The sequence below is a fragment of the Trinickia sp. genome (assembly GCF_051954495.1).
Taxonomy (GTDB): domain Bacteria; phylum Pseudomonadota; class Gammaproteobacteria; order Burkholderiales; family Burkholderiaceae; genus Trinickia.
Map to the genome: position 1 here is coordinate 1 of NZ_JBQCHR010000177.1, position 56893 is coordinate 56893.

A 56893-nucleotide genomic window follows, 5' to 3' on the forward strand; every position below is an offset into this window, starting at 1 on the left:
GTACCCGTTTGCGCGGCGGCATTCCAAAGCGTGTTGGCTCCGCTCATCTGCGCTGACGGCACGTCCGCATAAGCGAGCGTCGCCATCGTCGAAAACTGCATCGAACGCGTGATGCCGTACACGAGCACGACGAACAGCGTCCAAGCTAGCGGCGTATCGGGCGTAAGCAGGCCGCAGGCAACCGTAAACGCCGCGCAAATCAAGCAATCGACGATCGCCACGCGCTTGAACCCGTATCGCTGCAGAATGGGCGTGGTGAGCGCCTTCATGCCGAGGTTGCCCACGGCGCTCGCGAGCAGCAGCAGGCCCGACTTGAATGCGGACAGACCGAACCCGATCTGAAACAGCAGCGGCATCAAATAGGGCACAGCACCGATGCCGATGCGCGTGAGCGAGCCCGTCACCACGGTGACGGAAAACGTAGGAATCCTGAGCGTCGTGATATCGATGAGCGGGTGGGCGTGCCGGCGCGCGTGCCAATACGCGATGACGCCGCACGCCACGCCGGCCGCGACGAGGGCGAGCCCGACGAGCGGATTCGTATCGGGCTGGCTCGCCAGATCGGCGCCGTAAAGAATCGCCGTGAGCGTCAGGCCGCTGAGCCCCAACCCCACCAGATCGAGCGGCTTGCGCTGCTCGCCGCGCAGGTTCGGCACCCATGTCGCGACTGCGCACAGCACGGCCACGCAAACGGGCAAATTCAGCAGGAAAATCCACCGCCACGAGGCGTACGTCGTAATGAAGCCGCCCAACGGCGGACCCACGACCGGGGCGACGATGCCGGGCCACGTGATCGTGGAGATGGCCTGCATCAGCCGGCTTTTATCGGTGCTCCTCACCACGATCAGCCGCCCCACGGGCACCATCAACGCACCGCCGACGCCTTGAAGCACGCGCGCGGCCGTAAACTCGACGACGTTTTGCGACAGTCCGCACAGCAGCGACGCGACGGTGAAGGTCACGATCGCGGAAAAAAACACGCTGCGCGAGCCGAATCGGTCGGCGACCCAGCCGCTCGCCGGAATGAAGATCGCCAGCGCGATCATGTAGGCGCTCATGCCGAGACTGAGCGCGTTCGGGCTCGTGGCGAACGCATGCGCCATTTGCGGCAAGGCGGTCGCGATCACCGTCGTGTCGAGATACTCCATGAAGAACGTCGCGGCCACAACGTACGGCAAAGGGCCCAGCGAATCGCCGGCTTGTCGCCCATTGCGTGGCGAGCCCGTGTCATGGGTCTGCTGCAACGCAGCCGCCTGTTTGGATGTATCGGGGGGAGTATCCGTTCGCACGTCGGTGTCCGATGGGTTCTGCATGTTGGTCTTCTATTCCTCGGCGGCGAGGGTTGCCCGGGCGCGCTCCCCGTCGCGCTCTTTCGCCAGCGCGCGCGCGGCGACCAGCGCCGCCGCGAAGCCCGATGCGGCGCCCACGACGATGGCCCATCTCGGCCCCGCATGATCGGCCACCCAGCCGACGATCGGCGCGCCGAGCGGCGTGCCGCCGAGTGCGACGGCAAGGCGAATGGCCATGACGCGGCCTCGCATCTCGGGCTCCGTCGACAATTGCATGAGACTGTTGGTCGTCGTCAGAAACAGCAAGGATGCGATGCCGATGACGACGAGCGCCGCGCCGAACGTCCAATAGCTCGGCGCGAGCGCGGCGATGGTACAGCCGATGCCGAACACGGCCGACGATATCACCATCGACGAAAAGCGAGGCCGGCCCATGCGTGCGCTGGCAAGCGCGCCGGTGACGGTGCCCACGGCCATCATCGACGAGAGCGCGCCGTAGCGGCTCGCATCCGCATGAAACACGCTGACGGCCATCGTGGAAATAAAAATCGGGAAGTTCAAGCCGAACGTGCCGATGAGGAACAGCATGACCACGGTGGCTCTCAGGTCGGGACGGCCCCAGACATAGCGAAAGCCCGCGGCGAACCCGCCGACGGTGCGCACGGCGCGCGGGCCGCGGCGCAATTCGTACGTGCGCATGTAGCCCAGCGACACGAGCACGGCGGCGAACGACACGCCGTTCAACACGAACGCCCAGCCCGTGTCGACCGAGGCAATGACGATGCCCGCCACGGCGGGACCGACCATGCGCGCCAGATTGAACGACGTGGAATTGAGCGCGACGGCATTGGGCAATTCGGCGTCGCCGACGAGCTCGGATACGAAGGTCTGCCGCACCGGTGCGTCCAAGGCTGTCGCGCATCCGAACAAGAACGCGAACAGGTAGACGTGCCATAGCTGCACGAAGCCCGCGATCGTGAGCACGCCCAGCCCCAGCGCGAGCGCGCCTTGCGCGGCTTGCGTGAACATCAGCAATTTGCGCCGGTCGAGATGATCGGCCGCATACCCGCTAACGGGCAATAGCAGTAGCTGCGGCCCGAACTGCAACGACATCACGATGCTCACGGCGGAGGCGCTATGGTGCGTGAGGCCGGTCAGCACGAGCCAGTCCTGCGCCGTGCGCTGCATCCAGGTGCCGATGTTCGAGACGATTGCGCCGGCGGCCCACACCCGGTAGTTGAAAAAGCGCAGCGATCGGAATACGCCGTCGGCCGTATCGCTCACGATTGCCCCTCGCATAGGCCCGCACGGGCTTCGACAGCGTTCGGCGAGAGCCGCAAAAGAGGGCTGGGATCGGTTCCGGCGGCGGGCATGAAATGGGTTCGCGCAATAAGTTCGGGCATCGAATCGGGAAAGGGCTCAGTCGGCGGCGAGCCGCTCCAGCAGTTTGACCGCGGCCGCGAGTTCGACCTGTTCGCCGGGCGTCAGCCGAATTTGAATCGTGCGATGAAGCCAATCTTGTCGGGCGGCGCGACTTTCGCGCAGATAGGTGCGACACGATTCGGTCAGCGCGAGCAACGTTTGCCGCCCGTCGTTCGGATCGGGCGACCCGACGACGAGACCGGCCGCTTCGAGCGGCGCGATGGTCGTGCCCATCGATTGGGGCCGCATGCCTTCGGCGCGTGCGAGACTCGAGACGGTGGCGGGCCCGTCGCGCTCCAGGCGCAGCAGTACCGCGATCTGCGACGGCGTGAAGTCGCCCACCGCTCCTTGCTCGCGCAGCCGGCGCTTGAGCCGCGCGACGACCGCTCGAATATCGCCGGCCAATGCGGCGGCGAGCGGGTTTTCTTCATCCTTGCGTCGCTTGTCCATGGCGGACATTGTAGTCGATGCGAAGGTAAACTGCACAGATTGGCTTTGTACTGGTGCGGTCGTGGGACTGCCGAACGCACCGCGGCCGCGGACTCCGTTACAGGAGTACGCGGCCGCGGTGAGGTGAACCGGTTTACTGGGATCTACCGAGGCCTGGTGCGAATTAGACCGGCCTAGCGAGATCTCGCGCGTTTCATTGCGGCTCGTACCACGAATACGTTGCGAGGCTGCTGACCGCCGGCGTGCCGATTTGCAGCGTGACGTCTCGGTGGGAGATGAGCACGATGTTGCGCAGGTCGCCCATATAGCGACGCGATTCGCCGTTGTCGTTGATATATGCGACGACGTCGCCCGTGATGCCCGCCACGTTCGTGCTCGTCAGCGGCTCGCCCCAGATATCGAAGAAGTCGCCGAGCGTGTAGCTCTTGACGTTGGGCGCTTCGATATGAATGATGCCGGTCTGGTCGTGCGTATGCATCTCGTAGTCGCAGCTGGACAAAATGCCGATGTTCTTCGGCAACGCGAGCTGCTGTCCGTTGTTGAAGATCGCTAGGTGGGCGTGCACGTGATAGTTGACCGCCATGCCCGGCGCGCAAGTCAAACCGTCGACGTTCGCGCCGGTGCCGCCCGACGGCGTATTGCCGTCAGGCCAGAACGCGGTGCCGATGACGCCGTTATAGGCGAGGGTGACCGGGGTGGGATTGAACGGCGGCGGATCCGACCACGTGTAGGTCGGAATTTGCGTCAGCGCGTTGCCGATCACGAGCGTCACTTCCCGATGGGCGGCGAGGGGAAGGCTGGCGAGATCGCCGGTGTATTTCGTCAGCGAGCCGCCGTCGTTGACATAGGCCGTGACCGGCGTGCCTTGCAGCCCCGCGACGTTGGTCGCGCTCAGCGGTTCGCCCCAAATCGCGAAGAACTGCCCCAGCGTGTACGAGGCTCCGCTCGTCGTATCCATGCGAATCTTGCCGGTCTGGTCGACCGTATTCAGCGGATACGCGCAGCCCGTGGGCGCCGCCAACGTCGGCACGACCGTGCCGATGCCGGCCGGCACGGCCAATTGCTTGCCGTTCATGTAGATCGACAGATGCGCGTAGCTATAGCTGTTGCCGACCGCCGCGCAGTTCAGGCCGCTGACGGCTTGCCCTTGGCCGCCGGTCGAAGTCGAGCCCGATTGCCAATTCACGGCGCCGAGCGCCGCGCCGTCGACGACAGCGGTAGCGGCCGCGAGCGTGGGTGTGGACGAGCCGCCCGAGCCCGACGCGCTGCCCGCGCTGCTGCCCGCCCCGGCGGAGGTGCCGCCGCCCCCGCCGCCTCCGCAGCCCGCGAGCGCAAGAACCACGCCGATCGCAATGAAACGTGAACTGATGTTATGCAACATGTCGCCTCTGCCTTTGATGGTTGATAGTCGATAGCCGATCGTTGAAATGAATGCGTGCGAGATACGCCGAGAGCGACAGGCCTCGCAGGCACGCGGACGCAAGGGTCCGAAGCGCCGAAGCGGAGGATCTGTCTGCCTGGGGTAGGGCGATGCGTCCGACGCGTGAGGCCATGTCGAACATGGCGGAACGCGCCTCTCGCGTGCCGGCTTGCGTGCGTGCCGCGTGCGCGCAAACCGTACTGCTTGCGGCTCCGGCGAACTGCGCCGGAACGATTGGTCTCGCCGCTCGAATGCGGTGGATGGAGAGGTAGAGCTTGGTTGTCTATCTGTCTGCGCTTAGCGTAGCGTCGAGGTTTTTATGCGGCAAGGAAAAAAAGTCGCGTGATCGGGCAACGCGTGAGAAGCGACGATGCTTCGTCAGCGAAAAAAAATTGAAAAAAATCTCGGAGGTGCGCGGCGCGTGCCGGGACAGAGGGGATTTCAGTACATCGTACGATCAGAAGATAAGGACGTCGATCGTATGAAGCACTAGGCCGACGAGTCCCCCGATGACCGTGCCGTTGATACGGACGAACTGCAGGTCGCGGCCCACTTCCCATTCGATTTTTTGCGTGACCGTGTCGGCGTCCCAATGGCGAACGGTGTCGGAAATCAAGCGTGCGATGCCATGCCGCTGATTGTCGATTACGGTCAGCATCGTCTCGCGCAGCCAGGCGTTCAGCCGTTCGCGCATGGCTGCATCCTCGATCAGTCCCTTGGCGATGCCGGCAATCGCTTCTTCGATGCGGGCCTCGATGTACGAATCGGGGGCGCGTGCGTCGCGTTCGACGCTCGTTTTGATTTCGCGCCAGACCGTTGCTAAGTAGTCCTTAACGGCTGGATGGTCGAGAAATCGTTCCTTGAGCGCCTCCCACTTGGCCAAGTACTCGGGCGACGTTCTCAGCTCCACGACGAAGCGGCGGATGGCGTCGTCGAAGCCGCGTCGCCACGCATGTTCGGGATTTTCGCTGAGATCTTTGAGTGTCTCGTCGACCACGGCGATCAGGTTGTCGGACACTTTCTCGTCGATCGAGAGCTTTTTCCAGATCCAGGCGGTGCTTTCGCGCACACGTTGCCGGATCGTGGGTTTGTGCTCTTCGAAGAGGAGGGTCAACTGCCCGAGCAGTTCCGTGACGACGGCGTGATGGCGATTGTCCTCGAGCAGCGTATCGGCGATGGCGCCGACGATCGACGGCGTGTCGAGATCCCGAACGCGCCGCGCCAGATTGTCGTGGAGGAAGCGGCGAACGTCTTCGTCGTCGATTGCGGCGAGCAGGTTCGGTAGAAAGTCGAGCGTCCACCGGGCGATTTGCCGGCCGCGCACGGGATCGGAAAGCCAGCGCGCGAACTGGATCGTGAGATCCATCCGTTCCAGTTTTCCGGCGATGATTTCGGGGGCGAGGAAGTTCGTCTCGACGAACTTCGCCAAGTTTTCGCCGATGCGGTCCTTGTTGCGCGGAATGATCGCGGTGTGGGGCAGCGGCAGGTGCAGCGGGTGACGAAACAGCGCGGTGACCGCGAACCAGTCGGCGATGCCGCCCACCATGGCCGCTTCAGCTAGGGCGCGCACGAAGCCGAGCGCGGGCCATTGCGACTCATAGAAGCGTGCGACGCCATACAGCGCGGCCATGGCCGCCAGCAAAGCGGTGGCGAGACCCTTCATTCGCACGTAGGCGCGGATTTTCCGCTCCATGGGCGCGCGGATGTCGTGAGGCGCAAGCCTGTCGTTTGCCATCGTTCGAGTCTATTGCAGTGCGTCGTATCACCCGCCGCAAGTTTCGCGCGTCCTGCTGTGTTACCTGTCCAGCGCCGTACGCCGCGTTTCCGAGCGGGAACGAACCGTCGAATTCGAATCTAAATTGATCAGTTCGTTCCCTATCGGAAACGAATTGATCCGGAAATCGCCTTCTTACTCGTTCCGTTCCCGTTCGGATACGTTCCCGTACGGAAACGAACGAGTTGCTATGGCACACGCTATCCACGATCCGGCATCGCTCGGCCGCTATCTGCGCGCCGTCCGCCTCGAGCAGGGAATGACGCGCGACGAACTCGCGGGCGCCACCGGATTGCAGAGCCGTCGATGCACCTCTTGAAGCCGGAAACGAGGTTGCTCGATCTCATCGAAAGGCTTCCGATTGCGGAAATGAGCCGCACGCTGCGTTAAGCCATCACCGCGTCGCGGCGCGCGCGGCCTTCCTTTCCCGGCGTGCTCTCGCGCGTCCGCGGTTCGTTTTCGAGCGCGGGCATCGAATCGAACAATTCGGCGATCCACTCGGCGAACGCTCGCACTTTCGCCGAAAGGTGCCGATTGTGCGGATAGACGATCGAAATGGGCTTCGGCTTCGGGTTGAACCCGGGCAGCACTTCCTTGAGCGAGCCGTCCAGCAGGTGAGGCAGCACCATGAACAGCGTGGGCTGGATCATGCCGAACCCTTCGAGCCCGCAGCTCACGTAGGCATCCGAATCGTTGACCGAGACGAGGCTCTCCATCTTGACTTCGACGGGTTTGCCGTCGATGACGAATACCCACGGAATAGGCCGCCCGCCATGCGCCGCACGAAAATTCACGGCATGGTGCGTCGACAGCGCTTCGATGCTCTTGGGCTCTCCATGGCGCGCGAGGTAGCTGGGCGAGGCGCATGTCACGCGCTTGAGCATGCCGATCCGGCGCGCCACCATCGACGAATCCTCGAGCGGCCCGATGCGGAGCATGCAATCGACGCCTTCCTCGATCGGATCGACGGGACGATCGGAGAGGCCCAGATCGAGGGTGATGTCGGGATAGCGCTGATGGAACGTGGACAGCGACGGAATGACGATGCGCCGCCCGAGCGCGCTCGGCATGTGCACGCGCAGCGCGCCGCTGGGCTTGCGATTGCCGGCTTGGAAGCTCGCATCGGTTTCATCGATTTCGGTGATGATTTTGACGCAATGCTCGTAATAGGCGGCGCCGTCGGGCGTGAGCGATAGCCGGCGCGTGGTTCGGTGCATCAGGCGTACACCGAGAAACGCTTCCAGGTTCTGGATGATCGTCGTCACCGACGCGCGCGGCATGCCGAGCGTTTCCGCCGCCCGCGTGAAGCTGTTTGCGTCGACGACACGCGTAAAAACTTGCATTGCTTGTATGCGGTCCATGCCTTTCCCTCCGGTGACCAACGGGAAAGCATAGTCCGCCCGGTAGGGAAGATTCAAGCCCCACGCGAAACGGGGCGCGAAAGCCGCGCGTTCAGGATGCCGGATTGATCAGCGACGTCAGCACGTGATCGGCCCACGCGCCGTTGATCTTCAGGTAGTCGCGCGCGTAGCCTTCGCGCTCGAACCCGAGCGCGCGCAGCAGCCGTTCGCTGCGCAGGTTCTCGGGGCGATAGCTCGCCATGATCCGATGCAGTCCGACGCGCTCGAACATGTAGTCGATGGCCGCGGTCAGCCCTTCGCGCATCAAACCTTTACCCTCGCGCCGATGATCGATCGAGTAGCCGAGATGACAGGCGAGAAACGGACCCCTGACGATGTTCGTGAAGTTGCATTCGCCGATTACGACGTCGAAATCCCCTTCGAACATGACCCAATGCAGCGCTTCGCCCGTCGCGATGCAGTCCGCCATCGTGCGCAGCCGCGCGGTCATGGCGTCGAGCGTGAAGAATTCGGCCCGCCGAAGCGGCTCCCACGGCTGTAAATGCGCACGATTGTCGCGGTGATAGTCGAGCACCCGATAAGCGAAGTCGACGTTGATAGGCTCGAGCGTGAGGCGGTCGGTGACGAGACGGTGATTGAGCCGCGGCGAAAGGATCGACGTCATGGTGATCGGCGCTCGATGGGCGGAAGGGGGCGGCGCTGAGCGTAGCTCGCCGCAAAGCCCGCGTCAACGGCGTCCCCTCTGAAAGCAGGGGCTATCGCGCGCGTAAGCGCGCCATCGTATCGAGCAGCGCGTCGAGCGTAACGGGCTTCGTGAGGTGCGCGTCGAACCCCGCGCGCAGCGCGGATTGAACGTCGCTGTCCCGGCCGAAGCCGCTCAGCGCAATGGCCTTGACGTTGGCCAGCCGGTCGCGTTTGCGCACGGCCACGATCAATTCGACGCCGCTCATGCCGGGCATCCCGAGGTCCGACAGGATGAAAGAAGGGGAACGATCGTCGAGGATTCGTAGGGCTTCGTCGCCGGCGGTCGCGACGATGACGTTCGCCCCCTCCGTTTCGAGCAGCATCTTGAACGCTTCGACGGTCTCCCGATCGTCGTCAACGAGCACCACTTCGGTGTTGCGCAGGAACGCCGCGGGGTGTCCGCCGCCGCGGACGATGTCCGCTTCGCCCAGCAGCCGCGGAAGCTCGACCGTAAACGTCGCGCCGCGCCCCAGGCCCTCGGAGCGCACGGAGACGCGGCCGCCGTGCACGGCGACGAGTTCCTTGACGAGCGACAGTCCGATCCCGAGACCGCCCGATTGCGTCACGCCCGTGCTTTGCCCGCGCTGGAACATCTCGAAGATATAGGGCAACACCGTAGGATCGATGCCGATCCCGTTGTCGCTGACGGTCAGCCTGGCGAGCGTCTCGTCCGTCTGCAAGGCGACTGCGATTCTGCCGTTGCGCTGGGTGTATTTCAGCGCATTGCCTAGCAGGTTCCAGATTACCTGCTCGATGCGCGTCAAGTCCGCTTCGATCGCAACCGGACGCTCGGGGAGCGACAACGCCAGTTCGATGTCGTTGTGGCGAGCTTCTTGCCGCACCGTCTCGCAGATTCGCCGAACCGCATCCGCAAAATCGACGGCCGTGCAGACGATCGAAAGCTTGCCGGTGCGCACGCGCGAGATGTCGAGCAGATCGTCGATGATTTGCGCTTGGCCCGAAACCGTGCGGGAGATCGTGCCGGCCGCGTGCGCGAGGCTAGGCTCCTTGCGGGCCCATGCCGAGCGCGCGATCAACTCCGCGTTCGCGCTGATGAGGTTCAGGGGATGCTTGAGCTCGTGCGAGACGACGGCGAGAAATTCGTCTTGGCGGCGCTTGACCTCTTCGAGCGCCGATTGACTTGCGCTGTGCAGCCGCTCGTCGGCGAGCCGGCTGGACGTGATATCCGTGAACGACAACACCGCGCCGTCGATCACATCGCCGCTCGCTCGATAAGGCAGAAAGCGCGCCAGATACCAGCGCCCGTCCGCGCTGCGAATTTCGCGCTCGACCTGCCGCGTCGATTCGAACGCCTGGGCGGCATCGGCCTCGAGCTTGTCGTATTGAAGCCGATGCGTGAGGTCGAGCAAAGGCCGGCCGATATCGGCCTCGCCGATGTTGAAGATCTCCTTGGCGAGCGGCGTGAAGCGCATGATGCGCAGCGCGCGATCGATGAAGATCGTGCGAGGATCGTTGGCGGTGATGAGGTTGTGCAGATCGTCGTTGACCTTGGCCGTCTCGCGTACCTGGGTGGTCAGATTGCTGTTGACTCCGGTCAGCGTCGCATTCACGGCTTCGAGATCCTCCTTGCTCGACTCGAGCGTTTCGGTCGTCGCGCGTAGTTCCTCGTTCGTCGCCATCAATTCTTCGTTCGATGCGCGCAGTTCCTCGTTCGCGACTTCGTACTCTTCGACCGTTTGCTGCAACCGTTCTCTCATGCTTTGAAGTTCGCGCTCGAGTTGCGCGATGACGGAAACATGCGGGTCGGGCGTGGGCGAGTGCGGCAGATCGGACGTCGCGGCCTGCATCTCGTCGAAGACGATCAGCACGAAGTCGTCCTTGGTTTCGTCGTCGTGCAGCGGGCGCGCGATCATGCGGACGATGAATGCGTGCCCGCCGTGGTCGACTCGCACCGGACGGGCATCGACGCGATGCTGTGTTTGCAGCGCCTGATAGATCGTGGTGCGCAATTCGACCCGCAGTTCGGGACGAATGGCCGCTAGGACGTGATGAGACGGTTCCCCGCCCGCGAACTGCAGGAACCGTCCCGCCCGATCCGACACATGGACGATCTCCGAACGGCGATTGACGAGGACGCTGGGAAATGCGTGCTCTTCCAGCAACCGGCTGTGCAAATCGCCGAAGGAGAACGCCCTTTTGACGGACGGTGGCGCAACGGGCGGCGCCGTCGCCGCCAAGGGCGCGTCGCGCTTGACGCTGGCTTCCGTGAGGGTCGGAATGCGCGCCGGATGGTTTCGATCGCTGCTGAAGATGCGCGCCTGCTTGTCGACGATAAAGAACGGCGAATCCGCGGCTTCGACCGTTTCCGATGCGCCGAGAAAGAGATAGCCGTTGCTCCTCAATGCAAAATGGAATGCGCGCAAGACGTCGCGCTGAGCGGTGCGATCGAAATGGACGAGCAGGTTGCGACAGCAAATCAGATCCAGACGAGAGAACGGCGGATCGCGTAGCACGTTGTGCACGGCGAACAGGACTTTCTCGCGCAGATCCTTCCTGATGCGATAGCCGCCCGCGGCCTTCGTGAAGTACTTTTTGACGCGTTCGGGTTCTACATCGACGAACACCGCGTCCGGATAGACGCCTTGGCGTGCGATCTCGATGGCACGCTCGTCGACGTCGGTGGCGAAGACCTGGAATGTCGCGCCGTCTGCCGCGTTTTGCGCTGCCTCGTGCAGCAGCATCGCGAGCGAATACGCTTCCGCGCCCGTCGCGCATCCGGCCGACCAGACACGCACAGGCTCTTCGCTTCCGCGGCGCGCGAACAGCAGCGGCAGGATATCGGTGCGCAACGCTTCGAAGGCGTCGGCGTCGCGAAAGAAGTGGGTCGTGCTCGCGAGCAAGTCTTGCAGCAACGCGTGCGTTTCTTCCGGGTGGGTATGCAGGTAATCGCGATAATGCTCGAGATCGGCCAAGCCGTTGACCTGCAATCGGCGCTCGATCCGCCGCAGGACGCTCGCCTTCTTATAGCGTTTGAAGTCATGACCGGTGCGTGTGCGCAGCACGATCAGAATTTCTCGCAACGCCCGTTGCCGGCGGTCGGAGTACGGGTCGTCGTCATCCGCGTCCGCGCCTTCCGCGGCGGCATGACCCGCCCATGCGCGAGTCAACTGGACGCTGCCGGCATGCGTCCACAAATCTAGCAAGCGCTGCGGCATCTCGCTCGCGTCGAGGATGAAATCCACCATTTCCGTTTCGATCGCGGCACGCGGCATGCTTGTGTATTCGGCTTGCTCGAGCGATTGCGCCATCGTCACGCCGCCGAGTTCCTTGATGCGCTTGATGCCGACCGAACCATCGGAGCCTGCCCCCGATAGCACGATGCCCACGGCGCGTTCGCGATGGGCTTCGGCTAGCGAACGGAAGAATAGGTCGATAGCAGCCGTCAACCTTCGGAGATCGCTGGTGGCCGACACTTCGATTTGATTGCCGGATAGCGTGACGGTGCAAGAAGGTGCGATCACATAAACGCGATTGGGTTCGAGCGCGATGCCGGCGGTGATTTGAGTGACCGGCATAGACGTCGTCTGCTGAATGACTTTATCGAGGTTGCTCGAGTGGTCGGGGGAAATGTGCAAAACGACGACATATGCTGCCCCAGTCGTGGCCGGCAAAGCCTCGAAGAATGCTTGCAGTGCGGTGAGCCCGCCTGCGGAAGCGCCAAGGCCGACGACGGGAAATGCGCCGTGGGCTGGCGCCGATCGACCCTCGTTGTGGTTAAGCATCGTCTCCGGATGAAAGTGAGTGGCTTCCCCGGGTTATGACGGCTGGTCTTGTTGATATAGCAGCTGCTCCAATGATCGAGCGGCTTGTTCGGCGTCGCGCGCTTGCGCCGCATAGCGTTGCGCGCTTTTTTGCTCGCCTCGGCTCATATGATACTCGGCGCGTTCAATGTTGATTGCTTTCTTTTCATGTAGCGCACGCAATGCTTGCCAAAGCGATCGTTCGATGACATGATCGCTCGCCGCGTTCAGGCTCTCCGCGCCATAGGCGTGACCGGTGTGGCATCGGTATCGAACGGGCGATCTGTCGTCGAGTTTCCATAGTGTGCCTCCGCATTCCGGACAAACGACGGAAGCAGGCTTGCCGACGGTAGCTATTTTTTCCATCGAACTCGACTGGAGCGCGAGTTCGTTCTCCAGTACGAGGCCCGGTGGTGCGATGGGCGAGTCGCCCGTGGTGGCGCTGCCTGCCAGCGCAGCCAGGGTGGAGCCGAGCGTGTCGATCGGCAGAACATAATCGGGCGGGGTGGTGCGCATGGCGTTGCGCGGCATATCCGGCGCATGGGAATGTTCGGGGTCTTGCACCATCGTCATCCCTCCGCAAGCTCGAATGGCGGCTAAGCCCGCCGTTCCGTCGTCGAGGTGGCCGGTGAGGATCGCGCCGATCACACGCGCGCCACGGGTCACCGCGGCGCTGCGAAAAAGCGGGTCGATCGCCGGCCGTGCGAAATTTTGCTTGGGGCCCCGAACCGTTCGAATCACGTCCGCATCGATCACCATATGCAAGTCGGGCGGCGCGACGTAAATCGTTCCTTGCACAATACGCTCTCCGTCGCGCGCATGGCGCGCCGGCAAGCGCCCCGCTTTCTCGAGCATATACGGCAGCATGCTCGGATGAGCGCCGATATGTTGTACGACGAACACGGCCGCGGGCAAGCGCTCGGGCAGTGCTTGGACGATAGCCAATAATGCGTCCACGCCTCCAGCGGAAGCGCCCAATACGATCGTGTCTCGCGTGCTCAAAGTTCGGCCCCCAGGGATGTCCGAAACTCCCGCAAGAAGCGGACCCATCGCACGGGTGGCTTAGCGCGTTCGGGCTTTGTCGCGAATGCGCATGACGGTCTGCCGAGACGTCTGAAACTGCTTTGCCACCTCGCTTACCGTGGCGCCGCGCGCTAGCCGCTCGAGTATGCGCGTTTGCTGTTGTGAATTGAGCGACGCTGGTCGGCCGAGGGCCTGCCCCTCGTTTTTTGCCCGCCCCAAATAGGCGCGCGTTCTCGCGCTCGCGCTTTGATGTTCCATCTCGGCGATGGCCATCATGGTGCGAACGGCAATGGGGGCCGAAACCGCTGCCAGGTTGGCGGGACCGATTTCCTCGCACTGCACGCGCAGGCCTGCTTTACGGCATCGATCGATCGTGGACAGCGCGTCGCGCACGCTGCTTCCGAGAAATGCGAGTTTGGTGACGACGAGCACGTCCGACTTTTTCATGCGCCTGAGCAGACCCGTCAGCGCGCTGCGTTCCGTCGAAGGCGTCGAGGGCGCGACGTGGTCGATCACGACGCGGCGCAGATCGATCGTATAGCCCGCCGTGTCCAGCGCGTAGAGCTCCCGCTCGGGCAACTCGTCATCGTCTTCCCGGTTCGGCAGGTTGAAGTAAAAGTAAAGCTTCGACAATCGATGGCCCCTGTGTTGGTCCATGCCGAGCACGAATGCAGCGCCCTTCGGCCGTGCCGCCCGCTCGGAAGCAGGGTGTCCGTAAAGGCGGAGATACGAACGCGCTGCCTCTCTACACATCGCGTTTTCTCTAACTTACGCTGTGGTACATGGCATCTTGCCATGACCGCCGTCTCGACAGTCATAACAAGGGCAACCGCGATGATGATCCAACGACTTTCGATTCGCGCCCCAGCCGGCCGGCTGCGGGTCATTTCAGTGTGGCGGAGCCTCGCGAAGCATGGCGCGCGAGTGTACGGATGGGGCGTGAAGGTGGATGCCGCCACCGGCAACGAATGCATGACGGTGGACGTGGCCGAATGCAGCGAGGAACGCTTGGCCGACATCGCGGCCGTGCTGAGCAGCGCGCCCCTCGAAGCGACGGTGACGGCTTGCTCGCTGCTGACATTCGATGGGGCGCCAGGCGAGGCATGAAGCGGGCGGCGCCGTCGTCATCGGCGTGACACACCGTGCCGACGATTGGGCCGGGCTATCGACGGCGCGTGCCGCAGAGATTCGTGCGCGACCCGAATTCGCCGGCCCAGGCGCCGAGCGCCTCGAGCGTCGGCGATTCGATGTCGGGCGATGGTGCGCCGGGCGCGGGCGAGAGCCCGATCCGGTTGTGCCAGTACGTGCGAAGCCCGCATTGAGCGGTGCCGAAGGCGTCGTAGCTCGATCCCGCGACGAAGCATGCATTGTCGGCGGCGACGCCGAGTTCGGCCAGCGCCAGCGCATAAGGGCGCGTATCGGGCTTGTATGCGCCGGCACGCTCGGCCGTGACGATGGCATCCCAACGGACGGGCAGAATCGATGCCGCGAGGCGGCCTAGCCGCTCCGAACAATTCGTGACGACGGCGAGCTTGCAGTGCGGGCGCAGTCGCTCGAGCGCCGCGACCGCGCCGCTCCACGGAGCGAGCGAGAGCCAGTTCGATTCGAGCGAATCGGCGACGGACGAAGCCAAGCCGACTTGCCTTGCCGCTTCTCTGACCAGCGCCTCGTATTCGACGTAGTCGCCGCAGCCGTAGGTGAGCTGCAAGTAGGCCGCTCGCCATGCGCGGCCCCGTGCCTCCGAGCCGGCCGCGCGGTTCCAGAGCGTCCACGAATCGAGCAGCGCCGTGAGCAAGTCGAACAGAACGGCTTGGGGGAACGCATTTTTCGAAGTAGTTTCTATCGCCACGACGGCCTCCGTATGCTCGGTGCTAGGACGGGAGCGATTGTAGGCGCGTCGTGGGTCGGCGGGATAAAGCGTGGCTAATTCTGGTATTTAGCAGTTTTTAACGATCGTCGCGCGCCCGCTTTATCTCGTTCATCCAATGAGCCTTGACGAATCGACGAGAATCGGTCGGCGCTATTGGAATCGCTCGATGTGCGCATTGAGCCACTCGTCGAAACGCAGCGGTTTACGTCCGAGCACGCGTTCGACCGTGTCTGTGGTCTTGGCGGCACGCCCGGCCTTGACGGCTTCGAACGATTTGGCGACCGATGCCGCGGCCGGCTCCGGCACGCCTGCGCGAACGAGATTTTCGATCGCCGTCTCCGTGGTGATGTCGACACAGCGCAGCGGACGATCGAGGGCGCGCGCGACGAGGGCCACTTGCTCCGGCACGTTGATGGTTTCTCCGCCGGTCAGCGTCATGACCGTGTCGGTCGGTGAGGCGCCGGTCAGCGCGTGGGCGGCCACGGCCGCGATGTCGTCCGGTGCGATCGGCGCGGCGCGTCCTTCGCCCATCGGGTTTTGCACGACGCCTTGCCCACGGATGCCCGGCAGCCACAGGAAGGTATTGGACATGAAGCCGGTCGGCCGCAGGACACGTGCATCGAGATTCGCGGCGCGAATGATGTCCTCCTTTTCTCGATGCATGCGGGCCAGCATCGTATCGGGCGCCATGTCGACCATCGTGGTGGATAGGAAGACCACGCGCGGCACGCGCCGCTCGGCGATGCGCGAAACGAGGCGGGCGAACCCGTCGGCATCGCCGATGTTCATCAAAAAGACGCCCTGTACGCCTTCGAGCGCATCGGCGAACGCGTCGGGCGTGGCGTAGTCGCCCACTGCGATTTCCACTTGGCTGTCCCAGCCGAACGGCGCGATTTTGGCCGGATCGCGCACGTAAGCGCGGACGCGGTGGCCCGCGGCCGATAGTTGCGAAACGAGTTGACTGCCGACATTGCCGCCGGCTCCAGTAATCAGATACATCGTCGTTCTCCTTCGGGTTCGGTTCAAAGCGATGACGGGGATGATTCGCACGTCCGACCGAAAGAATGGCTATCATGAGCAACAATTGGAAGCTGTCGAACAATCTGTTGCTGAGCGGGAACAATAAGCGAATGGCGAACATGATCGATCTGAACGACCTGCAATGCTTCGCCCGGATCTGCGAAGCGCAGAGCTTCACGGTGGCGGCCGAGCGCTTAGGCTTGCCGAAGTCGAGCGTGAGCCGGGCTTTGACGCGGCTCGAGCGGCGCTTGGGCGTGAGGCTCATCGAACGCACGACGCGCAGTTTGATGCTGACGGAGGCGGGCGAGCTCTACCTCGAGCGCTGCATGCGCATGCTGGAGGAAGCCGAGCAAGCCGATCTCGCGATCGGCGCGATGCATGCGAAGCCGCGCGGGCTGCTGCGTGTCGCCGCGTCGGTGCCTTTCACGCGATTCGTGCTCGCGCCGGTGCTCGGCGATTTTCTCGCGGCCTATCCGCAGGTGCGCGTGGAGATGCAACTGCTCGGCGCCGATGCTCGACCCGGCGATACGGCGGCCGACATCGTGATAGAGGCCGATCCGAGCGCGGATTCGTCGCTGCGCGCCACGCCGCTGTGCACCCTGCGCCTGGCCCCTTACGCGAGCCCCGCTTACCTCGCGGGCAGAGGGATGCCGAAGGCGCCGGCCGATTTGCGCGACCACGATTGCATTTCGTCGCACTGCGCCAAGCCGGGCTTGCCGGCCGGCACGTCGTCGTGGCGGCTGCAGCGTGGGGCGAACCGTCAGGAGGTGCGGTTCGAGCCGCGTGTGACCGCGGCCGATCCGTCGATCGCGCATCAACTGACTTTGGCCGGCGCCGGCATCGCGCTGCTCAACGAGCATGCGGCGCGATACGACGTCGAGGCGGGCCGCCTCGTGCGGGTGCTGCCCCAGTGGGAGCGCGAGCCTTTGCAGCTCTATGCGTTGTACGCCTCCCGGCTGAGCGCATCGCCGAAGGTCAGCGCTTTCCTGGGTTTTCTGCGCGAGCGCTTGAGCGATGACGGCAGCGGCATCAAGCCCGTGCTCCGGCCGCCCGAAACGCACATGCCTCGCCCGAACGAGGGAGCGCGCCGCCAGCGGTCGGCCGCGACCGTCGTTTGACGTTGGTCGAGGAGCGATTCATGGCTAACCGCGTGCACTACCGACATATCGCCGACATGCCTGGGCTCGTGCTTGGCGCGGCGCAATTCTCGACGTTCAGCTTCGACCGGCATTTCCATCTCGACTATCACATCGGGCTGGTCACGGAGGGCGTGCAGCGGCAACGGTGCAGGGGCAAAACGGTATTGATCGGCCCGGGCTGCGTGTCGCTGATGCCCCCCGGCGAGATTCACGACGGCGCGATCGATTCGGTGAGCGGCTACACGCTCCGTACGTTTCGCCTGTCTAGCGAGTTGCTCGGCAGCGTGGCCGAGGAGCTGAGCGGCACGCAGCGCGAACCCGCCTTGCCGGGCGCGCTGCTGGAAGATCCCGAACTCGCGATGCAGCTCGTTCGCCTGTTCGATGCGATGCGGGCCGAGGGCGACGCCGAATCGCTGGCCGTGCAATCCGAATGGTTGCGGCTCATGAATCTGCTGCTGACGCGCTCGCGCGCCATCGTGCCTCAGGAGAAAAGCGGCGCCTTATCGGCGGCGCGATGGGCGCGGGTCAGAGACTATTGTCATGCCCACCTAAGCGAAAAGATCACGCTCGATGCGCTGGCGGCGCTGTGCGATCTCGGGCGGTTCCAGTTCTTGCGGCAGTTCAAGGAAACGGTCGGAATGACGCCCTATGCGTGGTTGCTGCGCTTGCGCCTGGAGCAGGCGTGCGCGCTGCTCTCGCGTAGTCCGCAAACGGTGGCGGAAGTGGCGCAGGGGGTGGGTTTTTACGATCAAAGTCACTTCAACCGGGCGTTTCGTCAGGCATTCGGCGTGGCGCCGTCGAATTATTGACCACCGCGTTCGTCAATTTTTTACAATGCCCGCCGCACCGGCCTCGATAGGATGTCGACTACTGCAACGGTTGGGGCATGCGCCCCTGGACGATACGGGAGTCGATGCAATTGACGGCGAATCACGAACATATGCCGCCGGGCCACGAAACGCGGCCGGCTTTGGGGTTTTCCAGCGACAACATTGCCGGGGCGTCGCCCGAGGTGATCGAGGCGATAGCCGCGAGCAACGTCGGTCAAGCGGCGCCGTACGGGGCGGACGAGATCACGGCGCGCGTCGAGCGCAAGTTCAGCGAACTCTTTGAACGTGAAGTGAGCGTGCTGCTCGTGCCGACCGGCACGGCAGCCAACGCGCTGTGCCTCGCTGCTGTGACGCCGCCGTGGGGCAGCGTGCTGTGCCATCCGAGCAGCCACGTGAACAACGACGAATGCGGCGCGCCGGAGTTTTTCACGGGGGCGGCCAAGCTCGTGCCCGTCGACGGGCCGTCCGCCAAGATCGGCATCGAAGCGTTGCGCGCGGCCGCGCGGATGAAAGTGGGGGACGTGCACTCCGTGCAACCCTCGTGCGTCAGCATCACGCAAGCCACCGAGGTGGGCAGCGTCTATTCGGTCGATGAAATCGCAGCCATCGGCGACGTGTGCAAGTCGGCCTCGCTGCGCCTGCATATGGATGGTTCGCGCTTCGCGAATGCGCTTGTCGCGCTCGGGTGCACGCCCGCCGAAATGACATGGAAGGCGGGTGTGGATGCGTTGTCGTTCGGCGCGACGAAGAACGGCGTGCCCGCCGCCGAGGCGATCGTCCTGTTCGATACGGCGCTCGCTCGCGAGTTGGCGTTCCGGCGCAAGCGTGCGGGCCATCTCTTCTCGAAGATGCGATTTCTGTCGGCGCAGATCGACGCCTATCTGCGCGACGATCTCTGGTTGCGCAATGCGCGGCAGGCGAACGCCATGGCGCGGCGTCTCATGCTTGGGCTGCAGGCCTTCACGTGCATCGAAGTGCAGGGCGAGCCGCAGGCGAATATTCTGTTTTGCCGGCTGCCGTCGGCGCTGATCGATGCGCTGCTCGCGCAAGGTTTCACGTTCTATCGCGACCGTTGGGGCCCAGGTGTCGTTCGGCTGGTGACGTCGTTCGCGACGACGTCCGCCGATGTCGACCATTTCCTCGACAGCGTGCGCCGCGCCGTGGGTTGTAACAGTCAGTAATCGTTTCCACCCAAATTCGCACGCGATTCTGCGGGGGAGGCATTAACTTTTGCCCCCCAAGTCGACTACAGTCGTCGTTTCTTCCCGCATTTTCCGGCGCGTCTTTGCATGTGGATCGTCAACGTTGCCCTCAAGCGGCCCTATACGTTCATCGTCATGGCCATCCTCATCGTGTTGGCGACGCCATTTTCGCTGATGAGGACGCCTGTCGATATCCTGCCGAACATCGATATCCCCGTCGTCAGCATCATCTGGAGCTATCAAGGGCTGTCCGCGCAAGAGGTCGCCAATCGCATGACGTCGGTCAACGAGCGCGGCCTCACGACGACCGTCAGCGACATCGAGCACATCGAATCGCAGTCGCTGCCCGGCATTGCGATCATCAAGCTGTTTCTGCAGCCGAATGCCAGTCTTCAAACGGCCATCGCGCAGACGGTAGCGGTCGAGCAGGCCCAACTGAGGCAAATGCCGCCGGGCGCCACGCCGCCGCTCATCATCAGTTATTCGGCGTCCTCGATCCCGGTCATTCAGCTCGGGCTGTCGAGCCCGACGCTGTCGGAGCAGAACCTGAACGACACAGCGCTGAATTTCCTGCGGCCGCAGATCATCACGATCCCTGGGGCGCAGGTGCCCTATCCATACGGGGGCAAGACCCGCGTCGTTTCCGTCGATATCGATACCCGCGCCTTGCTGGCCAAGGGGCTCACGCCGCTCGACGTCGTCAATGCCGTCAATGCGCAGAACCTGATCCTGCCGACGGGCACCGCCAAGATCGGCCCGCGCGAGTACACGGTCGACATGAACGGTTCTCCGACGACGATCGCCGGTTTGAACGACTTGCCCGTACGCACCGTCAACGGCGCAACGACGTATCTGCGTGAAGTCGCTCACGTGCGCGACGGCTTCGCGCCGCAGACGAACATCGTGCGTCAGGACGGCCGGCGCGGGGTGCTGCTCTCCATCCTGAAGGCGGGCAACGCGTCGACGCTGGCGGTGGTGGATTCCGTGCACCGGCTGCTGCCCAATGTCGAGGCGACGTTGCCGCAGGGCGTCACGATCCGGGCGCTTTTCGACCAATCCCTCTTTGTAAAGGCCGCCATTACGGGCGTCGCGCGCGAGGCCGTCATTGCCGCCGCACTGACGGCCGCGATGATTTTGCTGTTTCTCGGCAATTGGCGCAGCACCTGCATCATTGCAATCTCGATTCCGCTTTCGATCCTTTCGTCGCTCCTCGCCCTGCATGCGCTGGGCCAAACGATCAACATCATGACGCTGGGCGGTCTCGCACTGGCGGTAGGCATTTTGGTGGACGATGCGACCGTCACGATCGAGAACATCGAGCGGCATCTGCATCTGGGCGCCGATCTGCACGATGCGATCCTCGAAGGCGCGGGCGAGATCGCCGTGCCGGCGTTCGTTTCGACGCTGTGCATCTGCATCGTATTCGTGCCGATGTTCTTCTTGACCGGCGTGGCGCGCTACTTGTTCGTGCCGCTCGCCGAGGCGGTCGTTTTCGCGATGCTCGCGTCGTACATTCTTTCACGCACCCTCGTGCCGACGATGGCGATGCTGCTGATGGGCCATGCCCATAGGCGTGCGCCGGGCGCGCGGCCGAACTTCTTTTTGCGGCTGCATCACCGTTTCGAGGCCGCGTTCGAGCGGATGCGCGCCGCCTATATCGTGCTGCTGAGCACGCTGCTCGTGCGCAGGCGCGTGTTTGCCGCGTCGTTCCTCGGGTTCTGCGTGGCGTCGCTCGGCTTGGCGTTCGTGCTCGGCGCCGATTTCTTTCCGTCCGTCGATGCGGGCGACATTCGGCTGCATATGCGCGCACCCACGGGCACGCGGATCGAAGAGACGGCGCGCCTGGCCGACGACGTGGAGAAGGTGATTCGCACCGTGGTGCCGCCGCACGACCTCGGTACGATTCTCGACAACCTGGGCCTGCCCTACAGCGGCATCAACCTTTCGTACAGCAACGCAGGCACGATCGGCACGCTCGACGGTGACATTCAGATCGCCCTGACATCCAATCACGCGCCCTCGCAGATTTACATCGACAAATTGCGCGCGATGCTGCCGCAGCGCTTTCCGGGCGTCGAATTCTTCTTTCAGCCGGCCGATATCGTCACGCAAATCCTGAACTTCGGTTCGCCGGCCGCGATCGACGTGCAGATCTCCGGGGCCAATCAACTCGCCAACTTCGATGCCGCGAGCCGGCTCATGAAAGCGGTGCGCACGATACGCGGTACGGTCGATACGCACATTCAGCAACGATTCGACGAGCCGATCATTCATCTGGAAATGGATCGCACGCGCCTGCAGCAATTGAATCTGAACGCGAACGATGTCGCGCAGAACGTGCTGATTTCATTGGCGGGGAGTACGCAAACGTCACCCGGTTTTTGGTTCAACCCGCGAAACGGCGTCGAATATCAGGTCGCGGTGCGCACGCCGCAATACCAGGTGACCTCCGTCGATGCCCTGTTGCGCACGCCCGTGGCGGCTCGGAACGCATCGCCCGATGCGCCGGGCGCGCAGCAATTGCTGGGCAATTTGGTTCAAGTGCAGCCCGCGCGCCAGTTCGCGTCGGTGACGCATTACAACATCCGCCCCGTCGTCGATTTGCTCGTCAGCGTCGAGGGCCGCGATCTCGGCGGCGTAGCCGCGCAAATCGACCGACTCGTCGCGCAGACGCGCGCCGAGCTGCCGCGCGGCAGTCAGATCGCCGTGCGCGGCCAGGTCGATACGATGCAGCGCTCCTATCTTGGCTTAGGCGTGGGTGTGGCGATGGCGATCGTGCTCGTCTACTTACTGATCGTCGTCAACTTCCAATCTTGGCTCGATCCGCTCATTATCGTAAGCGCGTTGCCGGCCGCGCTCGCGGGCATCGTCTGGATGCTGTTCTTGACGGGTACCCACCTGTCGGTACCGGCGTTGACGGGCGCGATCATGACGATGGGCGTCGCCACTGCGAACAGCATTTTGATGGTGTCGTTCGCGCGAGCGCGGCTGTCCGCCGGGGCGCCGCCGCTGACGGCCGCGCTCGAAGCCGGCGCGAGCCGTATCCGGCCCGTGTTGATGACGGCCTGCGCGATGATCATCGGCATGGTGCCGATGGCGCTCGGCCTGGGCGAGGGCGCGGAGCAGAACGCGCCGCTCGGCCGCGCGGTGATCGGCGGGCTGCTGTTCGCGACGGTTTCCACGCTGCTTTTCGTGCCGTTGCTATTCGGCGGCATTCATGGCCGTCTCGCGAGGCGGCGCGAGCGCCAAGCGCGGGCGCGAGAGAAAACGGACAAGACGGACGAAGCTTGAAGCCACTGTTTTTCTGGGTAATTTGATATGACGGAAGAATCTCACGCGTCCCTGGCTATTCCCCCGAGGGAGGACGGCGACGGCCCCATGCTGCCGCCGCGCGACCGCGTGTGGCGGCGCGCGAAGATCGCGCTCGTCGTGGTCCTCGCGCTGCTTGCCGTGGGCGCGCTGCGTTCGGTCGTAGCGAATATCTGGAACGAGAGGGCCGCCGCAAGCGCCACCGCGCAAAACGCGAAGCAGTACGTCGACGTGGTGACGCCGAAGATGGCGAAGGGCGCGGGCGACATGCTGTTGCCCGGCACGTTGCGCGGGTTCGTGGAATCGCCGATCTACGCGCGCGCCACCGGCTACCTGCTGCATTGGTATGTCGATATCGGCGCGCACGTGAAGCAAGGCCAACTGCTGGCCGATCTGGATACGCCGGAGATCGATCAAGAACTCGCCCAGGCACGGGCGCAGCGCCAGCAAGCCAGCGCGAGCCTCGCTCTGGCGAAGACGACGCTCGAGCGCTGGCAGCAGCTGCGCCAACGCGATGCCGTTTCGCAGCAGGAGCTCGACGATCGGCAAGGCGCCTACAACCAGGGCGTCGCGAACCTCGCCGCCGCCGATGCCAATGTGAAGCGGCTGCGGCAATTGGAGTCGTTCAAGCGCATCGTGGCGCCGTTCGACGGCGTCATTACTCAGCGCAATGTGGATATCGGCGATCTGATTACGGCGGGCAGCGCGACGAGCCGTGCGCTGTTCGCGCTCGCGCAAGCCAATCCGCTGCGGGTTTATGTTCAGCTTCCGCAGGCCTACTCGCAGAACGTCAAGGTAGGCATGCCCGTGGAGATCACGCAAGCCGAACTGCCGGGGCAATCGTTCCGCGGCACGATCACGCACGTATCGGGCGCGATCGACGTGATCACGCGCTCGCTACAGATCGAAGTGACGCTCCCGAACCCGGACGACAAGCTGCGTCCCGGGGCTTACGTGCAAGTGGCGATGCCGCAGTCCCAGCATGCTCATATGCTCGTGCCCGGCAACACGCTGCTGTTTCGCGCGGAAGGGCCACGGCTCGCGGTCGTCGATCGAGACGGCGTCGTCCATTTGCACAAGGTCACGATCGCACAAGATCTGGGGCAGGAACTCGAAATCGACAGCGGCATTGCACCGACCGACAAGATTGTCGTCAACCCGAGCGATTCGATCGCCGAGGGCGACCACGTGAACATCGTGCCGCCCGGCGCGGACAAGGGGTTGTCCTGATGCGGGGCGGCGGCTTCATTCAGGCAGTGCTCGCGTCGACGGCCTTCGCGACGCTTGCCGCGTGTACGGTCGGTCCGGACTACAAGCGCCCGGATGCGGCCGCGCCGCCGAGCTGGCAAACCGATTCGTACTGGCGGCAAGCCGAACCATCCCATGCGCCGTTGACGCTCGATTGGTGGCGCGCGTTCGACGATGGCGAACTGAGCGGGCTCGAGCAGCGCGCACTGACACAAAGTCAAACGCTGGCCGCGGCAAGCGCCCACTATGAGCAAGCGAAGGCGACGCTCGCCGCCACGTCGGCGCTGCGGGCGCCCGAACTCGATCTGCAGGCGCAGCTCGCGCGCGCGAAAATTTCGAAAGACCGGCCGTTGACGAACTATGCGACGCCGAATCAATCGACGGTGCAAAACTCGGTGACCCTCGAGCCGACCGTCACCTATGACGCCGACTTGTTCGGGCGAATCCGACGCGAAGTGGAGGGCGCAAAGGCATCGGAGCAACAATCCGCCGACGATTTGGCGAACGCGCGGCTCGTGCTGACGACCGATCTTGCGACGGACTATTTCGCACTGCGTGAACTCGATGCGGAAATCGACGTATTGGATCAATCCGTGCGTTTGCAGAAGAAGGCGCTCGACTACGTGAACGCCGAGCACGAACTCGGATCGGTTTCGGGGCTCGATCTCTACCAGCAGCAATCGCAGCTCGACGCCACGCGCGTTCAGGCCACGTTGCTCGTCAATCGGCGCGCGCAGTACGAGCATGCGATCGCGGCACTGATAGGCATACCGGCGCCGCAATTCGCAATCGCGTCGAAAGTGGTCGAGCTTCACGTGCCTTCGATCGCGCTCGGGGTGCCCAGCGATGTGCTGCAACGGCGTCCCGACATCGCGTCGGCCGAGCGCGCGATGGCCGCGGCCAATGCGCAAATCGGCGCGGCGAAGGCGGCCTTCTTTCCGAGCCTGGTGCTCAGTCCCGGCATCGGATGGGAGGCGACGACTTTTGCGAAACTGTTGACGGCCCCGAGCCTGATGTGGACGCTCGGGGCGCAGGTGAGCCAGGCCGTCTTCGACGGTGGGCGACGCAAGGCCAACGTGAATCGGGCCAACGCGGCTTACCAGGAAGCGCAGGCGAACTATCGACAAACCGTGCTCAACGCTTTTCAGCAAGTGCAGGACGGCGTGACGGGACTTTCCGTGCTCGACGCGGCTTCGAAGCAGGCGCATGCCGCGGTCGTGGATTCGCAGCGGCTCCTTTCACTGGCGAACGATCGTTACTCGGGCGGGCTCGTCGCCTACCTGAATGTGATTGCAGCGCAGCAGTCGCTGCTCACGAGCCAGCGCACCGAAGCGCAGGTGCGCGGGCAGCAGATGGGCGCCGCCGTGGCGCTCGTCAAAGCGCTGGGCGGCGGATGGGATGACAACGTCTCGTCAAAGCCGCCGATGGCGGCGCGTGGGCAGTAGGGGGCGGGCCAATCGCCCTATTTCTGCGGCGTGGGCGCACTCGCGGGTGGAACGCCGCTCGCCGGCAGCTTTCGATACTGCTCGCGCCACTTTTGCAAATCGCCATTCCATTCGGGGGCGAGCTTGATCAATTGAGTGGCCGACGCTTTGCCGAACGACAATTGAGCATCGGCGAGCGCACGGATCTCGTTTTTCTCCGCCTTTGACGATAGAAACGCGGAAAACGCGGGCAACTCCCGCGCGAATTCCTTTTGGATCCGATCGATCGCATCGCCTTCGAGCGTCGCCGTCGTGCTCATCATCGTCGGGGCGACGGCGCCGCCGCTCACATCGTCGCCGGTATGCGCGGCGTCGCTTTGCCATTGCAGCATGAGCAATATCTGTCGCGACATCAAAAGCACGGCCGTGCGGCGCTTCATGACATCGGGCGCCGGTGTGGCGGGCGAAGCAGGGGCCTTTGCGCCGCCTGCCCGTGCGAGCCGCTGCATTGCGTTGAATTCGATCGTGGTCAAGCGAGCCTGAAACGCCAGAAATCGGCGGCCCGTTTCCGTGGCGTAAAAGCCGATCAACGCGGCGGCGTCGCGGCGCGAAAGACGATGGGCGTAGCTGTTCGCCAGCGCGTCGCGATACATGCGCTGCAACTCGGGCTCGACGGTCTTGATGCGCTCCTCGCGACGCCGCGCGCAGTCGAGCGCGATGGTTTGCCGCATAGGTTCCCAGCGAGGATCCTTGTCGTTCCAATTCGGATTGCTGGGATCGACGGCGCCGATGTTCTCCTGCGCGCAGTTGGAAATTTCGTCCGCGGCGTCGGCGCCGGGATGCGTCAATGCCGGCGACGTTTTCAACTGTTGAGCCGCCAGCAGCCTTTCGATCTGGAGCGCGTCCGGCGGCGTGACCGGCGCTGCGCCGCCGGCCACGTGCTGGGCCGGCGCGTTCAGCGAAAAGGCGGGGGCGTCCAACGGCTGCACCGGTTGAGCGGGGCCGTGCAGGCATAGGAGAACGATGCCGGCGCCTATCCGCGCCGCGCGACGAGTCATGGCGATGTCCCCCCGGTTGACGCGATTTTTTTCCTTTTATCGCGATGGGCCGGCCCGCTGCGGCGCCCGGCAGGCGAGGCGATGGTCCGCTACGCTTGCGCATTGTGCCGGGCGCGCGGGCCGCCGTCTGAGCGGTGGCGAACGATAGAGCGTCGTTCAGGCCGCCATCGGCTTTGCCGAGCACGCGCCGTCGATCGGCACGCTTACGGCAGGGCCCACCACGTCGGCAGTAGACGCCTGACTTCCGCACGTCGATAGCGATCGTCGATCAGGTGTAAAACGCCGACGTCCGTTTCCGTGCGGATGACACGCCCGGCAGCCTGGACGACTTTCTGCAGCCCTGGGTACAGGTAGACGTAGTCGTAGCCGCTGCCGAACTTGGCGTCCATCGCACGCCGCATTTCCTCGTTGACGTCATTGATTTGCGGCAAGCCGAGCGTGGCGACGAACGCGCCGATCAACTGCTCGCCCACCAGATCGACGCCTTCAGCGAACGCGCCACCCAGCACCGCGAGCCCAATGCCGCGGCCTCCCACGCGAAACCTCGCCAGGAATGCGTCGCGTGCCGCTTCGTCCATGCCGGGCGCTTGCGTCCAGATCGGCACGTTCGGATGACGGTCGAGCATGAGTTCGGCGATGCGCTCTAGGTAGTCGAAGCTGCTCAGGAAGCCTAAATAATTGCCCGGCCGCTGCTCGTATTGGCGCGCCATCAAGTCGACGATGGGCATGAGCGAGCGTTCGCGATCGCGCCAGCGTGTGGACACGTGCGAGGCGACGTGGATTTCGAGTTGCTGGGCTTGGAATGGGCCGTCGACGCACAGCGAAACGGTCGCTTCGGGCAGGCCGAGCATGTCCCGGTAAAACCGCTCCGGCGCGAGCGTACCCGAGAACAGCACCGTGGCGCGCGCCGTGGCGTGTCGCGGCGCGAGAAAGTGCGCCGGCACGACGTTGCGCACGCACAGCGTCGAGCAACGGCGGCTTCGACCCGGCTCGCTCGCTGCGTTCGGCTTTCCGTGCAAACGGACGTCGAATACGGAGTGCTCCCCGAATTGTTCGGACAACGAAACGAAATGCATGGCGTCGAAGAACACGCGCAGCAGCGTATCGTCGATCGAGAGCGGCGCGTCCGCGAGATGATCGGTCACGGCGCCGATGAGGTTTTGCGCCGCCGACAAAAGACGCTGCGGCACCTGCGCATAGGCCTGATAGGCATTTTCCTGCGCTCGACCGAGCGCGTTCCATTCGCGCTGCAGCCGCTGCATCGGCTGTTTCAGCGCGGCGGGCGCGGCCTTGCCGGCTGCTTTGAACGCGGCTTGATCGATCGACGCCGTGTACATCTTGCGTCCGCGTTCGAGCAGGTTGTGCGCCTCGTCGACGAGCACCGCCACGCGCCATTGGTTGATGCGCGTCAGCGCATGAAGCAGCGCGCTGCTGTCGTAGTAGTAGTTGTAGTCGCCGACGACGACATCGGCCCAGCGTGCGAGTTCTTGGGCCAAGTAGTACGGACAAACATCATGGGCGAGGGCGCAAGCGCGCACCGTTTCGCGATCGAGGCGGCGTTTCGCAAGCACCTGTGCACGTGCTTGCGCGAGCCGATCATAGAAGCCGCGCGCGAGCGGGCACGATTGCCCGTGGCACGCCTTGTCCGGGTGCTCGCAGGCTTTGTCTCGCGCCACGAGTTCGAGCGTGCGCAGCGGCATGCCGCCCGCGTGCGCGTGCAGCGTATCGATGGCGTCGAGCGCGAGCGCGCGGCCCGGTGTCTTCGCCGTGAGAAAGAACACGCGCTCGACGTGCCCTTGGCCGCAGGCCTTCAGCGTCGGAAACAGCGTGGCGAGCGTCTTGCCGATGCCCGTCGGCGCTTGCGCCATCAGCGCGTGAGCGTCCCGCGCGGCCCGATAGACTCGAACCGCAAGCTCGCGCTGGCCGCTGCGAAAGGCTCCGTGGGGAAAGGTCATGCCGTCGAGCGCAGCGTCGCGTGCGAGCCGATGCGCGCTCTCTTGCTTCGCCCAACCGAGAAAACGTTCGCACTGCTGATCGAAGAACGCCCGCAGCGCGGCGGCGTCGTACGCTTGCGTGAGGACCGTTTCTTTGCGTGAGCCGACGTCGAAATAGACGAGCGCAACGTTCAGTTGTGCGAGACCGCGTGTTTGACAAAGCAGGTGACCGTAGACAAGCGCTTGCGCCCAATGAAGCGCCCGGTGATTGTCGGGCATTGCATCGAGCTGGCCGCGATAGGTCTTGATTTCCTCCAGCCGGTTGAGCGCCGGGTCGTACCCGTCCGCGCGGCCGCGCACGGTCAATTCGTCGTAGGCGCCGCTCAGCGTCAACTCGGTTTCGTAGCCGGCAGCGCGTCGGCCCGCAACGGCCGCATGGCCCTCCATGCCTTCGAGCGCGGTGGGCGAGGGCGTGAAGCGAAGGTCCAAGTCTCCCCGCTTGGCCGTGAACTCGCAAAGCATGCGCACGGCGACGACGTAGCTCATGCGGCGGCCTCGTCGAGCGGCACGCTACTCGACTGGGCCCAGCGGACGTCGAGCACGCGCACGGGCATATCGTGGGCCATGCAAAAGCGCAGCCAACGAATTTGATTGTCCTGCAGCTTGTCGCCCGGGCCTTTGACTTCGATGAACTCGTAGCGGCGCTCGGCCGGCCAAAAGCGAACGAGGTCGGGCAGGCCGGAGCGATTCTCTCGGATGTCGACGAGCAGGCGGGCAAACCAGTGTCTCAGGTGGTCGGCCGGCAAGCAGTCGAGCGCCAGTTCGACGAGTTCGGGCGTCAGCATGCCCCAAAACACGAATGGCGATTGAATGCCTGCTTTGGCGGCGAGGTGCCGACGGATCGTGTCGCGGTAGGCGTCGCTCTCGAGCTGCGACAGGCAGCGCTCGAATGCTTCGGCGCGGCGGGCGAGGAAATCGGGCGCATGCAAATCGGCGGGCCCGCGCTGGAACGGGTGGAAGAACGCGCCGGACACGGGGGAGAAGACGGCTTCCCAGCACAGCAGCCCGAACAACGAGTTGACGAGGCCGTTCTCCACGTAGAAAACCGGCGCCGCGTCGGTGCTCAGGTGGTCGCGCGCGACGTATTCCACGGAAAACGGTTCGTCAGGATACGGCAGCACCAGCGTTTCGCGCGCGATGTCATGGGTTAGACCGCGCGCGGGGCGTTCGACTTTTTGTCCCGCGGCCTTGGCGAGCCTTCCCAGCATGCGCTCGACACGTTGGGATTCGGCCTCGCTTTCCGGGGCGCATAACGCCAGCGCGGCCAAGGCCAGCGCTTCGCTTGCGCGGGCGTCGCGTTCGAGCACGCGGATGCGCCGATGGCGCGCCCCAGGCCACGTGCTGCGCGCGTACGCATCGTGCGCGCAAGGCCAATGACCGAGGCGTTCGGCCCGCTGACCGGCGCGAAACAGCAGCTTCGCGCGTCTCGTCTCGAGCCAGGGATTGTCGATGTCGATGCGCGTCGCCTCGGCAACGAGGGCGTCGATGTCATGCGCGTCGACGAGCGTGTCGAGGGCGGCGCGGCAAGCATGCAGCGCGAGATAGGCCGCGATGTCGCCGCGCGTGCGAAATGCCCGCGCCTCGGGCGAAAGCGGCACCGATTCGTACTGGTAGACGCCAAGATCGGCGAGCACGAACTCCGACCAATCTTGGTGCAGGTTGCCGAAGAACATGAGCCGGAACGTGTCGCAAAGGGGATCGATCGTCGTACGCAACGCACGATCGGTCGCGCCCGGCGGCGGGCCCGGGGCCCAGTCGGCGTAGCGCCGCGGCTCGGGATAAGCGGCGCGGAGGGTGTCGAGCCACGCCGCTTTGCGCGCATGCTTGCTGGCCGCCAAGGCGCGAAACATGCGCGAGAGTTCGGCCCGCGTGGCTACCGAAAACAATTCGTCGATCGTCACGAGCGCATCGGCATCGACCCAGCCGAGGGCCGCCAGCGGCGCGGCGGCTTCGTTGGGGCAGCCGATCTCGTCGTACACGAGCCGGCTGGCGCGAAACAGCGGCCCTCGCCGCATCAGCATGCGCACGAGCAAGGCGCGCGAGGGCATGGCCAGCGTGGGGAACGTGCGAAGGAAGGCGCGTTCGCCCGCATCGAGCAAATCGTCGTAGCGCTCGGCGATCCACGCCAGCGCGCGCTCGAAATTCAGCAGGTAATACGGCGACGAGGGCGACGAAGCCACGGGAGCGGGGGGCGACACGGCAAGATTGCGCGAACTGTATAAATATACAGGGATGATAGCAAAATTGTGCGGGGTCGCCGCGCGCCCGCGCACGACGCGCTGCCCGGAATCGCCCTTGCGCGGCGATAATAGCGGCCGGCCGCGGCCCCGCGGCTCCGATAAACTCGATCGAGATCTTATGGACGCATCGGCGCGTATCGTTCGCTTCCTCCGCAATCGCCCCCGTATTTTCATCGGCGTGGCGTTGGGCGTGCTCGCCTACGTTATCGCGCCTTGGCATTTGCGGCCGATTCAACGGGCCCTGCTCGCCTGGGACTTCGGCATGTGGACGTATCTGTTCATGATTTGGACGCTGATGGCGCGTGCGAGCCCCGAAGACGTGCAGCGCGTGGCCGAGCGCGAGGACGAAGGCGCCACGGCCGTGCTGGCGATCATCACGGGCGCGGCCATCGCCAGTCTAGTGGCCATCGTGGTCGAGTTATCGGCGGCGAAGGGGCTAGGCGCGGCCCAAGCCGGCATCAACTATGCATTGACGGGCGGCACGATGGTGGGCGCGTGGCTGCTGATTCCGACCGTGTTCACGCTGCAGTACGCGCGCTACTACCATCAGGCCGGCGAGAACGAAGCCTCGCTCAAGTTTCCCGAAGGCGATCAAGCGCTCGACTACTGGGACTTCTTGTACTTCTCGTTCACGATCGCCGTAGCGTCGCAAACTTCCGATGTCTCGCTGTGCTCGCGTCGCGCCAGGCGAACGGCCCTGGCGCAATCGATCTTGTCGTTCTTCTTCAACGCGGCCGTGTTGGGCCTATCCGTGAATATCGCGGCAGGCCTGCTGGGCTCGTGATCGTGAGATCGACGATGTCTATCGCATGCGCGGCGTTTCGTGCGCGCGCAGATCGAACACGAGCACATCCGCGTCGCTCCCGTCTGTCAGCGTGAGCGTGGTTTCGTCGCGCAGCTTGACGCCGTCGCCCGCGGTGAGCCGCATGCCGTTCAGCGTGACTTCGCCTTGGGCCACGTGCACGTACGCGTAGCGTTCGGGCGGCAGCGCGAGCGAGGCCGTGTCCGCGCCGTCGAGACGGGCGGCATAGACGCGGGCGTCTTGGCGTAGCACGAGCGAACCGTCGGCGCCGTCGGGCGAGAGCATCAAGCGCAGCTTGCCGCGCTTCTCTTCGGGGCCCACGTGCATCTGCTGATAGCGCGGCTGTGCGCCCAGCGCCGCTTCCGACGGCAAAATCCAGATCTGCAGGAAGTGCACGGGATCGCTCGGCGATGGGTTGTATTCGCTATGCGCGACGCCGCTGCCTGCGCTCATCAACTGCACGTCGCCGGGCACGATCGTCGAACCGGTGCCCATCGAATCGCGGTGTTCGAGCGCGCCTTCCAACACGTACGAAAAGATCTCCATGTCGCGATGGGGATGACGGCCGAAGCCTTGTCCCGCCGCAACGCGATCGTCGTTGATCACGAGCAGATCGGAGAAGCCGACTTGCTTCGGGTCGAAGTAGTGAGCAAAGGAAAACGTGTGGCGGGAGCTGAGCCAACCGTGTTCCGCCACGCCGCGATCGCCTGCTTGCCGGATTTCAATCATCTTCGTTTCTCCAAGACGTTAGGACGCCGAACGAATGAAGCATGTCGGGCATCGATGGCTATGCAGTCTAGGCCAACGTCCGGAACAACAGAAGACACGCGGCGCCGACTCACTGTCCCATGGGTGAGACAATCGCCGGCGCTGGAGATAAGGCTGCCGTCAACGGCGGGTCAGGGTGTCGATAGGCAGCCGGGCGACGATCGAGAACCCCGAGCCGAGCGCGCTGTGGATCGACAGCGTGCCGCGCAGCTGCGCCACTCGGTCGGCGATGCCCGACAGCCCCATGCCCGTCGAATGCACGAGCTGGCGGGCACTCGATGCGGCGCCGATGCCGTCGTCCGCGATTCGAAGCACACAGCGTTCGCCGTCGCGAAAGAAGTCGATCGTCACCGTTTTCGCAGATGCATGGCGGGTGACGTTCGTCAGCGCTTCTTGAACGATGCGGAAAATCACCGTGGCCGCGGGCTCGCCGATCTCCAGTGCGTCGAGCCGCAGGCGGCACGCAACGCTTACGCCCGAACGATTGGCGAATTCGGCCGTCAACCATTCGACCGCGGCGGGAAATCCCAGCGTTTCGAGCGCGAGCGGCCGCAGCTGTCGCGTCAATCGTTTGACGCAGGCTAGCGACGATTCGATTTGAGCCTGCAGATCTCGAATCGCCGCGTCGAGCGGCCGGCCCGCGCCTGGTTCCCCGGCGTCGGCAAGGCGTTCGACGCGATGCGCCGTCAGCTCCAGCGCGCTTAGATGCTGTCCGAGATCGTCGTGGAGCTCCTGCGCGATGCGTTTGCGCTCGTCCTCGCGCACGGCGTGCGCTTCCTCGGCGCGACGGGCTTCGACCACGCTCCGCGGGTCGCGCGACCCGGCGCAATTGCCGGCGTTCGCGGCGACTCGGCAGCGCTGGCCCAGGGTCAAACTCGTGCGCAACGCGGCAAGCAAACCCTCGGCCGCGGCTCGCTCGGCGCCGCCGGGCCGAAAATGCGTCACGCGGGCTTCTTGCTCGCGCACGAGGCGGGTGGCGACGTCGATCGCGCGATCGATCGCGTGCGGTTGATTGTGCGGCACGGTTAGCGGCATCGGATGAGAGAGCCAGTCGTCGGTCGGTTTCACATGACGTCGTTGTCGTCGATCAAATGATGGCGTAAGGCATAGCGCACGAGTGCGGCCTCGCTCGAGATGCCCATCGCATGGAATATGCGCGCCTTGTAGTTGCTGACCGTCTTCGTGCTCAGGCTCACCGCCCGTCCGATCTCTGTCGGATTTTCCCCGCGCGCCAGCCTCATGAAGATGTCGAATTCACGATCGTTCAATTGTTGATGCGGCGCCGATTCCGGCGGCGCGGTCAAGTTTCGCGCGACGAAATCGACCATCCAAGGCCCCACGTAGCTGCCGCCCGCCGACACTTTGCGCAACGCTTGCGCCAATTCCGGCGCGGCGCTGCGCTTGGTCAGATACCCATGGGCGCCGGCCATGAACGCGCGCATCGCGAACTGCCGTTCCTCGTGCATCGTCAGCACCAGAACCTTCAGTTCGGGGGCTTCGTCGCGAATCTTCTTGACGAGTTCGATGCCGCTGCGCCCGGGCATCGACAGGTCGAGCAGCAGCACGTCGGCCCGCGTGCGACGGATCAACGCCATCGTCGAGGCTGCATCGGACGCCTCGCCTTCGACCGTCGCGCCTTCCATGCCTTGCAGAAGTTCGCGCAGTCCTTCTCGGAATACCGGATGGTCGTCCGCAAGCAGTATGCGGATGGCGCGCATCGCGCCGCCATTCGGCGAAAATCCGATCGCATCTCTCTTTGGATCGGTCAGAACTGTGCTCATGAATGAGTATGCGAGAGAAGTAATGATGATAATGGGCGATAGCCTCTCGCCATCATAATCGCCCGCATTCGTCTAATTGATTCAGGTTTTCCCTGCGGTCAATTGCCGGGAAGCAACTGACTGCATCGTACCGCGAGTCGCTTGCTATTTCCATCGCTTGGCGAAGCAATGATCGATTTTGTTCACACTTTCATCTGATGATTGTTGAAAGGCGCACCCCGCCGTCGTGCCGGAGCGATGTTGGTCTTTGTACTAAAGTCACTTCAATTGCCGCCGTTAACGTCGTTAGGCTGGCGAACGACGCGCGCGGTTCTTCGTTGGACTCGCATCGACTGCCTATGTTTTCAGCAAACGCCGACGTGAAAGATCCGCTGTGTTTCTCGTGTAGTGGGGAAATGCCAAAAAATATAAATACTATTAGTCACATCGGCAATTAGCGTCGGTCTTTGCTACGGGGATCGACGCCGCCGCTTTACGGGCGAAGGCTTCGGGCTGCGAAACGCGTTCGCCCCGTGCTCTCCGAAGTAGCGCCACAACCGCTGCGCGACAGGACCGTGGGGTTTGTCGCCACGCCTTGCGACGACGATCTCCTCGCAGGCGCCGGGCAAATGCCGCCCTGCCAGCGACCGTAGCCGATCGGCGCGCAAATCGTCTTCGATCATGTACTGGGGCAGATGCCCCCAGCCCAATCCGTGCAGGATGATTTCCCGCGTCATCGATTGATCGGCGACCGTGCATTGCGGCGCCCCTTCCAGCACGAAGTAGTCGCGCGGCGCGGTGTGGCGCGCCGTGTCCCGCATCACGCATTGCGTGAGTTCGCGCAGGTGCTCGGGCTTGACCATTCGCGGCAGACCGGCGGGCAGCAGCGCCGGCGCGATGACGGGGATCAGTTCGACCTTGCAAAGGTCGGCCCATTCCAGGCGAGGGTCGGCTTTGTCGATGCGATGGACGATCAAATCGGCGTCGCCGTCGAGCAGGCGCTCCTGCGGCCCGCCAACCGCCTCGACGTGCAGATGCATTCGCGTGCCCGGGCATGACGCGAAGAAGAGCGCAAGCAGCGCGAGCGTTGGGTCTCGCGGGCAGAGATCGCCGATGACGACGTGCAACTCGCTTTCCTCTCCCATCGCCAATTGCGACGCGTACGTGCGCAGCCCGTTGAATTCGGTAAGCAGCGTTTGCGCCTTGCGGTGGAAGGCGCGGCCGTCCGCCGTCAATCGAACGCGGTACCCGCTGCGGTCGAGCAAGGCGATGCCGAGTTGCCGTTCGAGCCGCGCCACGGCCGAGAACACGGCGGGGTGCGAGCGGTGGAGCGCCGCGGCGGCTGCTTGAAAACCGCCGGCGCGGACCACCGTATCAAAGCAATGCAGATCGTGCAGCGTGAATTCATTCATCGGCGGCCTCGGGCGCGGTGGCGAATAGGAAGGGTTACAAAGAATATCAAAACTTTGTAATGTCATTGCGCGCGGCATGCCTCTACGATTGATTCGTCGAACTGAAGTAACCAACGGCTCAACGCTTCGATCAAGGAGAAATCGTCATGGAAGCCTTATCGTTTTTTACGGCCGGCGACGGCGCGCGCATTGCCTATCGCTTCGACGGGCGCGAGGATGCGCCCGTGCTGATGTTGTCCAACTCCATCGCTACGACACTGCATATGTGGGACGGGGTGACGCCCGATTTGGCCGAGCACTTCCGCGTATTGCGCTACGACACGCGGGGCCATGGCGCCTCCGATGCGCCTGCCGGGGCGTATTCGATCGATCGGTTGGGGCGCGACGCGATCGAACTGCTCGACGCGCTCGAACTCGAGCGCGTGCATTTTCTCGGGCTTTCGCTCGGGGGCTTCATCGGCCAATGGCTCGGCATTCACGCGCCGGAGCGGATCGATCGCCTCATTCTCAGCAACACGTCCTCGCACCTCGGCCCGCCCGAGTTGTTCGATCAACGAATCGCGGAGCTCGCTCGAACCGACGACATGAGCGCGATGGCGGAGATGTTCATGAGCAATTGGTTTCCGGCGCGGATGATCGAAGCGCGGCTTCCGGTGGTGGATGCGTTTCGAACGATGGTGCTGAGCACGACGCCGCAAGGGCTGGCCGGCAGCTTCGCCGCCGTGCGCGACGCCGACCTGCGCCGCCCCGTTGCGCTGATTACCGCGCCGACGCTCGTCATCGCGGGCGAGTACGACACGGTGACGGCCGCGAGCCACGGCGAGGCGATCGCGGCCGCCATACCGGGCGCACACTACCTGTCGCTGCCGACAGTGCATATGCCCAATGTGGAGAGCGCGCCGGCGTTCGTCGGCGCGGTGCGCGAATTTTTGCTCGACCGATAGAAAGCAAGCGGGCGCGGGCGCGGGCTCGGGGCTCGGGGTTCGACGAAACCCCGCCGCTATGCGGCCCGCGGTGCGGAATGATGATCCGGGCGGCCTTCGTCGGCAGCGGGAAACTGCAGCATGGCAACCTCGAGGGCCGCTTCGCGCCACGCGTCGATGCCGCCCTTGAGCGGCAGGACGTCGCGAAAGCCGGCATCCATCAGCTTCTTCGCCATCCAAGCCGCCGACACTTCGTTGGGGCACGAGCAATAGATGACCAGCTTTTGCTCGGGCCGGTACGTGGCGATGATCTCGTCGAGTCGGCGTTCGTCGGCGAACAAGGCGCCGGGTATGACGTAGGGGTCGAGCCGGCGCTTCTCTTCCGATCGAATGTCGAAGATGATGGGCGCCGTTTGCGCCGACATCAGCGCGTAGAGCTCGTCCACACCGATGCGCGCGTTGGCGAGCTTTTTCATCAAGGCTCGCCTGCGCATCCACCGGTAGGCGGCGTACAGGATCAACAACACCGCCACGACGAGCAGGCTCGCATGGCCCAGGCGGCCCGCCGCCGCGAACATCCAATCGACCTGACGCGACACCAGCACGCCGATGGCCAAGCCGAGGCTGGCCCAGATCGCCGCGCCCACGCCGTCGTGGGCGACGAATGCGCGATAGGGCGTGCCGAGCGCGCCGGCCAACGGTACGGACAGCAGAGACAGACCCGGCACGAGCTTGGACACCGTCAGCACGCGTACGCCCCAGCGGCCGAAGAAGCGCTCGGTCTTCTTGACGCACGTATCGCGCGACAACGACAGACGGCATAACGTCTTGAGCGTCGCGCCCCCGTATCGCCGGCCCGCCAGGAACCACACGCTGTCGCCGATCACCGACGCGAGCACGGCAAGGGCGAGGACGGGCATGAGCTGCGCCCCGATCGAGCCTGGGTGCAGCGCGGCCATGGCCCCGAACAGAACGAGCGTCGGCATGGCCGGCACGGGCAGCCCCAGCGATGCGGCGAGCGCATTGACGAAGACGAGCGCCGGCCCGTAGCGCGCGACCAAATCGTGGAGCATCGGAAGTTTCCTCGTGACGAGCGACCGCTCGAAAGACGGCGATTCCGAATTATGCCGCGATCGGCGTCATGTGTGCCGGCGCGGCGTGAACGCGCACTACGTGTAATCTGCGCCCGAGGCGCGCTGCCGTCCTCGCGGATCGCCGAGGTCGAAACCGAATACCCACGGAAAAAACGCCTAGCCGCATCGGAGGCTAGGCGAAACCGCCGATAACCGGCGGCGGAGGTACCGATGCGCGACGGCCTGCCGTCGCGGTCACGAAAGCAGGCCGAGAATCGTTCGATGCAATGAAGTTGTTTTCATCGCGCGGCGGCCTCGATCGTGCCGATCGGGGCGCCGCCGTGCGATCTTCGACAGCGCTAAGAATCAATGTCCGCCGAAGTACAGCGGTTGGAGCCCGTCGTTCTTCACGGGCGCGCCCGAGGCGGACGTGCCGGCGTGCGTGCCGCCGAAGGCCGTGCCGTTGCCGTTTTGCGCATCGACCCGAGCTTGCGCGGTCTGCACGTCGCTCGGATAGTACGGATCGTTGCCCGTGCTGCGCAGGCCGCCGGCTTGCTGGAATTGCGTGAGTTCGGCCTTGACTTGATCGCGCGTCACAGGCGCGTTCGACTGCGCGAATACGGCGACCGGAGCGGTCAGGGCGGCGGCGATAACGATGGATTGAATGAGCGACTTCATGATATTTACCTCCAAGAGTTGGTATGTACTGCGTGTCCGTCGGTCTTGCGTCAAGTTCGTTGCGTTGAACCGATGACTGCAGTCTAGCGATCGAACGCTCTAGGGTTAACGCCTAGTTTGATAAATCATCGTTACGGATTTGGTCATAATCGACGCATCCGGGCGGGGGCATCGCGGCTTCTTTTGCGGAGTGCGGCATGCGGCATGGATTACGAAAGACTTGCGTGTTGGCGGCCTTGTTGCTGGGGCCGGCGCTCTCGTCGGCTCAGGCGCCGAACACCGTGCAGCTCGAGGATTTGACGTGGACCGAGTTGCGCGATGAGATCGCCGCGGGCAAGACGACCATCCTCGTGCCGATCGGCGGCACCGAACAGAGCGGGCCGTACGTGGCGCTCGGCAAGCACAACGAGCGAGCGCGGTTTCTCGCAACGCGCATTGCGCAGGGGCTCGGCAATGCGCTCGTCGCGCCCGTCATCGCCTATGTGCCCGAAGGCGGCTATGCGCCGCCCACCTCGCACATGCGTTTTCCGGGGACCATCACCGTGCCGGACGACGTCTTCGAAAAGACGCTCGAATCGGCCGCGAACAGCTTCGCCGTGCACGGCTTCAAGAACGTCGTGTTTCTCGGCGATCACGGCGGCTATCAGAACGACATCAAGCAAGCGGTCGCGCGTTTGAACAAGGCCTGGGCCGGCACGAAAGCGCGTGCCTTCGTGCCGGCCGAGTACTACGGCGAAAGCGCCGAAGGGTATGCGCGCACATTGCGGCAGAAGGGCTTTCGCGACGATGAGATCGGCACCCATGCGGGGCTGGCCGACACCGCGCTGATGTTGGCCGTCGATCCCCATGCGGTGCGGCTCGAGGCGCTGCGCCGAGCGCCGAAACTCGGCGCGGCCGACGGCGTGTACGGCGGGGATCCGCGGCGCGCCACCGCGGCGCTCGGGCAGCTCGGCGTCGATGCGATCGTCGAGCGCACCATCGAGGCCATTCGCAAAGAGACGGCGGGCCGTTGAAGCACCGGGTGCGCGCCCAGCGTCGCACATCGATCATCGACAGGGAGGGGGAGCAATGCGATTGAACGAAAACGGCCGCCGCGTTTCGCGGACGCCTTCGCCGCTCTGGTTGGCTTCGTCGATCCGCGGCGCGATCGTCGGCGCATGGATCGCGCTGGCGCCGTGCGGCGCATCGGCGGGGGGGATTCAAACGGTGGACGGCATGCCGCCGGTCGTCGACCCGTCGAACCTGTACGGCGAAGCGCGTGCGAACCACTTGAGCGCCGCCGTGAACGGCGCGCTCGCGCGCGTGTACGTGCCGAACCTGCGATCGAACGACGTCTATGTGATCGATCCGTCGACGTTCAAGGTGGTCGATAAGTTTCCCGTCGGGCGCAGCCCTCAGCACATCGTGCCGTCATGGGATCTGCATACGCTGTGGGTCACCAACAATGCGGAAGGCCGCACCGACGGCAGCTTGACGCCGATCGATCCGACGACCGGAAAACCCGGCGCCGCTGTCACGGTCGACGATCCCTACAACATGTACTACACGCCGGACGGCAAGGATGCGATCGTGGTGGCCGAGGCGCACGCGCGCCTCGATTTCCGCGATCCGAAGACGATGGTCCTGCGCTCGAGCCTCGCCGTGCCCGAGTGCAAAGGCATCAATCACGCCGACTTTTCCATCGACGGAAAATACGCGATCTTCACCTGCGAGTTCGGCGGCAAACTCGCCAAGATCGATATGACGCAGCGAAAGGTGGTGGGCTACTTGGAGCTGCAAAAGAAGGGCATGCCGCAGGACATCCGCGTGTCGCCCGACGGTAAGGTGTTCTACGTGGCCGATATGATGGCCGACGGCGTGTACGTCGTCGACGGCGACAGCTTTCGGAAGATCGGCTTCATCCAGACCGGCGTCGGCACCCATGGTCTTTATCCGAGCCGGGACGGCGCCAAGCTCTACATCGCCAACCGCGGTTCGAACCACGTCCATGGCGGCCGGCACGGCCAGGGCAGTGTGTCGGTGCTCGATTTTTCGACGCGCAAGGTCGTCGCGACGTGGCCCATCCCTGGCGGCGGCAGCCCCGATATGGGCAATGTCAGCGCCGACGGCAAGACGCTCTGGCTATCGGGGCGGTTCGACGATGTGGTCTACGCCTTCGATACGTCGAGCGGCGCCGTGAAGTCGATTCCCGTCGGCATGGAGCCGCATGGGCTGACCGTATGGCCGCAGCCCGGGCGGTATTCGCTCGGGCATACGGGCAACATGCGTTAGCGCGGCACGTTCAGACGCCTCGCTTGGCGGGGCGCAGCGCATAGGCGCCGTCGCCGAGCAGGAACAGCACGACGAGCGCGATCGCCCAGAACGCGGGATACTCCCAGCCGCCGCCCTTGTTCGTGAAAAGCCAGCCGTTCGCCCCGTGGACGAGCACGACCGTGCCGAACATTTCCAGCGCCAGCGGCACGGCCACCCACGACGCGTAGACGCCCAGGATCAGCGCGAGGCCGCCGACGAGTTCGAGCGCGATCGTCAAATAGGCCGCAAGCGCCGGCAAGCCCAGCGAGGCGAAATAGCCGACGAAGCCGGGTACGCCGAACACGAACACTTTCAGGCCCACGTGCGCGAGAAACAGAATGCCCAGGCTCAGGCGCAGGAGCAGCGCGGCCAGCGGGGCGGTTTTGTCGTTGATCATGATAGTTTGATTTCCTTGACGAGTCCGGGGATAGGAAGATCGGCAACGATACGATCGTCGGCAGTCCTGAACAACTCGGCTATGATTGATCCATCATTTACTCCTGGTTGACGATCGGATGGATACGCTTACGAGCATGCGCGTCTTTCGCCTCGCGGTGGAGTTCAAGAGCTTTGCCGCGGCGGCTCGCAGGCTCGATATGTCGCCGGCGATGGCTAGCAAGCACGTCATGCATCTCGAGCGGCGCCTAGGGTCGCTGCTGCTCAATCGAACGAGCCGCCATCTGAGCCTGACCGAATCGGGCGCGACGTATTTCGAGCATGTTCGCCAACTGCTCGACGAGCTCGACGACGTCGAAGCGGCGGTCAGCCAATCCACGGCCTCGCCGCACGGCACGCTCAAGCTTAGCGTGCCCGTTTGGATGGCCAATCCGGATTTCGTCGGCATCCTGAACGATTACCGCGCGCGCTATCCCGAGGTGCGCCTGGACGTAGACCTGTCGGGCCGATTCGTCAATCTTGTCGAAGAAGGTTTCGATCTCGCGCTGCGCGTGACGAATCCGCTTTCGCTGGGGCCGGCGCTGATCGCGCGTCCGATCGCGCCCGTGACGTTTCATCTCGTGGCCGCGCCGAGCTATTTGCGCAAGGCCGGCGCGCCCGCCGATGCGCAAGCGCTCGGACGGCACACGATGCTCGGCTATTCGATGCTGCCCGCCAACCATTCGCTCGAAGTGGAAGGGCCGCGCGGCGTCGAAACGCTGAAGTTCGATCCCGCGCTCCAAACGAACAACGAATCGCTGCTGCGCCTGGCCGCCCTCGAGGGCATGGGGCTCGCGTTTTTGCCGAAGGCGTTGATCGCGCACGATCTGCAAGCGGGCGCGCTCACGGCCGTGCTCACCGACTATCGTTTCTTCGGCACGAAGCTCTACGGCGTTTATCGCCACCGTCAATACCTATCGCCCAAGGTTCGCTCGTTTCTCGATTTCATTTCCGACGACGCCCGCTTGCGCTGAAACACCGCTTGCATCGCGCTGACATTCCGGTTCGGTAAAGGCACGACGCGATCGAGCGCGACGGCTTCGTATTCGTGAGCGATTGCGCGGCCCGATCGCGACGTGCGCGCGCTGCTTGGGATGACGGAGTGATTAACGAGCGGTCGGCCTAGGTGGCCTTACCGGAGAAATCATGCCCTGATGAACCGAAGGCGTGCGCCCATCGCCTGTCATATTTAGCAGTACGCTTCGCATTTTCGATGTTGCAATCTTGACCGAGCACAACTATCGTTGGCTCGGCGCCTCGGCTTCCTTGAGCGCGGGTATGTGTCGTCGTAACGGCAGCATGCAAAGGAGGCGCAATGAGGACGTCGATTCGTTCGGGTGCGGGCTGGGTCGCGGGCGCGGCGTTACTGGCAGCGATGGCCGCCGCGCGGGCTCAAGGCACGGTGAATCTCTACGGGATCGTCGACGGCGGCGTTTCGTTCGTGACGAACGAAAGCGGCAAGCACGCTTGGGTGCAAACGAGCGGCGTCGGGCAGTCCGATCGCTGGGGACTGCGTGGGGTCGAGCCGCTGGGCGACGGATGGCGAGCCGTGTTTCGCCTCGAGAACGGCTTCACGCTCAACGACGGGCGGTTTTCGCAGGGCGGGCTTGAGTTCGGCCGGCAGGCGTTCGTCGGCCTCGCCAGCGACCGATTCGGTACGTTGACTTTCGGCCGGCAATACGACTTCATGTCGACGAACCTCACACAGTTCGCCGCGGGCACGTTGACGCCTTCCGTCTATGCGTTCCATTTGGGCGATCTCGACCGGCTGGGCGCGGAGCGCATCGACAACGCCGTGCGCTATCTGACGCCCGAGTTCGGCGGCTTCCAGTTCGGCGGGCTCTATGCGTTTGGCGGGCAGCCCGGCAATTTCGTCGCGAACAGCGCCGTGGCGTTCGGGGCGACCTATGCGCATGGGCCCTTTCGCGCGGGCGCCGCTTATCTGGGCATCCACAACTACACAGCCGCGTTCGGTATCGGCACGACGGTGCTGGGTGCGCCCCTTGTCGGCACCGGGCCGCAAGGGCTCTTGTCGCCGTTTCGCGTCTTCGACAAGCTGACGGTCGCGGGCGTCGGGGCGGGCTACCAATGGGGGCCCGCCTTCGTGCACGGGTTGTTCACGCTCGTGAATTTCAGCCAAAACGGAGCGGACGCATCGTTGCGAACGGCCGAGGGCGGCGTTAAGTATTCGGTGAATTACGCGTTTTCAGTGGCTGGGAGTTACGCTTACTCCAAACTGGGGCAGGCGCATTGGAATCAAATAGTGGGCGGTATCGATTACGCCTTCTCGAAACGCACCGATGTATATTTGAATGCGGTCGTTTTGCGCGCCAGTAGCGGCGTGCGCGCACAGTTATTCTCTCTCCCCGCCTCGAGCTCCAATTCTCAAACAGTCGTTTCACTTGGCATGAGACACTTGTTTTAGCGGTAATTGTTGCTAGATCTCACGTTTTAGAAACCACTGTTTGCGTATGGATGTCCGTACGCTACCCCCCGTGGAGCGGGGCGCGGGTTTTTTACGATAGGGTTTCTTTGACTTGTATCAATATTCTCCACCCCTATCCTTCGTACAAAAGAGCCTATAAGAAAACCAAATTTTTATGGCGGCTCCAGACGAGGGTGATAAGTAGTCGCTCCCATTATTCGCTCGCTTCATCGAGCGCATGGGCCGGGTAGAGGGTGTTGGGTAATCCACCCGCCGGCAATCGATTAACGGAATAGGAGGCGTGCAGCGCCGACCCGGGACGCGTGGCCATTATGGGCCCTGCGCGGAGGGCGTGTGCACGCTGAACTCGCGCGTCGGGCGGGATGGCTCGTTCGGTAGCGCGGGATTTAGGGGAAACGTTGTGCGAGCACTCTTGGAACGGATGAGGCATACCTGCCGCGCTTGGTATGCGCAGGGATTCGCGCTCGGCGTGCTTGCACTCGCGCTGGCCGCAACAGTGATGGTTTATTCGGTTTGCCAGCAATTCGTCGAGCGCGAAGCGCGGCTGCGCTTCGACAACGATTCGCGCAGCGTCGAACAGCAAATCGCCGTGCGCGTTCGGCTTTATACCGATGTGCTCGTCACCATGCGAGCGCTGTTCGGCGAGGACAGCAACGTGACGCGCGACGAGTTTCGCGATTTCGTCGCGGGATTGGATTTGCCCGGGCGGTATCCGGGTTTTCAAACGTTGAATTACGCAACGTATCTGCGCGCGGAGAACGTCGAGCGATTCGTGGACGAACAGCGCAAGGACAAGATATTGCAGCAAGCGGGGATCGACTTTTCCATTCACCCGCCGGGGATGCGGGACAGCTATGACGTGCTGACCTATCTCGAACCGCTGGCCGCCAATCGCGAGGCCGTCGGACTCGATATGGACGCGCTGCCGCAGCGCCGCGCCGCGATGCAGGCGTTGCGCGACTCGGGCGAGGCCATCAGCAGCGGACGCTTGATCCTCGACGACCGCGGCGCAAAATTCGTCGGACTGGCGATGCGCATGCCGGTGTACTTTCGTGGGATGCCCACCGCGACGGTGGCTGAGCGCCGCCGCGCGTATATCGGCTCCGTGGGAGCAGGCATCCGCATCAACGACATGATGGATGGACTGCTGAGCGCGGAAACGCTGCGCGTCATCAAATTCAAGATCTACGACGCGGGCAGCATGCGCCAGCCGCCGAAGACGGTGTCGAAAGATTCGCTGCTCTATGACAGCGTCGACGGCGCGGCGAGCGTTCGTCCCACGTTTTCCCCAGTCTCGCTGCGCACGGCCGGGCGTGCGGCCGCTGTCGTCGTGCCGAATGCGCCGCGTGCTGCGCGTACGGCCAAGGTAACGCTGTTGCAGCGACGCGCCGAGCAACCGTTCGCGGGCCGGCGGTGGGTCATCGATTTTTCCGCCGATCCGGCCGCGCTCAGCGGGACGCAGCGCGTTCTGCCCGACCTCGCGCTCGTATCGGGACTCCTGATCAGCGCGTTGCTGGCCGGGCTGGCGTACGCGCTGTCCAGTTCGCGCTCGCGCGCCGTGAAGCTGGCCGACAGGATCACGTACGACTTGCGCGAAAGCGAAGCGGCGCGCGCCGAAGCGCAGCGCATCGCGCATCTTGGCGACTGGCGCGTGAATCTCGATGAGGGCGAGGCGCACCTTTCCAAGGAAATGGCGCGCCTGCTCGGTACGCGCGAGTCGGCCCATGCGCTCAAGGCCGTGCTCCGCGCGATCGATGCGCCGGACCGGCGCGCGGTGCTGTACCAGGCGAAGGCGACCTTGACGACGCGTCGTGCGTTCGAGATCGAGTGCCGCTATCGATCGCTGCATGGCCGGCGCGGCTGGCTGCGCGTGATTGGGCACGCTTACGGCGCGCCCGGCTCGCGCATGTTGCGAGGCACGGCGCTCGAAATCACGAAGCAGAAATCGATCGAACGTGCGCGCGATCTGGAGCACGCGTTTACGCTGTACCTCGCCACCGCCGGCAACGAGTTCGACGTTTGCCGGCATTTGATCGAATCGGTCGTGCGCGGAATGGATTGGGACGCCGGTGCGTTTTATCCCACGCCGGCCGGGGTCAAGCAACTGCTCTGCGCCACGTCGTCGGCGATCGACGGCGATCTCGATGTTTGGCTGCTCGCCCATGCGCCGAGCGTCACGAACGAGGAGCGCGCCCCGGCCGCGCCGCGCTGGCATACGTCGCGCAGCGACGCATCGCACGGCGGCGACGCGGCATGGCTCGCGCAAGCGGCCATCGCGACGACGTTTTCGTTCGCCCTGCGTCTGGGCTCGATCGTCGTAGGCGTGGCGGAGTTCTACTCGCGCGAGCGGCGTCATATCGAGCCGCAGGCATTGGTCATGGCGCGCTCGATCGTGAGCCAGATGAGCCACTTCCTGCAGCGCCGCCAAGCCGAAGACAATCTGCATTTCCTCGCCACGCACGATGCGTTGACAGGCCTGCCCAATCGCTTGAAGTTCCGCGAGCATCTGGACGATTTGCTGGCCGGGGCGCGGGCCGATGGCTCGGCGTTGCACGTGTTGTTCATCGATCTCGATCGCTTCAAGGACGTCAACGATTCGCTCGGACACAACGTCGGCGATTTATTGCTGCGCGCCGTGGTGGCGCGCTTGCACGATGCGCTATCGAGCGCCGACATGATCGCGCGGCTAGGGGGCGACGAATTCGTCGTGCTGGTTAAACAGCCGAGCGACGGCGCGGCGCCGGTCATGGAAACGATCGACGCCATCCAAGCGGCGCTGGCGCAGCCGTTCATGATCGGCGGCTCGCAGCTCCAAATCAGCGCCAGCATCGGCGTCAGCTCGTTCCCGGGCGACGGCGACGACGCGCAGACGCTGCTCAAGCACGCCGACATGGCGATGTATGGCGCCAAGCAGCGCGGCAAGAACACCTATCAGATGTACGTGCGTCAGATGAGCATGTCGCTGCATCGTCGGGTCGAGATGGAGGCGCAGCTCAGGCATGCGGTGGAGAACGACGAATTCGCGCTCGTCTACCAGCCGCGCATCGATCTGCGCACGAACCACTGCACAGGCGTCGAGGCGCTGCTGCGCTGGAACAACGCCGCGCTCGGCGCCGTGCCGCCCAGCGACTTCATTCCGATCGCGGAAGAAACGGGCGCCATCGTGCCGATCGGCGCATGGGTGATGCGCGAAGCGTGCCGGCAGGCCGCCGAGTGGCGCAACCGCGGCTTGGGGCCAATTCATGTCGCCGTCAACTTGTCGGCGCGGCAGTTCGCCGATCCTCGCCTGCACGAAAGCATCCTCGATGCGCTCGAGGACGTAGGCCTGCCCGGCGAATTTCTCGAACTGGAACTGACCGAGAGCATGGTGATGCGTCATCCGGAACAAGCGGCGCGCTGGCTCGCGGCGATCAAGCGCACCGGCGTGCGCCTGTCGATCGACGATTTCGGCACGGGCTACTCGTCGCTCGCGTATTTGAATCGCTTCCCGATCGACACCGTCAAGATCGACCGGTCGTTCATTCGCAACGTGCCCGACAGCCATAGCGACACGCAGATCACGAGCGCCGTCATCGCGCTCGGGCACAGCCTGGGGCTGGCCGTCATCGCCGAAGGCGCGGAAACGCAGAAGCAGATCGACTTTTTACGTAAAGAAGGCTGTGACGAAGTGCAAGGGTACTTCTTCAGCCGTCCCATTCCAGCTGCCGATGTCGAGAGTTTTCTCGGTCGCGCCGCGGATCCGAATCTCGTGCCTAGCGCGAGATCGTCAACCCATGGAGCCGACAACGGTCAAGCCGATCGCTCCCATCACGCCTTGAAGGAAAAGCATCATGCAGACCACTAAACGGGGTATCGCCGAGATGTTCCAAGCCATTGACGAACTCGACTTCAGTCTCATCAAAGCGAAGTTCATGCACCGGCACGGCGGCGAGCTCGCCTTGCAGGAAATCGAGCGGGCGGAAGCCGGCTATCGGCAGTTCCTGAAGCTCGCGGCCAAGTATCCCGACGCGCCGATCGTTCCCAGCGAAGCGGTGGACGAGTTCTGGCACATGCATATTCTCGATACGCAGCGCTATGGCGCCGATTGCGAGCGGATATTCGGATACATGATCCATCACGATCCGTACAGCGGCATCGAAGGCGGCGAAGATGAAGCGCGCCATTTCGCGCTGGCTCAGGCGAGCAACGACCTGGCCGCGCATGAATTCGGCGAAGGCGAGAGCGGGGCGTACTGCGTGAAGCCTGTGGCAAAGGGTGATGCGGCAGCGTACTGTGTGAAGCCCGAAGCGAAGGGCAATGCCACAGCGTACTGCGTGAAGCCGATGGCAAAGGGTGATGCGGCAGCGTACTGTGTGAAGCCCGAAGCGAAGGGCAATGCTGTCGCATACTGTGTGAAGCCGATGGCAGAGGGTGATGCCGCAGCATACTGCGTGAAGCCGATGGCGAAGAGTGACGCGGCAGCATACTGCGTGAAGCCGATGGCGAAGGGCGATGCCGCAGCGTACTGCGTGAAGCCAATGGCAAAAGCCGACGCCGCGGCCTATTGCGTGAGACCTGCGGCGAGCACCGTGGCGTACTGCGTCCGCCCCGTCGCGGCGCCCGCGCCTGCGTTGCTGCGCTGCGCCTGAGCGTACCGTCCGCCCATGGGGCGCGTCCGTATTAGCCGGCCACGCGTGGGCCGCGCCCCGACGCTTCTTGCTTTCGTTAGCGCCCCATCGCGCTCCGTTGACTCAGGTCAAACCGCCTCAAAGCCGCTTTCGCGAAGATGGACATCGGTGCATCGCCATTGGCAGGTGTACCGCTCTTGTTAGCGATGGGTGCTTGAACGCGGAGGTCGGCAGATGGGAATCGGCATGCAAATCGTGTACCTCGGGTTTCCCGGGTCGGCACGAATCGAAGCCGAGGCCGGCATTCAATTGCTACGGCTCATGCGATACGCGCGCCTCGTCAGCGCTTGCCATCTCGCGGTCGAGGCATTGCACGGCCCGAACGGGCCTTATTACGATGCGAGGCTCGATATCGTGACGCCGGAGCGAGGCCTCGTTCCCATGCCGCATTGCTCGGATCGCGATCCCGAAGCGGCCGTGCGCGCCGCCTTCGACTATGCGGAGCGCGAACTCGGTCATCGGGGCAGCGAAATCGCCCGGACGACCGCTCAGTAAGACGGGTTACGCATCGCCCGCGGTATGCGCTTTCTCCCGGGCGAGACGAGCAATCGTTTCCATCGCCAAATCGAATTCCGTCGTCTTGTCGAAGAAGTAATCGGCGCCGGCCACGACGCTGGCTTCGCGAAAGACAGGCGACGCGTAATTGGTCAACACGATGGTGACGATCGGATCGGTTCTGCCGCGCAGAGCATGGAGCAAGTCCATGCCGTTGCTGTCGATCAGACGCAGGTCGAGTACGACGGCGTCGGCTTCTGTATCGGCAATTCCCTGGAGCGCGGTTTCCACGTCCTCCGCCTCGCCGACGATGCACGCGGCGCCGTCCGGCCCGATATGCCGGGTCAAGCGCTCGCGCACGAGTGTCGATTCGTCGACGACGAATACTCTCAACGGTGAAGGCGTGGTCGATTTCATAAGCACAGTATCGTCAGCGCTTTACGAAATAAATATCGGCTCGGTAGGAATGTGGTGTAGGCGATCGTGAAGGCGCGTGTAGGGCGATGCCTACAGGCCATACGTCCCGCCCAAGCGCCGGCCCTTCACGCGAAATACGCGCGAACGACGGTAACGCCTCGTTACAAATCTTCGCTGTCCTCGAACAACTTGTGTTGGATGGCGTAGCGAACCAGGGCGGCTTCGTGTGGCATCTGCATCTTTTCGAGAATGCGGGTTTTGTACGTGCTGACCGTTTTCGCGCTGACGCAAAGTTCGTGCGCGATCTCGCTGATCGTCTGTCCTCCCGCGATGCGGCGGAAGACGTCGAATTCACGATCGGAAAGGCGTTGGTGGGGCAGCATGTCGGTGGGCTCGTTCAGACTTTGCGCGAGCCGCTCGGCCATCGACAAGCTCACGTATACGCCGCCGGCCGAGATTTTGGTCAATGCCGAAACGAGCTCCTTGCTCGCGCTTTCCTTCGTCAGGTAGCCCGATGCGCCGGCTTTGAATGCGCGCACGGCATACTGCTGTTCGGCGTGCATGGTCAGTACGAGCACGCGTAGGTTGGGCAGCTCGTCCTTGATTTGCTTCACGAGTTCGATGCCGTTGCGCCCGGGCATCGACAAGTCGAGCACCAGCACGTCGGCGGGCGTGCCGCGCACCAGCGAGATCGTGCTCGGCCCGTCGTTCGCTTCGCCCACCACGTCGAAGCCGCTCGTCCCCTCGAGAATATGGCGCAGTCCATCGCGCACGAGCGCGTGATCGTCGGCCAGCAGTACTCTTGTCATGGCAAAGCCTCTTCCTGTTGTATTGCCGCGAGCGGTACGCGTGCCGTCAACGTGAACCCCCGGTCCTGCGCGGTGTCGATCGAAACGGAGCCGCCCAAGATATGCACGCGTTCGCGAATGCCCAATAACCCAAAGGATTTTTCCCCGTGTCCCTCCGTCGCCGACGCATCGCGTGCGCCGCGCCCGTTGTCCGAGACCCGCAGCATGCATTCGTCGCCCTCGACCACGAGCGCGATCGACACGCGCGTCGCTTCCGCGTGGCGGACGACGTTCGTCAGCGCTTCCTGCATGATGCGGAACAGCGTCGTCGCGCCGTTGCGCGAGAACGCGGCGCTGCCGGGCTCGATGCGGCGCTCGATCTCGATGCCGTAGCGGGTCGTGAAATCGTTGAGCAGCCAGTCGATCGCAGGCAGCAAGCCTAGATCGTCCAGCATGACGGGCCGTAAATCGGCTGCGATGCGGCGCACCGAGCCGACCGTGGAATCGATGAGGCGCCGCATGCCGCTTAGTTGAGCCAAGACGAGCGGCGGCGCGGCCGGCGTCTCCGCCAGCGATTGCTCGACCGAGGAAAGATCCATTTTCAGCGCCGTCAGCTGCTGGCCCAGATCGTCGTGCAGTTCGCGCGCGATGCGGGTTTTCTCGTCTTCCCGCACGCTCTGCAGGTTCGCCGACAGCTCGCGCAGCTCTTGCCGGGAGGTTTTCAGGGCCTGCTCCGCGTGTACGCGTTCGGTCACGTCGCGCATCATGACGGTGTAGAGCTTGCTTTGGCCGTCGATGATCTGCGAGATCGACGCTTCGATCGGAAATTCCTCGCCGTCCGCGCGAAGCCCGATCAACACCGGTTGTTGCCGCCCCATCTTGCGCTCCGTCACCCCAGTTTCGCCGAACCGCTCGACATGCTTGCGATGGCCCTCGCGGTACCGCGCCGGAATGAAGCGGTCGATCGGCGTGCCGATCGCTTCCATGGCCGAGCAGCGAAAAACCTGCTCGGCGGCGGGATTGAACATGACGATGCGCTGCTGCTCGTCGATCGTGATGATCGCCTCGCTCGAGGCCCGGATGATCGCCATCATGCGGGCTTCGTTTTGCGACAATCGCGAGCGCGCACGACCGGCTTCCGCAAGGGTCGTGCCGCGCGTACGCATGAAGGCGAACACCGCCGCGGCGGCGACGAGCGCGGCGGCGAATCCGGCCGAGAGGATGGCGCTGCTGCTGAAATCGGCCGATGCCGCGAGGGAGGGGTCGCTGGTCGAATATTGGAGCACCATCGCTTCGCCGCCGAAGCGCAGCGTGTCGGTACGGTGAAACCCCGGCAGGTGCTCATCCTGCTGGGCGAGCGGCGCACCCGGCGGATACAGGGACACCGCCGGCTGACCCGCCGCCACGCGAATCTCCATGCGCGGTTCGTGCGCCGCGATGCTCGCGAACAAGTATTCGGTGTCCATGCGTGCCAGCACGAATCCGATCAACGCGGCACGCCGGGCCGCCGCGAGCGTGGGCGGGGGCGCCGTGCGGTAGACCGGTAAATACAGGTCGACCCGTGCCCGGCCCTGGCTCTCGGGCGGCTCGGATTGGCTCACGCCGTCGCGCGGCAACGCGCGCACGGACATGGCCGTGTCGCCGCTGTTGGCCGCGCGCATCAGCGCCGCCCGGGTGAGTTCGTTCACGCCGAGGTCGGCGCCGTCGGCCGAGTCGCCTTTCGACGGCCACGTGAGAACGGTGCGCGCGAGCGGCGCCGCGGGCACGTCGGCGCTTGCTCCCGCGGGCAACGCCGCTTCGGCGTAGCTGAGCGTGCGGATGCAGGGCGGGGCATCGTCCAAATCGAGGCGCGACACGTACCGGTCCCAGGCGTCCGGCGAGGGCATGCCGTCGCCGGCCGACTGCGATTGGGCCGCGACCAGCCCGCCCGCGCCGCGTAGCATTTGGGAGCAGAGCAGCAATTCCCGCCGAATATCCGATGTGACGTGCGAAGCACGGGCGTCGAAGTTGGCCTGAGCGACGTCCATGAGATGGTTCCGGACGATCAATGCCGAAATGGCCGCAGCCACGAAGACGACGACGGCCGTGCCCGCGGCGGCCAGCAGCGGGGCGCGCAGCGAAGCATTGCCGCTCGCCGCGCCGCCGGGCGGGGTGGACGGCTTCGGGGAAGTTCCAACTGCGGGCATGCGCATCCTGCGGGTGACGGAATATCCGCGCGGCTTGAAAAGCGCGCGGGGCCGAAAATCAGTGTCGGGCGAACCGCATGGCGAAAATCGTCGGACATGTCCCGAATTGTCCTAGATTAGCGCGCGGCTGCCAATGGCGCGCGAAATCGCCCCGTCGGCCGGTTCGCCGCTAACGGGAAGGATAGGTCAGAGAAAAGAAAAAAAAGACGCCCGCCCGAAGGCGAGCGCTCAACCGCGCGGGACTTTGATCCCGCGCGTACCCGGAACGGGGTGGACGCCGCTTGGCGGCTAATGCGACATGAATACGGGCGTCGTCATGGTTTCGAACAGCGTCCTGGTGACCCCGCCGATCACGCGTTCGCGCGTGCGGGCGTGGCCGTATGCACCCATGACGAGCAGGTCCGCATGACGGTCGCTCAACTGATTGAGCAAGGTGGCGCCGGTACCTACGCCAGCCGGGCGCGGCACCGTCGCGAAGCTGGCCCGCACGCCGTGACGATCGAGGTAGGCGGCGACGTCGATATCGTCGGGGGCGCCCGCCTCCGGCTGCTTGCTGATCGTCACGACCGTGACGAAGCGGGCATGCTTCAGGATCGGGATCGCGTCGGCTAGCGCGCGCGCCGACTCGCGCCCGCCGTCCCATGCCACGAGTACGCTCTCGCCGAACGTCGGAATACGCCCGGCATGCGGCAGGACGATCGCGGGACGGCCCACGGTCATGATCACGTCTTCGACGAAATCCCGCGCGATGCGGGTGGCCGCATCGTTCGGATCTTCCTGTCCCAGCACGATCAGATCGGCGTGGCGCGCGTGCAGCACGGCGGTTTCGAGTGACGGCCCGCTCGGCGCGCGCCACTCGAACGGGCAGCCCGTGCGTTGGGCGACGGCCGTAAAGCGCTCCTGCGCGTCGATGGCCAACTGCGCGTGGCGTGCCTCGTTGGCGCTCAAGTCGAGGCTTTCATCGCCGCTCAACAGCGGCCGCAGGACGTCTTGGCAGACGACGTACAAGCCGACCAGGTGCGCCCCGTACTTCACCGCGAGGTCGGCGGCGAAAGCCATGCGCGCGTCGCAGCGCTTGCTGTCGTCGATATGAACGAGCAGTGTTTTGTAGCTCATGACGTTTCCCTATCGGTGCGGTCGGTTTGGAACGAGTTCCTGCATGGGGCTAGTGGGACATCAGTACCGGCATCGTCATCGACTTGAGGATCACGCGCGAAGCGCCGCCGAGTACAAGCTCGCGCCAGCGCGCGTGGCCGTAGCACCCCATCACGATGAGATCGCCGCCTAGTTCGGCCGCGCGGGTCAGCAGCGCGTCGCCCACCGCTCGGGCCGGTTCGGCTTGCGTTTCCTCGACGGTAACCGCGGCGGCCGTGGCGTGGCGTGCGATGACGGCGGCGATGTCGGCGCCCGGCAATCGGCTTCCCGGCGGCTCGCCGCCTTGCGCGCCGATCGTGACGATCGTCGTTTGCTTCGCATGGATGAAAAGCGGCGTGGCGTCCGCGACGGCGCGGGCGGCTTCCCGGCTGCCGTCCCATGCCACCACGGGGTGCAGTCCAATCGTCGAAAAATCACCGGCGTAGGGCACGATCAACACGGGCCGGCCCGCATCCAGCACGAGGTGCTCGAGAAATTGATTGGCGATGAACGAGCCCGGGTCGTCTGGATCGAATTGTCCCGCGACGACGAGATCGGCCAGGCGCGCCGCATTGCGCACGACGTCGGTCGCGTGGTCGGTCGCCACGCGCCAATCGGCGGAGACCGTCGTGCGCGCCGTCTCGGCCTTGAACCAACGCTCGAGCGCGTTTCTGCGCTCCGTGCTCACGCGATCGTGTTCCGCCAGGAACTCGGCGGCGCCGGCCATGACGTAGAACGAGCCGGATTCCGGACGCACGAGCGTGAGCAGGGCCGTCAAGTGGGCGTTCAATTGCCGTGCGAGGCGAAAGGCGAACTCGAGCCGCGGCAACGCGGCTTGGCTCGTATCCAGGTGCACGAGAAGGCTCTTGTAGCTCATTGCGGTCGCTCCGTCTAAAGCTTCGTCTAAAGCGTCGACGCTCTGGTCAATCGTTGAATGCGTCGATACGAGTGTAGGCATTGCAGTCCCTACGGGCTTGACCCAAGTCAATCGAGGCGCCGCATGCGCGGGCGGAACCCCAATAAATCGATCAGGCGCGGGCGGGTTCGCCGTGGCGAGCGGATCGATTGCATCGGAACTTGACGCAGGTCAGAAGGGCGCGCGCGCGGCGCGGCAGTATCGACATAGCGCATCGCGGTGCGTCGCGAACGCTTAGCGCATACCCAAGGAGCAAGCGATGAAGACGGATAGGCAGTTGAAGCAGGAAGTGGAAGAGGAACTCGACTACGATCCCGCGGTGAATGCGGCCGAAATCGGCGTCGAGGTGAAGGAACGCGTGGTGACGCTGTCGGGCCACCCGTCGAGCTACGCGGAAAAGATTGCGGCGGAAAAGGCGGCGCAGCGCGTGGCCGGTGTGAAGGCCGTAGTGGTCGCCATGGCGGTGCGGCTGCCGGGCGAGGACATACGCACCGATGAAGACACCGCGAGCGCCGTGCGTGCGATGCTGCGCTGGACGGTCGGCCTTTCCGAGGAGGCCGTCAAGGTCCAAGTGGAAAACGGCTGGGTGACGTTGCGCGGGGAAGTGGCGAGCGCGCATTTGAGTCATCTAGCGACGCGTACCGTGAGCCATATGCGCGGCGTGACCGGCGTATCCAATCTGATCGAAGTGACGAGCGGAAAGGCCGCGCAAAACATCGCCGAAAAAATCGGGCGCGCGTTGGAGCGCCACGCGCAGCGCGAGGCCAAGCACATCGCTGTCGAGGTGCGCGACGGGACGGTCACGCTGCGAGGCAAGGTCGACTCGTACGCCGGGCGCTCGGCCGCGCGCGGCGCGGCATGGTCGGCGCCGGGCGTGCATGCCGTGATCGACGATCTCGACGTGGGTTGAGCGTAAGCCACGAGCGATGAGCGATGAGCGATGAGCGATAACGCACTCGTCCGACGATTGAACGACTAGACGTCAAGGAGACGCGATCATGACGCTTTCGAGCAGCGTGCAGGGGCCGAATTGGCGCGTGTTCGCGCAAACCTCGCCGGAGCCGGGCGGGTTCGTGTGCCGCATACGCGTCGAGCACGACGGCGTGCGCGGCGCATTCTCGCACGAGTTCACGCACGCCACCCGAAGCAAGGTGGAACGCGAAGCGCTGCTGGCCGGCCTGCGCGAAGGCATGCTTTGGATCGACCACAAGATGACCCAGACCTTCGTGGTTTAGGTGCAAGCACGCGCCGTGTGTCCTTCCGCAAGCTCGACCGTTTCGAGGTAGCTCGGGACGTCGCAGCGCCAATGCAATTGTTCGGCGATTCTCCGTCGCAATGCATCGGCCGCGGCCGGTTCGCCGTGCGTGATGAACGTCCGTTCGGGGGCGGACGTCATCTTGCCGAGCCAATCGAGCATTTCACTGTAATCCGCATGGGCGGACAGCGACGAGATCGATTCGACGGCGGCGCGTACGGGAATATATTCGCCGTGCAGCTTGATCGCGGGCGAATGCGCTTCGAGCGCCGCGCCGCGCGTGCCGGCCGCTTGATAGCCGACGAGCGCGATCGTGTTGCGCGAATCGGGCGCGAACGCCTTCAAATGGTGAAGCACACGGCCTCCCGTGGCCATCCCGCTGCCGGCGATGACGACCATCGGCCCGCGCCGATTCATGATTTCCTTCGATTGATCGACGGTGCGCACCATGACGGCCGCTTTGCTGATTGCGTCCGCTTCCGACATCGTCAACCGATGTTCGCTCACGTGGCGCCGGTAAAGCTCGGTCACGCTGACCGCCATTGGGCTGTCGAGGAAGACCGGCACGTTCGCCATGCGGCCCGTCGTCTTGAGAATCGATATGTATCGCAAGATGGCTTGCGCACGGCCGACGGCGAAACTCGGAATGACGACGACGCCCCCTCGCCGGAACGTATGGTCGAAGAGCGCTTCGAGTTCGTCGAGCGGATCGGTCGTATCGTGCAATCGGTCGCCGTAGGTCGACTCGACGATCAAGTAGTCGGCATGCGCGAGCGGCGTCGGCGCACGCATGATCGGATCGTTGGGGCGGCCCACGTCTCCCGAAAACGCGATGACCTTGCCGGCCATATGAAAAATTGCGCTGGCCGCGCCCAGGATATGGCCGGCCGGCAGTAGGCGAAAACCCGCGTGCTCCCCTAGCAGCACCGGCGTGTCGAATTCGCGCGCCTCGATTTGCTCGAGCGCGCGCTCGGCATCGTAGAGGGTGTAGAGCGGCAGCGCGGGACGATGTTTCGAAAAGCCGTGCCGATTGGCGTATTCGGCCTCCTCTTCTTGAAGCTTCGCGGCGTCTCGCAACATGACGCCGCATAAGTCGCGCGTGCCGGGCGTAGCGTAGATCGGGCCTTTGTAGCCCATGCGAACGAGCACCGGAAGGTAGCCGGTATGGTCGATGTGCGCATGGGTGACGACGACGGCGTCGAGTGAAGCGGGATCGACAGGGGGCGGCGACCAGTTGCGCAGCCGCAGGTTTTTCGTGCCTTGGAAGAGCCCGCAATCGATCAGGATGCGCACGCCGGCGGCTTCGAGCAGGTACTTGGAGCCGGTCACCGTTTCGGTCGCGCCGAGAAAAGTCAGTCGCATGGTGTTCAAGGCTCCAAATTCGATGATCGGTGGGAAATCAGATCGGTACGTCGGCCTCGATCGTGTCGCGCAGCGCGTCGACGAAGCGCAAGAACGAAGTCAATGAGCCGGCAACGCTTTGGTACTTTTCGCGGCCGATCTGGCCGTCGAGCGTGACGAGCAGGCCCGCCTTGCGCGCAAGTTCGAGGATGTCGTCGACGGTCCCGGTCGAGGGGGTGTTCGCAGCTTGGGTCGACATGGCGGCTCTCCGTATGGCGTTTCGTCGAGAGCCGGGCTGGGAAGGGTTCGACGCCGGCTCTGCGGATGCGGTATCCGATGTCTGAAGTATTGGTCGCGCCGCGAGCACTGCAAATAAGGGCGCGCTGATGTTCGCGTAGGCGCGCGGGCACGGCTGTCGGCATTTCCCTACACGGGTTCGGCATGGTCGGCCTCCGTCTCGTTCTTTCCTCGATACCAGTGCGAGATGGCCTCGCAGATCTCATCGGCCGTTTCGGCGAAGCGAAACA

49 protein-coding genes (1 of these 49 cut by a window edge) are annotated in these 56893 nt (G+C 64.2%); 19 read left to right on the plus strand and 30 right to left on the minus strand.

The window, feature by feature from the left end; genetic code table 11:
- The 5 genes from ACTHNR_RS24505 to ACTHNR_RS24525 form a co-directional block, all read right to left on the minus strand.
- A partial coding sequence (locus ACTHNR_RS24505; RefSeq protein WP_440551188.1) for an MFS transporter occupies window positions 1-1148 on the minus strand: 1148 nt, incomplete at its 3' end.
- A gap of 174 nt (window positions 1149-1322) precedes the next feature.
- The gene (locus ACTHNR_RS24510) at window positions 1323-2573 is read right to left on the minus strand and encodes an MFS transporter (protein ID WP_440551009.1); all 1251 of its coding nucleotides are present in this window, start codon (window positions 2571-2573) and stop codon (window positions 1323-1325) included.
- Between the two features lie 135 nt (window positions 2574-2708).
- A complete protein-coding gene (locus ACTHNR_RS24515) occupies window positions 2709-3161 on the minus strand; it encodes a MarR family winged helix-turn-helix transcriptional regulator (RefSeq protein WP_440551011.1) in 453 nt (150 codons plus the stop codon).
- 193 nt (window positions 3162-3354) lie between these two features.
- Window positions 3355-4542 (minus strand): hypothetical protein, encoded by a 1188-nt coding sequence (locus tag ACTHNR_RS24520; RefSeq protein ID WP_440551013.1) that lies wholly within the window; start codon window positions 4540-4542, stop codon window positions 3355-3357.
- 496 nt (window positions 4543-5038) lie between these two features.
- Window positions 5039-6274 carry a DUF445 domain-containing protein gene (locus ACTHNR_RS24525; RefSeq protein ID WP_440551015.1) on the minus strand — a complete coding sequence of 412 codons (1236 nt, stop codon included), beginning with the start codon at window positions 6272-6274 and terminating at the stop codon, window positions 5039-5041.
- Window positions 6275-6545: 271 nt separating this feature from the next.
- On the opposite strand from ACTHNR_RS24525, the gene ACTHNR_RS24530 reads away from it, so the two are divergent.
- Complete coding sequence (locus ACTHNR_RS24530; protein ID WP_440551017.1) at window positions 6546-6674, plus strand: hypothetical protein; 129 nt, start codon at window positions 6546-6548, stop codon at window positions 6672-6674.
- A 67-nt stretch (window positions 6675-6741) separates the two neighbouring features.
- On the opposite strand, the gene ACTHNR_RS24535 is transcribed toward ACTHNR_RS24530, so the two are convergent.
- From ACTHNR_RS24535 to ACTHNR_RS24555, 5 genes are all read right to left on the minus strand, one after another.
- The gene (locus ACTHNR_RS24535; protein WP_440551019.1) at window positions 6742-7716 is read right to left on the minus strand and encodes a LysR family transcriptional regulator; all 975 of its coding nucleotides are present in this window, start codon (window positions 7714-7716) and stop codon (window positions 6742-6744) included.
- Window positions 7717-7807: 91 nt separating this feature from the next.
- Entirely contained in the window at window positions 7808-8380 is a 573-nt protein-coding gene (locus ACTHNR_RS24540) for a GNAT family N-acetyltransferase (RefSeq protein ID WP_440551021.1), read from the minus strand.
- A 91-nt stretch (window positions 8381-8471) separates the two neighbouring features.
- Window positions 8472-12203, minus strand: a complete 3732-nt coding sequence (locus ACTHNR_RS24545; protein WP_440551023.1) for a CheR family methyltransferase — start codon at window positions 12201-12203, stop codon at window positions 8472-8474.
- A 33-nt stretch (window positions 12204-12236) separates the two neighbouring features.
- Window positions 12237-13271 (minus strand): chemotaxis protein CheB, encoded by a 1035-nt coding sequence (locus ACTHNR_RS24550; RefSeq protein WP_440551025.1) that lies wholly within the window; start codon window positions 13269-13271, stop codon window positions 12237-12239.
- Window positions 13272-13283: 12 nt separating this feature from the next.
- Window positions 13284-13901, minus strand: a complete 618-nt coding sequence (locus tag ACTHNR_RS24555; RefSeq protein WP_440551027.1) for a recombinase family protein — start codon at window positions 13899-13901, stop codon at window positions 13284-13286.
- A 177-nt stretch (window positions 13902-14078) separates the two neighbouring features.
- Here ACTHNR_RS24555 and ACTHNR_RS24560 point away from each other — a divergent pair, with 177 nt between their 5' ends.
- Window positions 14079-14351 carry a hypothetical protein gene (locus ACTHNR_RS24560; protein ID WP_440551029.1) on the plus strand — a complete coding sequence of 91 codons (273 nt, stop codon included), beginning with the start codon at window positions 14079-14081 and terminating at the stop codon, window positions 14349-14351.
- A 55-nt stretch (window positions 14352-14406) separates the two neighbouring features.
- On the opposite strand, the gene ACTHNR_RS24565 is transcribed toward ACTHNR_RS24560, so the two are convergent.
- Window positions 14407-15093 carry an HAD-IA family hydrolase gene (locus tag ACTHNR_RS24565; protein WP_440551031.1) on the minus strand — a complete coding sequence of 229 codons (687 nt, stop codon included), beginning with the start codon at window positions 15091-15093 and terminating at the stop codon, window positions 14407-14409.
- Window positions 15094-15264: 171 nt separating this feature from the next.
- A complete protein-coding gene (locus tag ACTHNR_RS24570) occupies window positions 15265-16113 on the minus strand; it encodes an NAD(P)H-binding protein (protein ID WP_440551033.1) in 849 nt (282 codons plus the stop codon).
- 74 nt (window positions 16114-16187) lie between these two features.
- Between ACTHNR_RS24570 and ACTHNR_RS24575 the strand changes: the two genes are divergently transcribed.
- From ACTHNR_RS24575 to ACTHNR_RS24600, 6 genes are all read left to right on the plus strand, one after another.
- Window positions 16188-17252, plus strand: a complete 1065-nt coding sequence (locus ACTHNR_RS24575) for a LysR family transcriptional regulator (protein ID WP_440551035.1) — start codon at window positions 16188-16190, stop codon at window positions 17250-17252.
- Between the two features lie 20 nt (window positions 17253-17272).
- A complete protein-coding gene (locus ACTHNR_RS24580; RefSeq protein ID WP_440551037.1) occupies window positions 17273-18082 on the plus strand; it encodes an AraC family transcriptional regulator in 810 nt (269 codons plus the stop codon).
- Between the two features lie 104 nt (window positions 18083-18186).
- Window positions 18187-19284 (plus strand): threonine aldolase family protein, encoded by a 1098-nt coding sequence (locus ACTHNR_RS24585; RefSeq protein WP_440551039.1) that lies wholly within the window; start codon window positions 18187-18189, stop codon window positions 19282-19284.
- 108 nt (window positions 19285-19392) lie between these two features.
- Window positions 19393-22596, plus strand: a complete 3204-nt coding sequence (locus tag ACTHNR_RS24590) for an efflux RND transporter permease subunit (protein ID WP_440551041.1) — start codon at window positions 19393-19395, stop codon at window positions 22594-22596.
- A gap of 27 nt (window positions 22597-22623) precedes the next feature.
- Complete coding sequence (locus tag ACTHNR_RS24595) at window positions 22624-23844, plus strand: efflux RND transporter periplasmic adaptor subunit (RefSeq protein WP_440551043.1); 1221 nt, start codon at window positions 22624-22626, stop codon at window positions 23842-23844.
- A complete protein-coding gene (locus ACTHNR_RS24600) occupies window positions 23844-25307 on the plus strand; it encodes an efflux transporter outer membrane subunit (protein WP_440551045.1) in 1464 nt (487 codons plus the stop codon). Before ACTHNR_RS24595 ends, ACTHNR_RS24600 begins: the two co-directional genes overlap by 1 nt.
- Window positions 25308-25324: 17 nt before the next feature.
- Here the strand turns inward: ACTHNR_RS24600 and ACTHNR_RS24605 are convergent, their stop codons facing one another.
- The 3 genes from ACTHNR_RS24605 to ACTHNR_RS24615 all read right to left on the minus strand — a co-directional run bounded on the left by ACTHNR_RS24605 (window position 25325) and on the right by ACTHNR_RS24615 (window position 30536).
- Window positions 25325-26344 carry a DUF2059 domain-containing protein gene (locus tag ACTHNR_RS24605; protein ID WP_440551047.1) on the minus strand — a complete coding sequence of 340 codons (1020 nt, stop codon included), beginning with the start codon at window positions 26342-26344 and terminating at the stop codon, window positions 25325-25327.
- 203 nt (window positions 26345-26547) lie between these two features.
- Window positions 26548-28824 carry an ATP-dependent DNA helicase gene (locus ACTHNR_RS24610; protein WP_440551049.1) on the minus strand — a complete coding sequence of 759 codons (2277 nt, stop codon included), beginning with the start codon at window positions 28822-28824 and terminating at the stop codon, window positions 26548-26550.
- Window positions 28821-30536: a VRR-NUC domain-containing protein gene (locus ACTHNR_RS24615; protein ID WP_440551051.1), complete on the minus strand. Its 1716-nt coding sequence runs from the start codon at window positions 30534-30536 to the stop codon at window positions 28821-28823. The genes ACTHNR_RS24610 and ACTHNR_RS24615 overlap by 4 nt, the downstream gene beginning before the upstream one ends.
- Before the next feature lie 160 nt (window positions 30537-30696).
- Between ACTHNR_RS24615 and ACTHNR_RS24620 the strand changes: the two genes are divergently transcribed.
- Window positions 30697-31362: a DUF1345 domain-containing protein gene (locus tag ACTHNR_RS24620; RefSeq protein WP_440551053.1), complete on the plus strand. Its 666-nt coding sequence runs from the start codon at window positions 30697-30699 to the stop codon at window positions 31360-31362.
- Between the two features lie 18 nt (window positions 31363-31380).
- Here the strand turns inward: ACTHNR_RS24620 and ACTHNR_RS24625 are convergent, their stop codons facing one another.
- From ACTHNR_RS24625 to ACTHNR_RS24640, 4 genes are all read right to left on the minus strand, one after another.
- A complete protein-coding gene (locus ACTHNR_RS24625; protein ID WP_440551055.1) occupies window positions 31381-32109 on the minus strand; it encodes a pirin family protein in 729 nt (242 codons plus the stop codon).
- A gap of 159 nt (window positions 32110-32268) precedes the next feature.
- The gene (locus ACTHNR_RS24630) at window positions 32269-33216 is read right to left on the minus strand and encodes a sensor histidine kinase (RefSeq protein ID WP_440551057.1); all 948 of its coding nucleotides are present in this window, start codon (window positions 33214-33216) and stop codon (window positions 32269-32271) included.
- Window positions 33213-33866 carry a response regulator gene (locus ACTHNR_RS24635; RefSeq protein ID WP_440551190.1) on the minus strand — a complete coding sequence of 218 codons (654 nt, stop codon included), beginning with the start codon at window positions 33864-33866 and terminating at the stop codon, window positions 33213-33215. The genes ACTHNR_RS24630 and ACTHNR_RS24635 overlap by 4 nt, the downstream gene beginning before the upstream one ends.
- Window positions 33867-34378: 512 nt before the next feature.
- Window positions 34379-35320 carry a LysR family transcriptional regulator gene (locus ACTHNR_RS24640; RefSeq protein ID WP_440551059.1) on the minus strand — a complete coding sequence of 314 codons (942 nt, stop codon included), beginning with the start codon at window positions 35318-35320 and terminating at the stop codon, window positions 34379-34381.
- A 146-nt stretch (window positions 35321-35466) separates the two neighbouring features.
- Here ACTHNR_RS24640 and pcaD point away from each other — a divergent pair, with 146 nt between their 5' ends.
- Window positions 35467-36264, plus strand: a complete 798-nt coding sequence (gene pcaD, locus ACTHNR_RS24645) for a 3-oxoadipate enol-lactonase (protein WP_440551061.1) — start codon at window positions 35467-35469, stop codon at window positions 36262-36264.
- Between the two features lie 56 nt (window positions 36265-36320).
- Here pcaD and ACTHNR_RS24650 read toward each other — a convergent pair whose 3' ends face one another.
- The gene (locus ACTHNR_RS24650; protein ID WP_440551063.1) at window positions 36321-37316 is read right to left on the minus strand and encodes a DedA family protein/thiosulfate sulfurtransferase GlpE; all 996 of its coding nucleotides are present in this window, start codon (window positions 37314-37316) and stop codon (window positions 36321-36323) included.
- A 366-nt stretch (window positions 37317-37682) separates the two neighbouring features.
- On the minus strand, window positions 37683-37994 hold the full coding sequence (locus ACTHNR_RS24655) for a DUF4148 domain-containing protein (RefSeq protein ID WP_440551065.1): 312 nt from the start codon (window positions 37992-37994) through the stop codon (window positions 37683-37685).
- Window positions 37995-38191: 197 nt separating this feature from the next.
- Here ACTHNR_RS24655 and ACTHNR_RS24660 point away from each other — a divergent pair, with 197 nt between their 5' ends.
- Together ACTHNR_RS24660 and ACTHNR_RS24665 are read left to right on the plus strand one after the other, a co-directional pair.
- Window positions 38192-39007: a creatininase family protein gene (locus tag ACTHNR_RS24660; RefSeq protein WP_440551067.1), complete on the plus strand. Its 816-nt coding sequence runs from the start codon at window positions 38192-38194 to the stop codon at window positions 39005-39007.
- 55 nt (window positions 39008-39062) lie between these two features.
- The gene (locus ACTHNR_RS24665) at window positions 39063-40265 is read left to right on the plus strand and encodes a YncE family protein (RefSeq protein WP_440551069.1); all 1203 of its coding nucleotides are present in this window, start codon (window positions 39063-39065) and stop codon (window positions 40263-40265) included.
- A 10-nt stretch (window positions 40266-40275) separates the two neighbouring features.
- On the opposite strand, the gene ACTHNR_RS24670 is transcribed toward ACTHNR_RS24665, so the two are convergent.
- Complete coding sequence (locus ACTHNR_RS24670) at window positions 40276-40683, minus strand: DoxX family protein (RefSeq protein ID WP_440551071.1); 408 nt, start codon at window positions 40681-40683, stop codon at window positions 40276-40278.
- Between the two features lie 118 nt (window positions 40684-40801).
- Between ACTHNR_RS24670 and ACTHNR_RS24675 the strand changes: the two genes are divergently transcribed.
- From ACTHNR_RS24675 to ACTHNR_RS24695, 5 genes are all read left to right on the plus strand, one after another.
- Entirely contained in the window at window positions 40802-41695 is an 894-nt protein-coding gene (locus ACTHNR_RS24675) for a LysR family transcriptional regulator (RefSeq protein WP_440551073.1), read from the plus strand.
- A gap of 341 nt (window positions 41696-42036) precedes the next feature.
- Entirely contained in the window at window positions 42037-43146 is a 1110-nt protein-coding gene (locus ACTHNR_RS24680) for a porin (RefSeq protein ID WP_440551075.1), read from the plus strand.
- 442 nt (window positions 43147-43588) lie between these two features.
- The gene (locus tag ACTHNR_RS24685) at window positions 43589-47011 is read left to right on the plus strand and encodes a bifunctional diguanylate cyclase/phosphodiesterase (protein ID WP_440551192.1); all 3423 of its coding nucleotides are present in this window, start codon (window positions 43589-43591) and stop codon (window positions 47009-47011) included.
- Window positions 46998-47795, plus strand: coding sequence for a glycine-rich domain-containing protein (locus tag ACTHNR_RS24690; protein WP_440551077.1), 798 nt, complete (start codon window positions 46998-47000; stop codon window positions 47793-47795). The genes ACTHNR_RS24685 and ACTHNR_RS24690 overlap by 14 nt, the downstream gene beginning before the upstream one ends.
- A 225-nt stretch (window positions 47796-48020) precedes the next feature.
- Entirely contained in the window at window positions 48021-48329 is a 309-nt protein-coding gene (locus tag ACTHNR_RS24695; RefSeq protein ID WP_440551079.1) for a hypothetical protein, read from the plus strand.
- Between the two features lie 6 nt (window positions 48330-48335).
- Here ACTHNR_RS24695 and ACTHNR_RS24700 read toward each other — a convergent pair whose 3' ends face one another.
- The 5 genes from ACTHNR_RS24700 to ACTHNR_RS24720 form a co-directional block, all read right to left on the minus strand.
- Window positions 48336-48746: a response regulator gene (locus ACTHNR_RS24700; RefSeq protein ID WP_440551081.1), complete on the minus strand. Its 411-nt coding sequence runs from the start codon at window positions 48744-48746 to the stop codon at window positions 48336-48338.
- Window positions 48747-48907: 161 nt separating this feature from the next.
- On the minus strand, window positions 48908-49555 hold the full coding sequence (locus ACTHNR_RS24705) for a response regulator (protein WP_440551083.1): 648 nt from the start codon (window positions 49553-49555) through the stop codon (window positions 48908-48910).
- The gene (locus ACTHNR_RS24710) at window positions 49552-51720 is read right to left on the minus strand and encodes a sensor histidine kinase (protein ID WP_440551085.1); all 2169 of its coding nucleotides are present in this window, start codon (window positions 51718-51720) and stop codon (window positions 49552-49554) included. Before ACTHNR_RS24710 ends, ACTHNR_RS24705 begins: the two co-directional genes overlap by 4 nt.
- A 288-nt stretch (window positions 51721-52008) precedes the next feature.
- Window positions 52009-52836 (minus strand): universal stress protein, encoded by an 828-nt coding sequence (locus ACTHNR_RS24715; RefSeq protein WP_440551088.1) that lies wholly within the window; start codon window positions 52834-52836, stop codon window positions 52009-52011.
- Window positions 52837-52885: 49 nt separating this feature from the next.
- On the minus strand, window positions 52886-53731 hold the full coding sequence (locus tag ACTHNR_RS24720) for a universal stress protein (RefSeq protein ID WP_440551090.1): 846 nt from the start codon (window positions 53729-53731) through the stop codon (window positions 52886-52888).
- Window positions 53732-54029: 298 nt separating this feature from the next.
- On the opposite strand from ACTHNR_RS24720, the gene ACTHNR_RS24725 reads away from it, so the two are divergent.
- Both ACTHNR_RS24725 and ACTHNR_RS24730 read left to right on the plus strand, forming a co-directional pair.
- Window positions 54030-54680, plus strand: a complete 651-nt coding sequence (locus ACTHNR_RS24725) for a BON domain-containing protein (RefSeq protein WP_440551092.1) — start codon at window positions 54030-54032, stop codon at window positions 54678-54680.
- 88 nt (window positions 54681-54768) lie between these two features.
- Entirely contained in the window at window positions 54769-55005 is a 237-nt protein-coding gene (locus ACTHNR_RS24730; RefSeq protein WP_440551094.1) for a UDP-glucose 4-epimerase, read from the plus strand.
- Here ACTHNR_RS24730 and ACTHNR_RS24735 read toward each other — a convergent pair.
- From ACTHNR_RS24735 to ACTHNR_RS24745, 3 genes are all read right to left on the minus strand, one after another.
- On the minus strand, window positions 55002-56387 hold the full coding sequence (locus ACTHNR_RS24735) for an MBL fold metallo-hydrolase RNA specificity domain-containing protein (protein WP_440551096.1): 1386 nt from the start codon (window positions 56385-56387) through the stop codon (window positions 55002-55004). The two genes, ACTHNR_RS24730 and ACTHNR_RS24735, sit on opposite strands and share 4 nt — an antisense overlap.
- A 37-nt stretch (window positions 56388-56424) precedes the next feature.
- Window positions 56425-56625, minus strand: a complete 201-nt coding sequence (locus ACTHNR_RS24740; protein ID WP_440551098.1) for a hypothetical protein — start codon at window positions 56623-56625, stop codon at window positions 56425-56427.
- 167 nt (window positions 56626-56792) lie between these two features.
- Window positions 56793-56893, minus strand: the end of a protein-coding gene (locus tag ACTHNR_RS24745; protein ID WP_440551100.1) for a TIGR00730 family Rossman fold protein. It continues 781 nt past the right edge of the window; only the last 101 of its 882 coding nucleotides appear in the window; its start codon lies beyond the right edge, outside the window; its stop codon occupies window positions 56793-56795.

What these genes read in the sequence shown, in the direction of transcription:
- ACTHNR_RS24515 (WP_440551011.1), bottom strand. Translation starts at nt 3,161, where the DNA reads ATGGACAAGCGACGCAAGGATGAAGAAAACCCGCTCGCCGCCGCATTG.
- ACTHNR_RS24520 (WP_440551013.1), bottom strand. Translation starts at nt 4,542, where the DNA reads ATGTTGCATAACATCAGTTCACGTTTCATTGCGATCGGCGTGGTTCTT.
- ACTHNR_RS24525 (WP_440551015.1), bottom strand. Translation starts at nt 6,274, where the DNA reads ATGGAGCGGAAAATCCGCGCCTACGTGCGAATGAAGGGTCTCGCCACC.
- ACTHNR_RS24530 (WP_440551017.1), top strand. Translation starts at nt 6,546, where the DNA reads ATGGCACACGCTATCCACGATCCGGCATCGCTCGGCCGCTATCTGCGC.
- ACTHNR_RS24535 (WP_440551019.1), bottom strand. Translation starts at nt 7,716, where the DNA reads ATGGACCGCATACAAGCAATGCAAGTTTTTACGCGTGTCGTCGACGCA.
- ACTHNR_RS24540 (WP_440551021.1), bottom strand. Translation starts at nt 8,380, where the DNA reads ATGACGTCGATCCTTTCGCCGCGGCTCAATCACCGTCTCGTCACCGAC.
- ACTHNR_RS24545 (WP_440551023.1), bottom strand. Translation starts at nt 12,203, where the DNA reads ATGCTTAACCACAACGAGGGTCGATCGGCGCCAGCCCACGGCGCATTT.
- ACTHNR_RS24550 (WP_440551025.1), bottom strand. Translation starts at nt 13,271, where the DNA reads ATGGGTCCGCTTCTTGCGGGAGTTTCGGACATCCCTGGGGGCCGAACT.
- ACTHNR_RS24555 (WP_440551027.1), bottom strand. Translation starts at nt 13,901, where the DNA reads ATGGACCAACACAGGGGCCATCGATTGTCGAAGCTTTACTTTTACTTC.
- ACTHNR_RS24560 (WP_440551029.1), top strand. Translation starts at nt 14,079, where the DNA reads ATGATGATCCAACGACTTTCGATTCGCGCCCCAGCCGGCCGGCTGCGG.
- ACTHNR_RS24570 (WP_440551033.1), bottom strand. Translation starts at nt 16,113, where the DNA reads ATGTATCTGATTACTGGAGCCGGCGGCAATGTCGGCAGTCAACTCGTT.
- ACTHNR_RS24575 (WP_440551035.1), top strand. Translation starts at nt 16,188, where the DNA reads ATGAGCAACAATTGGAAGCTGTCGAACAATCTGTTGCTGAGCGGGAAC.
- ACTHNR_RS24580 (WP_440551037.1), top strand. Translation starts at nt 17,273, where the DNA reads ATGGCTAACCGCGTGCACTACCGACATATCGCCGACATGCCTGGGCTC.
- ACTHNR_RS24585 (WP_440551039.1), top strand. Translation starts at nt 18,187, where the DNA reads ATGCAATTGACGGCGAATCACGAACATATGCCGCCGGGCCACGAAACG.
- ACTHNR_RS24590 (WP_440551041.1), top strand. Translation starts at nt 19,393, where the DNA reads ATGTGGATCGTCAACGTTGCCCTCAAGCGGCCCTATACGTTCATCGTC.
- ACTHNR_RS24595 (WP_440551043.1), top strand. Translation starts at nt 22,624, where the DNA reads ATGACGGAAGAATCTCACGCGTCCCTGGCTATTCCCCCGAGGGAGGAC.
- ACTHNR_RS24600 (WP_440551045.1), top strand. Translation starts at nt 23,844, where the DNA reads ATGCGGGGCGGCGGCTTCATTCAGGCAGTGCTCGCGTCGACGGCCTTC.
- ACTHNR_RS24605 (WP_440551047.1), bottom strand. Translation starts at nt 26,344, where the DNA reads ATGACTCGTCGCGCGGCGCGGATAGGCGCCGGCATCGTTCTCCTATGC.
- ACTHNR_RS24610 (WP_440551049.1), bottom strand. Translation starts at nt 28,824, where the DNA reads ATGAGCTACGTCGTCGCCGTGCGCATGCTTTGCGAGTTCACGGCCAAG.
- ACTHNR_RS24620 (WP_440551053.1), top strand. Translation starts at nt 30,697, where the DNA reads ATGGACGCATCGGCGCGTATCGTTCGCTTCCTCCGCAATCGCCCCCGT.
- ACTHNR_RS24625 (WP_440551055.1), bottom strand. Translation starts at nt 32,109, where the DNA reads ATGATTGAAATCCGGCAAGCAGGCGATCGCGGCGTGGCGGAACACGGT.
- ACTHNR_RS24635 (WP_440551190.1), bottom strand. Translation starts at nt 33,866, where the DNA reads ATGCGCGCCATCCGCATACTGCTTGCGGACGACCATCCGGTATTCCGA.
- ACTHNR_RS24640 (WP_440551059.1), bottom strand. Translation starts at nt 35,320, where the DNA reads ATGAATGAATTCACGCTGCACGATCTGCATTGCTTTGATACGGTGGTC.
- pcaD (WP_440551061.1), top strand. Translation starts at nt 35,467, where the DNA reads ATGGAAGCCTTATCGTTTTTTACGGCCGGCGACGGCGCGCGCATTGCC.
- ACTHNR_RS24650 (WP_440551063.1), bottom strand. Translation starts at nt 37,316, where the DNA reads ATGCTCCACGATTTGGTCGCGCGCTACGGGCCGGCGCTCGTCTTCGTC.
- ACTHNR_RS24655 (WP_440551065.1), bottom strand. Translation starts at nt 37,994, where the DNA reads ATGAAGTCGCTCATTCAATCCATCGTTATCGCCGCCGCCCTGACCGCT.
- ACTHNR_RS24660 (WP_440551067.1), top strand. Translation starts at nt 38,192, where the DNA reads ATGCGGCATGGATTACGAAAGACTTGCGTGTTGGCGGCCTTGTTGCTG.
- ACTHNR_RS24665 (WP_440551069.1), top strand. Translation starts at nt 39,063, where the DNA reads ATGCGATTGAACGAAAACGGCCGCCGCGTTTCGCGGACGCCTTCGCCG.
- ACTHNR_RS24670 (WP_440551071.1), bottom strand. Translation starts at nt 40,683, where the DNA reads ATGATCAACGACAAAACCGCCCCGCTGGCCGCGCTGCTCCTGCGCCTG.
- ACTHNR_RS24675 (WP_440551073.1), top strand. Translation starts at nt 40,802, where the DNA reads ATGGATACGCTTACGAGCATGCGCGTCTTTCGCCTCGCGGTGGAGTTC.
- ACTHNR_RS24680 (WP_440551075.1), top strand. Translation starts at nt 42,037, where the DNA reads ATGAGGACGTCGATTCGTTCGGGTGCGGGCTGGGTCGCGGGCGCGGCG.
- ACTHNR_RS24685 (WP_440551192.1), top strand. Translation starts at nt 43,589, where the DNA reads ATGAGGCATACCTGCCGCGCTTGGTATGCGCAGGGATTCGCGCTCGGC.
- ACTHNR_RS24690 (WP_440551077.1), top strand. Translation starts at nt 46,998, where the DNA reads ATGCAGACCACTAAACGGGGTATCGCCGAGATGTTCCAAGCCATTGAC.
- ACTHNR_RS24695 (WP_440551079.1), top strand. Translation starts at nt 48,021, where the DNA reads ATGCAAATCGTGTACCTCGGGTTTCCCGGGTCGGCACGAATCGAAGCC.
- ACTHNR_RS24700 (WP_440551081.1), bottom strand. Translation starts at nt 48,746, where the DNA reads ATGAAATCGACCACGCCTTCACCGTTGAGAGTATTCGTCGTCGACGAA.
- ACTHNR_RS24705 (WP_440551083.1), bottom strand. Translation starts at nt 49,555, where the DNA reads ATGACAAGAGTACTGCTGGCCGACGATCACGCGCTCGTGCGCGATGGA.
- ACTHNR_RS24710 (WP_440551085.1), bottom strand. Translation starts at nt 51,720, where the DNA reads ATGCCCGCAGTTGGAACTTCCCCGAAGCCGTCCACCCCGCCCGGCGGC.
- ACTHNR_RS24715 (WP_440551088.1), bottom strand. Translation starts at nt 52,836, where the DNA reads ATGAGCTACAAAACACTGCTCGTTCATATCGACGACAGCAAGCGCTGC.
- ACTHNR_RS24720 (WP_440551090.1), bottom strand. Translation starts at nt 53,731, where the DNA reads ATGAGCTACAAGAGCCTTCTCGTGCACCTGGATACGAGCCAAGCCGCG.
- ACTHNR_RS24725 (WP_440551092.1), top strand. Translation starts at nt 54,030, where the DNA reads ATGAAGACGGATAGGCAGTTGAAGCAGGAAGTGGAAGAGGAACTCGAC.
- ACTHNR_RS24730 (WP_440551094.1), top strand. Translation starts at nt 54,769, where the DNA reads ATGACGCTTTCGAGCAGCGTGCAGGGGCCGAATTGGCGCGTGTTCGCG.
- ACTHNR_RS24735 (WP_440551096.1), bottom strand. Translation starts at nt 56,387, where the DNA reads ATGCGACTGACTTTTCTCGGCGCGACCGAAACGGTGACCGGCTCCAAG.
- ACTHNR_RS24740 (WP_440551098.1), bottom strand. Translation starts at nt 56,625, where the DNA reads ATGTCGACCCAAGCTGCGAACACCCCCTCGACCGGGACCGTCGACGAC.